This is a genomic window from Sphingomonas sp. GW821-FHT10F11 (genome assembly GCF_058809095.1).
The window spans coordinates 1-57,671 of record NZ_JBXASH010000004.1 but is presented as its reverse complement, the minus strand read 5'-3'; the positions used below and the strand labels follow the sequence as shown (position 1 = coordinate 57,671).

Annotated in this window: 48 protein-coding genes (1 of these 48 running past the window's edge); 32 read left to right on the top strand and 16 right to left on the bottom strand. The window is 67.6% G+C overall.

Annotated features, from left to right (window positions below; translation table 11 throughout):
• The 14 genes from AC1RT8_RS13530 to guaD form a co-directional block, all read left to right on the top strand.
• Positions 1–1,261, top strand: partial view of an AtzE family amidohydrolase gene (locus AC1RT8_RS13530; RefSeq protein WP_493076181.1) — the 3' portion only. The gene continues 59 nt to the left of window position 1, outside the view; 1,261 of the gene's 1,320 nt are visible here — the last part of the coding sequence; the start codon falls outside the window, past its left edge; the stop codon is at positions 1,259–1,261.
• Positions 1,262–1,357: 96 nt separating this feature from the next.
• Positions 1,358–2,707, top strand: coding sequence for an NCS2 family permease (locus AC1RT8_RS13525; protein ID WP_493076180.1), 1,350 nt, complete (start codon positions 1,358–1,360; stop codon positions 2,705–2,707).
• 24 nt (positions 2,708–2,731) lie between these two features.
• A complete protein-coding gene (locus AC1RT8_RS13520; protein WP_493076179.1) occupies positions 2,732–4,312 on the top strand; it encodes a gamma-glutamyltransferase family protein in 1,581 nt (526 codons plus the stop codon).
• A complete protein-coding gene (locus AC1RT8_RS13515) occupies positions 4,306–5,592 on the top strand; it encodes an allantoate amidohydrolase (RefSeq protein WP_493076178.1) in 1,287 nt (428 codons plus the stop codon). The genes AC1RT8_RS13520 and AC1RT8_RS13515 overlap by 7 nt, the downstream gene beginning before the upstream one ends.
• 44 nt (positions 5,593–5,636) lie before the next feature.
• Positions 5,637–6,815 (top strand): pyridoxal-phosphate-dependent aminotransferase family protein, encoded by a 1,179-nt coding sequence (locus tag AC1RT8_RS13510; protein WP_493076522.1) that lies wholly within the window; start codon positions 5,637–5,639, stop codon positions 6,813–6,815.
• A 127-nt stretch (positions 6,816–6,942) separates the two neighbouring features.
• Complete coding sequence (puuE, locus tag AC1RT8_RS13505; protein WP_493076177.1) at positions 6,943–7,827, top strand: allantoinase PuuE; 885 nt, start codon at positions 6,943–6,945, stop codon at positions 7,825–7,827.
• Positions 7,824–8,204 carry an oxalurate catabolism protein HpxZ gene (hpxZ, locus tag AC1RT8_RS13500; protein ID WP_493076176.1) on the top strand — a complete coding sequence of 127 codons (381 nt, stop codon included), beginning with the start codon at positions 7,824–7,826 and terminating at the stop codon, positions 8,202–8,204. Before puuE ends, hpxZ begins: the two co-directional genes overlap by 4 nt.
• The gene (gene uraD, locus AC1RT8_RS13495; protein WP_493076175.1) at positions 8,201–8,680 is read left to right on the top strand and encodes a 2-oxo-4-hydroxy-4-carboxy-5-ureidoimidazoline decarboxylase; all 480 of its coding nucleotides are present in this window, start codon (positions 8,201–8,203) and stop codon (positions 8,678–8,680) included. Before hpxZ ends, uraD begins: the two co-directional genes overlap by 4 nt.
• Positions 8,677–9,012, top strand: a complete 336-nt coding sequence (uraH, locus tag AC1RT8_RS13490; protein WP_493076173.1) for a hydroxyisourate hydrolase — start codon at positions 8,677–8,679, stop codon at positions 9,010–9,012. The genes uraD and uraH overlap by 4 nt, the downstream gene beginning before the upstream one ends.
• A 4-nt stretch (positions 9,013–9,016) precedes the next feature.
• Positions 9,017–10,228: a urate hydroxylase PuuD gene (locus tag AC1RT8_RS13485; RefSeq protein ID WP_493076172.1), complete on the top strand. Its 1,212-nt coding sequence runs from the start codon at positions 9,017–9,019 to the stop codon at positions 10,226–10,228.
• Positions 10,225–11,619, top strand: coding sequence for a xanthine dehydrogenase small subunit (xdhA, locus tag AC1RT8_RS13480; RefSeq protein WP_493076171.1), 1,395 nt, complete (start codon positions 10,225–10,227; stop codon positions 11,617–11,619). Before AC1RT8_RS13485 ends, xdhA begins: the two co-directional genes overlap by 4 nt.
• Positions 11,612–13,924 (top strand): xanthine dehydrogenase molybdopterin binding subunit, encoded by a 2,313-nt coding sequence (gene xdhB / locus AC1RT8_RS13475; protein WP_493076170.1) that lies wholly within the window; start codon positions 11,612–11,614, stop codon positions 13,922–13,924. The genes xdhA and xdhB overlap by 8 nt, the downstream gene beginning before the upstream one ends.
• The gene (xdhC, locus tag AC1RT8_RS13470; RefSeq protein ID WP_493076169.1) at positions 13,917–14,870 is read left to right on the top strand and encodes a xanthine dehydrogenase accessory protein XdhC; all 954 of its coding nucleotides are present in this window, start codon (positions 13,917–13,919) and stop codon (positions 14,868–14,870) included. The genes xdhB and xdhC overlap by 8 nt, the downstream gene beginning before the upstream one ends.
• Positions 14,867–16,147, top strand: coding sequence for a guanine deaminase (guaD, locus tag AC1RT8_RS13465; protein ID WP_493076168.1), 1,281 nt, complete (start codon positions 14,867–14,869; stop codon positions 16,145–16,147). Before xdhC ends, guaD begins: the two co-directional genes overlap by 4 nt.
• Positions 16,148–16,161: 14 nt before the next feature.
• Here the strand turns inward: guaD and AC1RT8_RS13460 are convergent, their stop codons facing one another.
• Positions 16,162–17,232 (bottom strand): LysR family transcriptional regulator, encoded by a 1,071-nt coding sequence (locus tag AC1RT8_RS13460; protein WP_493076167.1) that lies wholly within the window; start codon positions 17,230–17,232, stop codon positions 16,162–16,164.
• 235 nt (positions 17,233–17,467) lie between these two features.
• Here AC1RT8_RS13460 and AC1RT8_RS13455 point away from each other — a divergent pair, with 235 nt between their 5' ends.
• Positions 17,468–18,508 carry a GNAT family N-acetyltransferase gene (locus AC1RT8_RS13455; RefSeq protein ID WP_493076166.1) on the top strand — a complete coding sequence of 347 codons (1,041 nt, stop codon included), beginning with the start codon at positions 17,468–17,470 and terminating at the stop codon, positions 18,506–18,508.
• Positions 18,509–18,540: 32 nt separating this feature from the next.
• On the opposite strand, the gene AC1RT8_RS13450 is transcribed toward AC1RT8_RS13455, so the two are convergent.
• The 5 genes from AC1RT8_RS13450 to AC1RT8_RS13430 form a co-directional block, all read right to left on the bottom strand.
• Entirely contained in the window at positions 18,541–20,472 is a 1,932-nt protein-coding gene (locus tag AC1RT8_RS13450; protein ID WP_493076165.1) for a S9 family peptidase, read from the bottom strand.
• A 253-nt stretch (positions 20,473–20,725) separates the two neighbouring features.
• Positions 20,726–22,504, bottom strand: a complete 1,779-nt coding sequence (locus AC1RT8_RS13445; protein ID WP_493076164.1) for a hypothetical protein — start codon at positions 22,502–22,504, stop codon at positions 20,726–20,728.
• 10 nt (positions 22,505–22,514) lie between these two features.
• Positions 22,515–23,432: an ABC transporter ATP-binding protein gene (locus AC1RT8_RS13440; RefSeq protein ID WP_493076163.1), complete on the bottom strand. Its 918-nt coding sequence runs from the start codon at positions 23,430–23,432 to the stop codon at positions 22,515–22,517.
• Complete coding sequence (locus tag AC1RT8_RS13435) at positions 23,429–23,839, bottom strand: GntR family transcriptional regulator (RefSeq protein ID WP_493076162.1); 411 nt, start codon at positions 23,837–23,839, stop codon at positions 23,429–23,431. Before AC1RT8_RS13435 ends, AC1RT8_RS13440 begins: the two co-directional genes overlap by 4 nt.
• Positions 23,840–23,897: 58 nt before the next feature.
• A complete protein-coding gene (locus AC1RT8_RS13430; RefSeq protein ID WP_493076161.1) occupies positions 23,898–24,602 on the bottom strand; it encodes a Crp/Fnr family transcriptional regulator in 705 nt (234 codons plus the stop codon).
• A 154-nt stretch (positions 24,603–24,756) separates the two neighbouring features.
• Here AC1RT8_RS13430 and AC1RT8_RS13425 point away from each other — a divergent pair, with 154 nt between their 5' ends.
• From AC1RT8_RS13425 to AC1RT8_RS13410, 4 genes are read left to right on the top strand one after another with little or no spacing between them, the layout of a single operon-like run.
• Entirely contained in the window at positions 24,757–27,003 is a 2,247-nt protein-coding gene (locus AC1RT8_RS13425) for a TonB-dependent receptor (RefSeq protein ID WP_493076160.1), read from the top strand.
• Positions 27,004–27,046: 43 nt separating this feature from the next.
• On the top strand, positions 27,047–28,360 hold the full coding sequence (locus AC1RT8_RS13420; protein ID WP_493076521.1) for a CitMHS family transporter: 1,314 nt from the start codon (positions 27,047–27,049) through the stop codon (positions 28,358–28,360).
• A 7-nt stretch (positions 28,361–28,367) separates the two neighbouring features.
• Positions 28,368–29,759 carry an acyclic terpene utilization AtuA family protein gene (locus tag AC1RT8_RS13415; RefSeq protein WP_493076159.1) on the top strand — a complete coding sequence of 464 codons (1,392 nt, stop codon included), beginning with the start codon at positions 28,368–28,370 and terminating at the stop codon, positions 29,757–29,759.
• The gene (locus tag AC1RT8_RS13410; protein ID WP_493076158.1) at positions 29,752–30,054 is read left to right on the top strand and encodes a DUF4387 domain-containing protein; all 303 of its coding nucleotides are present in this window, start codon (positions 29,752–29,754) and stop codon (positions 30,052–30,054) included. Before AC1RT8_RS13415 ends, AC1RT8_RS13410 begins: the two co-directional genes overlap by 8 nt.
• Positions 30,055–30,095: 41 nt before the next feature.
• On the opposite strand, the gene AC1RT8_RS13405 is transcribed toward AC1RT8_RS13410, so the two are convergent.
• Positions 30,096–31,037 (bottom strand): ornithine cyclodeaminase family protein, encoded by a 942-nt coding sequence (locus tag AC1RT8_RS13405; RefSeq protein ID WP_493076157.1) that lies wholly within the window; start codon positions 31,035–31,037, stop codon positions 30,096–30,098.
• A gap of 295 nt (positions 31,038–31,332) precedes the next feature.
• Between AC1RT8_RS13405 and AC1RT8_RS13400 the strand changes: the two genes are divergently transcribed.
• Positions 31,333–31,650, top strand: a complete 318-nt coding sequence (locus AC1RT8_RS13400; RefSeq protein WP_493076156.1) for a hypothetical protein — start codon at positions 31,333–31,335, stop codon at positions 31,648–31,650.
• On the opposite strand, the gene AC1RT8_RS13395 is transcribed toward AC1RT8_RS13400, so the two are convergent.
• From AC1RT8_RS13395 to pdxH, 3 genes are read right to left on the bottom strand one after another with little or no spacing between them, the layout of a single operon-like run.
• Positions 31,647–32,441 carry a PhzF family phenazine biosynthesis protein gene (locus AC1RT8_RS13395; RefSeq protein ID WP_493076155.1) on the bottom strand — a complete coding sequence of 265 codons (795 nt, stop codon included), beginning with the start codon at positions 32,439–32,441 and terminating at the stop codon, positions 31,647–31,649. The two genes, AC1RT8_RS13400 and AC1RT8_RS13395, sit on opposite strands and share 4 nt — an antisense overlap.
• Positions 32,438–33,382 (bottom strand): cation diffusion facilitator family transporter, encoded by a 945-nt coding sequence (locus AC1RT8_RS13390; protein WP_493076154.1) that lies wholly within the window; start codon positions 33,380–33,382, stop codon positions 32,438–32,440. Before AC1RT8_RS13390 ends, AC1RT8_RS13395 begins: the two co-directional genes overlap by 4 nt.
• Entirely contained in the window at positions 33,379–33,960 is a 582-nt protein-coding gene (pdxH, locus tag AC1RT8_RS13385; protein WP_493076153.1) for a pyridoxamine 5'-phosphate oxidase, read from the bottom strand. Before pdxH ends, AC1RT8_RS13390 begins: the two co-directional genes overlap by 4 nt.
• 111 nt (positions 33,961–34,071) lie before the next feature.
• Between pdxH and AC1RT8_RS13380 the strand changes: the two genes are divergently transcribed.
• The 9 genes from AC1RT8_RS13380 to aroC all read left to right on the top strand — a co-directional run bounded on the left by AC1RT8_RS13380 (position 34,072) and on the right by aroC (position 47,495).
• Positions 34,072–36,219, top strand: coding sequence for a DUF3857 domain-containing protein (locus AC1RT8_RS13380; protein ID WP_493076152.1), 2,148 nt, complete (start codon positions 34,072–34,074; stop codon positions 36,217–36,219).
• A gap of 73 nt (positions 36,220–36,292) precedes the next feature.
• Positions 36,293–37,183 carry a non-homologous end joining protein Ku gene (gene ku, locus AC1RT8_RS13375; protein ID WP_493076151.1) on the top strand — a complete coding sequence of 297 codons (891 nt, stop codon included), beginning with the start codon at positions 36,293–36,295 and terminating at the stop codon, positions 37,181–37,183.
• A gap of 69 nt (positions 37,184–37,252) precedes the next feature.
• Positions 37,253–39,775: a DNA ligase D gene (gene ligD / locus AC1RT8_RS13370; RefSeq protein WP_493076150.1), complete on the top strand. Its 2,523-nt coding sequence runs from the start codon at positions 37,253–37,255 to the stop codon at positions 39,773–39,775.
• A 68-nt stretch (positions 39,776–39,843) separates the two neighbouring features.
• Positions 39,844–42,330, top strand: coding sequence for a circularly permuted type 2 ATP-grasp protein (locus AC1RT8_RS13365; protein ID WP_493076148.1), 2,487 nt, complete (start codon positions 39,844–39,846; stop codon positions 42,328–42,330).
• Entirely contained in the window at positions 42,327–43,217 is an 891-nt protein-coding gene (locus AC1RT8_RS13360; protein WP_493076147.1) for a transglutaminase family protein, read from the top strand. Before AC1RT8_RS13365 ends, AC1RT8_RS13360 begins: the two co-directional genes overlap by 4 nt.
• Positions 43,218–43,284: 67 nt before the next feature.
• Complete coding sequence (locus tag AC1RT8_RS13355) at positions 43,285–44,217, top strand: DnaJ C-terminal domain-containing protein (RefSeq protein ID WP_493076146.1); 933 nt, start codon at positions 43,285–43,287, stop codon at positions 44,215–44,217.
• A gap of 276 nt (positions 44,218–44,493) precedes the next feature.
• Positions 44,494–45,462 carry a YihY/virulence factor BrkB family protein gene (locus AC1RT8_RS13350; RefSeq protein WP_493076145.1) on the top strand — a complete coding sequence of 323 codons (969 nt, stop codon included), beginning with the start codon at positions 44,494–44,496 and terminating at the stop codon, positions 45,460–45,462.
• Positions 45,459–46,262, top strand: coding sequence for an enoyl-ACP reductase FabI (gene fabI / locus AC1RT8_RS13345; protein ID WP_493076144.1), 804 nt, complete (start codon positions 45,459–45,461; stop codon positions 46,260–46,262). The genes AC1RT8_RS13350 and fabI overlap by 4 nt, the downstream gene beginning before the upstream one ends.
• A 162-nt stretch (positions 46,263–46,424) precedes the next feature.
• Positions 46,425–47,495, top strand: coding sequence for a chorismate synthase (gene aroC / locus AC1RT8_RS13340; protein WP_493076143.1), 1,071 nt, complete (start codon positions 46,425–46,427; stop codon positions 47,493–47,495).
• An 18-nt stretch (positions 47,496–47,513) separates the two neighbouring features.
• Here aroC and AC1RT8_RS13335 read toward each other — a convergent pair whose 3' ends face one another.
• The 5 genes from AC1RT8_RS13335 to AC1RT8_RS13315 all read right to left on the bottom strand — a co-directional run bounded on the left by AC1RT8_RS13335 (position 47,514) and on the right by AC1RT8_RS13315 (position 53,185).
• Positions 47,514–48,803, bottom strand: coding sequence for an adenylosuccinate synthase (locus AC1RT8_RS13335; RefSeq protein ID WP_493076142.1), 1,290 nt, complete (start codon positions 48,801–48,803; stop codon positions 47,514–47,516).
• A 33-nt stretch (positions 48,804–48,836) separates the two neighbouring features.
• Positions 48,837–49,943, bottom strand: a complete 1,107-nt coding sequence (locus AC1RT8_RS13330; protein WP_493076141.1) for an ATP phosphoribosyltransferase regulatory subunit — start codon at positions 49,941–49,943, stop codon at positions 48,837–48,839.
• Position 49,944: 1 nt separating this feature from the next.
• Positions 49,945–50,331: an endonuclease domain-containing protein gene (locus AC1RT8_RS13325; protein ID WP_493076140.1), complete on the bottom strand. Its 387-nt coding sequence runs from the start codon at positions 50,329–50,331 to the stop codon at positions 49,945–49,947.
• A gap of 49 nt (positions 50,332–50,380) precedes the next feature.
• The gene (serA, locus tag AC1RT8_RS13320) at positions 50,381–51,958 is read right to left on the bottom strand and encodes a phosphoglycerate dehydrogenase (RefSeq protein WP_493076139.1); all 1,578 of its coding nucleotides are present in this window, start codon (positions 51,956–51,958) and stop codon (positions 50,381–50,383) included.
• Between the two features lie 90 nt (positions 51,959–52,048).
• Entirely contained in the window at positions 52,049–53,185 is a 1,137-nt protein-coding gene (locus tag AC1RT8_RS13315; RefSeq protein ID WP_493076138.1) for a phosphoserine transaminase, read from the bottom strand.
• Between the two features lie 338 nt (positions 53,186–53,523).
• Between AC1RT8_RS13315 and AC1RT8_RS13310 the strand changes: the two genes are divergently transcribed.
• Both AC1RT8_RS13310 and AC1RT8_RS13305 read left to right on the top strand, forming a co-directional pair.
• Positions 53,524–54,156 carry an extensin family protein gene (locus AC1RT8_RS13310; protein WP_493076520.1) on the top strand — a complete coding sequence of 211 codons (633 nt, stop codon included), beginning with the start codon at positions 53,524–53,526 and terminating at the stop codon, positions 54,154–54,156.
• Positions 54,157–54,209: 53 nt separating this feature from the next.
• Complete coding sequence (locus AC1RT8_RS13305; protein WP_493076137.1) at positions 54,210–55,085, top strand: LOG family protein; 876 nt, start codon at positions 54,210–54,212, stop codon at positions 55,083–55,085.
• A 368-nt stretch (positions 55,086–55,453) separates the two neighbouring features.
• Here the strand turns inward: AC1RT8_RS13305 and AC1RT8_RS13300 are convergent, their stop codons facing one another.
• Entirely contained in the window at positions 55,454–56,131 is a 678-nt protein-coding gene (locus AC1RT8_RS13300; RefSeq protein ID WP_493076136.1) for a c-type cytochrome, read from the bottom strand.
• A gap of 105 nt (positions 56,132–56,236) precedes the next feature.
• Between AC1RT8_RS13300 and AC1RT8_RS13295 the strand changes: the two genes are divergently transcribed.
• The gene (locus tag AC1RT8_RS13295) at positions 56,237–57,127 is read left to right on the top strand and encodes a prephenate dehydratase (RefSeq protein WP_493076135.1); all 891 of its coding nucleotides are present in this window, start codon (positions 56,237–56,239) and stop codon (positions 57,125–57,127) included.
• Positions 57,128–57,671 lie beyond the last annotated feature (544 nt).

Genomic DNA, 57,671 nt, shown 5'->3' with positions numbered 1-57,671 from the left:
GTCGGTCGCGGAAGAGGCGGTTGCGCGCATCCGCGAACGCGACGGGGCGATTGGTGCGGTAACGAGGCTGCTCGACGAGCAGGCGCTGGCCGAGGCGCGGGTGGTCGATGCGATCGTCGCGGGTGGTGGAGATCCCGGGCCGCTCGCTGGCGTACCTTACGGTGTGAAGGACCTGTTCGACGTGGCCGGCCTGCCAACCACCGCCGGCGCGGCGATGCTGCACGATGCGCCGCCTGCGACGGTCGATGCCGAGGCGATCGTGCGGCTTCGGGCGGCGGGCGCGGTGCTGGTCGCGACGCTCAACATGGACGAGTTCGCTTATGGCTTCGCGACCGTCAACGCTGCCTTCGGCACCACCCGCAACCCGCACGACCCCGATCGCCTCGCAGGCGGATCGTCCGGCGGATCGGCTGCGGCGGTGGCGAGCGGGATGCTGCCGCTGACGCTCGGGTCCGACACCAACGGATCGATCCGCGTGCCGGCCGCGCTCTGCGGGCTGTATGGGCTGAAGCCCGCGCATGGCAGCCTGCCGATGCAGGGCGTCTATCCCTTTGTCGACAGCTTCGACGATATCGGCCCTTTCGCCACTTCGATCGCCGACCTGAAGCTGGCCTGGCAGGTGCTCGGCGGCACCGATGCCGCGGCCGGAACCCGTATCGGCCGGCTGGGAGGCTGGTTCGAGCGTAACATGGCGCCCGAACTGGTCACAGCGATCGACGCGGTGGACGCGCATCTCGGCGGGCTGGAACGCGTCGAATTCCCCGAGGTCGACCGTGCCCGTTCCGCCGCCTTCCTGATGACCGCGGCCGAGGGCGGCGCGCGGCATTTGCCCGAGTTGCGCCGCCGTCCGCTCGACTTCGATCCCGCAACCCGCGACCGGCTGATCGCCGGGGCGATGCTGCCTGCGCCGCACTATCTGGCGGCACAGACCTTCCGCGAGACCTTCCGCGCCGCCGTGTTTGCCCTGTTCGAGCGCCACGACGTGCTGATCGCTCCGTGCGTCGGGGAGGTTGCGCCGCGCATCGACGATCCCTTCATCACCGTCGATGGCGCGCGCGTGCCCGCCCGCGCGCATCTCGGCCGGCTGACCCAGCCGCTCAGCTTCATCGGCCTGCCGGTGATCGCCGTGCCGCTGCTCCGGCCGGGTCGATTGCCGCTCGGCCTCCAGCTCGTCGGCGTGCCCGGCCGCGAAGGCGCTTTGTTCGCGCTGGCGGAGCGGCTCGAGGCGGACGGCCTGACCGGGTTCAGCGCGCCCGTCTGAACCCTCTTCCGCTCGCGTAAAGTCGCGCTATGCTCGTGTCCGATCCGGCGCCGACCGGAAGGACGGGAGCGGATCTGGGCAGCCGGGGGACCGCCAATGTCGACGACCGAGGAAAAGCAGACGCCTGGCCGATTGGCCACCTGGTTCGAACTCGCCGAACGCGGCACGACCGTGCGCACCGAAGTGCTGGCCGGTGCCACCACCTTCCTGACCATGGCCTATATCATCGTCGTCAACCCGACGATCCTCGGCGCGGCGGGCATGCCGATCGCCGCGGTGGCGGCGGCGACCTGCTTCGCGGCGGGCGTGGCCAGCATCCTGATGGGCTGTTTCGCCAATGTGCCGCTCGCGCTCGCGCCGGGCATGGGGCTCAACGCCTATTTCAGCTTCACCGTGGTGCAGGGCATGGGTGTGCCCTGGCCGGTCGCGCTTGGCTGCGTGCTGATCTCGGGCGTGGTCTTCCTGCTGCTCACCGCGGCGGGCATCCGCCAGATGATCCTCGCCGCGATCCCGCCGCACTTGCTCGCCGCCGTCGCGGGCGGCATCGGCCTGTTCATCGGGTTCATCGGGCTGAAGAATGCCGGCATCGTGGTCAACAATCCGGCGACCAGCGTCGCGCTCGGCGATCTCCACGCCCCCAGCGCGGCGCTCGCCCTGATCGGGCTGGTGGCGATCGCCGTGCTCAGCGTCTGGCGGGTGCGCGGCGCGGTGCTGATCGGCATCGTCGCGACCACGCTGATCGGCTGGGCGATGGGCCTCGTCACCTTCACGCCCCAGCCCTATTCGTTCGAGGCATTGACCGAAACCGCGTTCAAGCTCGATCTCGGCGGCGTGTTCGGCGCCGACGGCAGGCACGGGCTTGGTGTGATCGAGATATTGTTCGTGTTCCTGTTCGTCGATCTGTTCGACAATATCGGCACCTTGGTCGCGGTGACCAAGCGCGCCGGGCTGGTCGCCCCCGACGGGAGCATCCCCCGCCTCAACCGCATGCTGTTCACCGATGCGATCGCGACGATGATCGGCGCACTGGCCGGCACCAGCACCGTCACCTCCTATGTCGAGAGCGCGGCGGGCGTCGAGGCGGGCGGCCGCACCGGGCTGACGGCGGTGGTCACCGGCCTGTTGTTCCTCGCCGCGATGTTCGTCGCGCCCTATGCGCAGCTCGTGCCGGCGGCCGCCACTGCGCCGGCGCTGATCCTGGTCGGCGCGCTGATGATGATGCCGCTGGCCGAGGTGGCATGGGACGATCCCGAAGTGGCGATCCCCGCCTTCCTGACCGTCGCGCTGATCCCGCTGACCTTCTCGATCGCCAACGGCCTCGCCTTCGGCATCACCGCCCATGCCGTGCTGAAGCTGCTGCGCGGCAAGATCACCAAAACCGACTGGCTGTTGCTGGTGCTGGCCCTGCTGTTCGTGGTGCGCTTCGCATGGCTGGCGGCGGGATGATTAGAGGTTCATGTTCTTATTGTGATGCGTAACGAAGTGCGAAGCCTGCGCGGCATGGTGACCGCGCCCCATCATCTGGCGGCACAGGCCGGGCTCGGGGTGCTGCAGGATGGCGGCAATGCGGTCGAGGCGGCGGTCGCGGTCGCGGCGTGCCTTGCGGTGGTCTATCCGCACATGACCGGCATCGGGGGCGACGGCTTCTGGCTGATCGCCGAGCCCGATGGCCGGACTCATGCGATCGATGCATGCGGCGGGGCGGCGACGACCGCCAATCTCGGCCTCTATGAAGAGCATGAGACGATCCCCTGGCGCGGACCGCTCGCCGCCAACACCGTGGCGGGCACGATCTCCGGCTGGGCGGCCGCGCTTGAATCGAGCGGCGGCACCCTGCCGCTCGAGCGCCTGCTGCGTGATGCGATCCATCATGCGGAATCCGGCGTCGCGGTGACGCGCGGCGGGGCGGAGATCGCCGCGGCCAAGGGCGCCGAGCTGCGCGGCCAGCCCGGCGCCTGGGCAACCACCTTCGAGTCCGAGGGCCGGCCGCTGGTCGAGGGCGAGATACTGCGCCAGCCCCAGCTTGCCGGGACCCTGACGGTGCTGGCGCGCGACGGGCTGCGCAGCTTCTACGAAGGCGCCCTCGCGCGATCGATCGCCGTTGATCTCGCCCGGCTCGGCAGCCCTGTTTCCGCGGCCGATCTCGCCGCCCACAATGCCACCCGGCCAGCGCCGCTCAGCGTGCCGATTGAAGGCGCGCGGCTATTCAACACCGCGCCGCCGACTCAAGGCGCTGCGTCGCTGCTGATCCTCGCTCTCTTCGACCGGGTCCATGCCGCCGAGGCCGAGGGGTTCGATTTTGTCCACGGCCTGGTCGAGGCGACCAAACAGGCGTTCCTGTTCCGCGACCGGCATCTCGGCGATCCCGCCTATATGACCTTCGACCCGCAGATGCTGCTCGACGACCCGCGCGAGCTCGACGAGATGGCGATGCGCATCGACCTCAACCGCGCTCTGCCCTGGCCGCAGCCGCCCTCGGCGGGCGACACGTGCTGGTTCGGCGCAGCGGATGCCGAGGGGCGCGTCGTCAGTGCTATCCAGAGCACCTATTTCGAGTTCGGATCGGGTCTGGTCCTGCCCCAGACCGGCATCACCTGGCAGAATCGCGGCAGCAGCTTCCGCCTTGCCGAGCATGGCTGGAACGCGCTGCGGCCGGGCCGGAAACCTTTCCACACGCTCAACCCTGCACTGGCCCGCTTCGATGACGGGCGGGTGATGGCGTACGGCACGATGGGCGGGGAGGGGCAGCCCCAGACCCAGGCGGCGATCTTCACGCGCTATGCCCGCTACGGCATCGGCCTGCAGGAGGCGATCAGCCGCCCGCGCTGGCTGCTCGGACGGACCTGGGGCGATAACAGCACCACGCTCAAGATCGAGGACCGCTTCGCGCTCGACCTGTACGAGGATCTCGACGCGGCGGGGCATCAGATCGAGCTGATGCCCGCCTTCACCGCGACCATGGGCCATGCCGGCGCAATCGTGCGCCATGCCGACGGCGTGCTGGAGGGCGCAACCGATCCGCGCAGCGACGGCCAGGTGGCGGCGTGGTGAGCAGCGGCCTTCGCGCAGTGCAACGCTGCGATACGCTGGGCGTCGCGCCGTACAGCGATATGGAGAACGGCCTGTTCCGCGCGTGGCTGACGCCAGCCTTCGCGGCTGCGCAGGAGGCGGTCGCCGGATGGATGGTCGAGGCGGGCATGGCGGTCCGCATCGATGCCGCGACCAATGTCATCGGTCGCTATGAGGGCGCGACACCTGACGCCCCGTCGCTGCTGATCGGCAGCCATCTCGACAGCGTCCGCGATGCCGGCCGCTATGACGGGCCGCTCGGCGTGATGCTCGGAATCGAATGCGTCGCGACGCTCCACGCGGCGGGCAAACGCCTGCCTTTCGCGATCGAAGTGATCGCGTTCGGAGACGAGGAAGGCTCGCGCTTCCCGTCGCCGATGCTGACCAGCCGGGCGGTGGCCGGCAGCTTCGATCCGCAGGCGCTCATCGTACCGGACAACGATGGCGTATCGATTTTGGAGGCGCTGACTGCCTACACCTCACCCGTTCGTTTCGAGCGAAGTCGAGAAACCTGTGTCTCGACTTCGCTCGACACGAACGGAATGGGTAGGGCCGCTCGCTCGCCCGGCTCCGTCATCGCCTATCTCGAGGCGCATATCGAACAGGGCCCGACGCTCGAGGCGGACGGCCTCGCGGTGGGTGTGGTTACCGGCATCGCATCACAACTGCGCTACAACGTCATGGTCGAAGGCATGGCGGGCCACGCTGGTACCACCTCCATGACCCTGCGCCGCGACGCGCTGACGGCGGCAGCGGAAATGGTGCTGGCGGTCGAGCGGCTCGCCGGCGGCGGAACCTCGGATCTGGTCGCGACAGTCGGCCGGCTCGAGGTCAGGCCCGGGGCGGTCAATGTCATCCCCGGCCATGTCGCCTTCTCGATCGACATCCGCGCGCTCGATCCGGCGGCACGCGATGCCGTCGCGGAATCGATCCTCGCCGAGATCAGGGCGATCGGCGCCTGGCGCAAAGTGACCGTCTCGGCCGAGCGAGTCCATGATCTGCCTCCCAGCCCCTGCGACTCGAAACTGATGGACCTGCTGTCCGACGCCATGACGGCAGAGGGCCAGCCCGAACGCCGCCTCGCCAGCGGCGCGGGGCATGATGCGATGGTGATGGCGTCGCTCTGCCCGACCGCTATGCTGTTCGTCCGGTGCGCGGGCGGCATCAGCCACAACCCCGCCGAGAAGGTGGACCCGGCTGACGCGGAGATCGCGCGGCGGGTGATGCTCGGCTTCATCGAACGGCTCGGAGACAGTTTTTGACGCCAGATTATTTCGGAGAGATCGATCCGCCGCAGCGGCTGCTGATGGGGCCGGGCCCGGTCAATGCCCATCCCCGAGTGCTGCGCGCGATGTCGGCCGATCTGCTTGGCCAGTTCGACCCCGAGATGACGGCCTATATGAACCAGGTCATGGCGCTCTACCGCCCGATCTTCGGGACGGAGAACCACTGGACCTTCCTGGTCGACGGCACCGCGCGCGCCGCGATCGAGGCGGCGCTGGTCAGCCTGATCGCCCCGGGCGACATTGTGCTGATCGTCAATTTCGGGCGCTTCGGGCTGCTGCTGCGCGAGATCGTCGAACGGATCGGCGGCACGATCGAGACGGTCGACGCGCCCTGGGGCGAGGTGGTGCCGATGGAGGCGATCGCCGCCGCGATCGAACGGACCGGGCCGAAGGTCGTCGCAGCCGTGCACGGCGATACCTCCACGACGATGGCGCAGCCGCTGGCGGGCCTCGGCGCCTTGTGCCGTGCGGCGGGTGCGCTGTCCTATGTCGATGCGACCGCGACGATCGGCGGCATGCCGATCGAGGCGGACGCCTGGGGCGTCGATGTCGTCACCGGCGGCCTGCAGAAATGCCTGGGCGGGCCTTCGGGGTCGGCCCCGATCACCATCTCGGACCGCGCCGCCGAGCACATCGCGTCGCGCCGCCATGTCGAAAAGGGCATCGTCCGCGACGATATCGCCAATGGCTCGGGCGCGCGGATCGGCTCCAATTATTTCGATCTCGCCATGGTCATGGATTATTGGAGCGAGAAGCGCCTCAACCATCATACCGAGGCGACCACGATGCTCTACGGCGCCCGCGAATGCGCGCGGGTGGCGCTGGGCGAGGGGCTCGAGGCGCGGTTCGAGAGGCACCGCCTGGCCGGCGCCTCGGTGGTGGCGGGCGCTCGGGCGATGGGCCTGACGGTGTTCGGCGACGACGCCCATCGTATGGCCAACGTCACCGGCATTGTCGTGCCGGAGGGCGTGGATGGCGAAGCGGTGCGCCGCCGTATGCGCGAGGATTTCGAGATAGAGATCGGTGCGGCCTTCGGGCCGCTCCAGGGGAAGATCTGGCGCATCGGGGCGATGGGCTACAACGCCATGAAGCATAAGGTGGCGCTCACGCTCGGGGCGCTGGAGGCGGTGTTGCGCGCCGAGGGGTTTGCGACGCCGCCGGGTGCTGGGGTCGATGCGGCGCTGGAGGTTTGGCGGTGAGGGCGACACTTTTCTTAAGCCCCTCCCCTTCAGGGGAGGGGTTGGGGGTGGGGCAGTCCGACCAATACAATCGTGATGCTTGGGGAGAGTCCCCCACCCCAACCCCTCCCCTGAAGGGGAGGGGCTTTTGAGCGCGCGCGACCTCATCGGCTACGGCCCCACGCCCCCCAACCCGCGCTGGCCCAACAACGCCCGCGTCGCCGTCCAGATCGTGCTCAATTACGAGGAAGGCGGCGAGAACAGCGTCCTCAACGGCGACAAGGGCTCCGAAGCCTTCCTCTCCGACATGGTCGGCGCGCAGAGCCATCCGGCGCGCGCCATGGCGATGGAAAGCCTCTACGAATATGGTTCGAGAGCCGGCTTCTGGCGGCTCCACCGCCTCTTCACCGAACGCCGGATCCCGATCACCGTGTTCGGCGTCGCATCGGCGTTGGAGATGAACCCCGCGGCGGTCGACGCAATGCTCGAAGCTGATTGGGAAGTCGCAAGCCATGGGCTCAGATGGATCGACTATCAATCCGTCCCCGAAGAGATCGAGCGCGACCACATCGCCAAGGCGATCGACCTCCACGCCCGCCTTACCGGGGTGCGTCCGCTCGGCTGGTACCAGGGCCGCACGTCGCCCAACACCGCCCGGCTGGTCGCCGAGGAGGGCGGCTTCCTCTACGATGCCGACAGCTATGCCGACGACCTGCCCTATTACGACCGCAGGCACGGCAAGGCGCAGCTGATCGTCCCCTATTCGCTCGACGCCAACGACATGAAGATGGTTGCGCTCAACGGCTTCACGGAAGGGGTGCAGTTCTTCCGCTACCTCGTCGACACATATGAGCAGCTACGGGCCGAAGGCGGGCGGATGATGTCGGTCGGCCTGCACGGGCGCATCGCCGGCCGGCCCGGCCGCGCCATCGCGGTGGCGCAGTTCCTCGATCATGTGCTGGAGAGCGGCGATGCCTGGGTCGCGCGCCGCATCGACATCGCGCGCCACTGGCTCGAGCTGCACCCGGCATGATCGTCGACGATCCCCAGGTCCTGGCCGAGGTGGCCGCCGCGTTCCACGATTATGAGCGCGCGCTGATGGCTGACGACATCTCGGCGATGGACCGGCTGTTCGCCGATGCCCCCACCACCATCCGCTACGGCGTCGGCGAAGTGCTGTACGGCGCGGACGAAATCCGGGCATTCCGCAAGGGCCGGGGCGGTTCGCCGCAGCGCCTGCTCGGCCGCGTTGCGATCACCAGCTATGGCGACAGCTTCGCCACCGCCAATGCCGAATTCTTCCGCGAGGGCAGCGAGAGGCGCGGCCGGCAGAGCCAGGCCTGGGTGAAGTTCGCCGATGGCTGGAAGATCGTCTCCGCGCATGTCTCGATCGAGGGGACGACGTCATGATCGACGAGACCGATCCCGACGCGTTCATCCGCCGCTATGGCGGGCTGTTCGAGCACAGCCCCTGGGTGGTGATGCGCGCCGCGGCGCGCCTGCCGCTCGGCGACGTCCATGCCGGGCTGATGGCGGTGGTCCATGAGGCGACTCCCGAGGAGCAGCTCAAGCTGATCCGGGCGCATCCCGAACTGGCCGGCAAGGCGGCGATCGACCGGACGCTCACCGCCGAATCCGCCGCCGAACAGGCCTCGGCCGGGCTCGACCGGCTGACCCCCGAGGAATATGATCGCTTCCACGCCCTCAATACGGCCTATGGCGCGCGCTTCGGCTTCCCCTTCATCATCTGCGTGCGGCTGACCGACAAGGCCGGTATCCTCGCGGCGATGGGGGAACGGCTGGGCAACGACCGCGACACCGAGATCGCGACCGCCATCGCCGAGATCGGCAAGATCGTGCGGCTCCGGCTGAAGGACATGGCATGAACAGTCTTTCCACCCATGTGCTCGACACCATGCATGGCCGGCCCGCCGCCGGCCTGGCCGTGGCGCTGACCGGCCCGCATGGCGAGATTGCGCGGGGTACGACCAATGCCGATGGCCGGTGCCCGGATTTGATGCGCGACGACCTCAAGGCCGGGCGCTACGCGATCCGCTTTTCGGTGGCGGCGTATTTCCGCGGCCTTGGCGTCGCGCTGCCCGACCCGCCCTTCCTCGATGAGGTGGTGGTCGATTTCGGCATCGCGGCTGACGGCGGGCATTATCATGTGCCGCTGCTCGTCTCGCCCTATGGCTATTCCACCTACCGGGGCAGTTGAGACAATGACGATCGATTTCGCCGAATGGCTCAACCTGGCGATCAGATGGCTGCATCTGACGGCGGGCATCGCCTGGATCGGTTCGTCCTTCTACTTCGTGTGGCTCGACAATCATTTGACGCCTCCCGCCAGCGGCGATGCCTCGGGCGAGCTCTGGTCGGTCCATGGCGGCGGCTTCTATCACAACCAGAAATATCAGGTCGCGCCGAGCCAGATGCCCGATCGCCTGCACTGGTTCAAATGGGAGGCCTATTTCACCTGGATCAGCGGCTTCTCGCTGCTGGTGCTGGTCTATTATGTCGGCGCCGGGAGCTATCTGATCGATCCGGCCAAGGCGGCGCTCAGCCCCGCCGAAGCGATCGCCATCGGCCTCGCGGCGCTGGCGGTCGGCTGGCTGTTCTACGACCTGCTGTGCCGCTCGGCGCTGGGCGCGAACAACCGGCTGCTCGGCATCGTCTGGTTCGCCTTTCTGCTGGTCGCGGCCATATTGCTCGACCGGGTGTTCAACGCGCGGGCGGCGTACATGCATATCGGGGCGATGATCGGCACCGCGATGGTGGGCAATGTGTTCTTCGTCATCATCCCCAACCAGCGCAAGGTGGTCGCCGACCTGATCGCCGGGCGCACGCCCGATCCGGCGCTGGGCAAGGCGGCCAAGCAGCGGTCGCTGCACAACAACTACATGACCCTGCCCGTGCTGTTCATCATGATGAGCCATCATTATCCGATGACTTATGGCGCCGAGCGGCCCTGGCTGGTGCTTGCGTTGCTGGGGTTGACCGGCGTGGCTGTCCGTCATGTGTTCAACCTGCGGCATCGCGGACAGGCGACGGGCCCGACCATGGTCCTGGCGGCGTTCCTCGCGCTCGCCAGCGTGACCTATGTCTCGCTGGAGAAGAGCGTGGCGGTGTCGGCGACGACATCCGTTGCGGGCGCTCAGCCGGCGCCGGTCCGAAACCCCGTTTTTGCCGATATCGAGCCGATCCTGGCGAAGCATTGCGTGGCCTGCCACAGCCAGCACCCGACCAATCCGGCCTTCACCGTGCCGCCGCTCGGCGTGGTGATGGATAGCTATGGCCATGTCCGCGCCCTGTCGGCGCGGATCCAGAAGGTCGCGGTCGATGCCGAGGTCATGCCGCTCGGCAATGCCTCCGGCATGACCAAGGCCGAGCGCCAGAAGCTCGGCACCTGGATCGCGGCGGGCGCGCCGCGATGATTCGCTTCGTCCTCGACGGCGCGGTCATGGAAGTCGAAGCCGCAGCCACCGCCAGCGTGCTGGACCTGCTACGCTACACGCTACGCCGCACCGGCACCAAGGAGGGCTGCGCCGAGGGGGATTGCGGCGCGTGCACCGTGCTGCTCGGCGAGCTGAATGGAGATGCCGTGGCGTGGCGCGCGGTCAATGCGTGTATCCTGTTCGTGCCGATGCTCGACGGCAAGGCGCTGCGCACGGTCGAGAGCCTGTCGGCTGACGGCGCGCTTCATCCGGTGCAGCGCGAGATGGTCGACCGGCATGGCTCGCAATGCGGCTTCTGCACGCCGGGCTTCGTCATGTCGCTCTATGGCCGCAGCATCGGCGCGGCCGGAACGTTGGACGAGCCGGTCGCGGACGTCATCGCGGGCAATCTCTGCCGCTGCACCGGCTATGGCCCGATCCTCGATGCGGGCGAAGCGGTGCCACCAGGCGAGGCCGACGATGAAGATGTCGCGGCACTGCTGCGCGCAATCGCGCGCCAGGGTTCGGGCATCGACTGGTTCGCGCCGCGCACCGCCGATGAACTGGCCGCGCTGTTGGTCGCCCATCCCGGCGCGCGGATCGTCGCCGGGGCGACCGATGTCGGGCTATGGGTGACCAAGCAATATCGCGATCTCGGCACGGTGATCTTCATTGGCGACATCGCCGATCTGCGCACGATCGCCGAGGACGGAGACGGCCTGACCCTCGGCGCAGGCGTTCGCTATACCGAAGCGAGGGCGGCGCTGGCCCGGCTTCACCCCGATCTGGGCGAGCTGGTGCGGCGGATCGGCGGGCTGCAGGTGCGCAATTCGGGCACGATCGGCGGCAATATCGCCAACGGTTCTCCGATCGGCGATATGCCGCCGGCGCTGATCGCCCTCGGCGCGACCCTGACTCTCCGCCGCGGCGATATACGGCGGACGATCCCGCTGGAAAGCTTCTTCCTCCGCTACGGCGTGCAGGATCGTGCACCCGACGAGTTCGTCGACAGCGTGCAGATCCCGCATCCCTCGGCCGATACGATCATCCGCATCGCCAAGCTGTCGAAACGCTTCGACAGCGACATCTCGGCGGTGTGCGGCGCCTTCGCCATCACGGTCGAGCAGGGTCGGGTGACCGCCGCCCGCATCGCCTTTGGCGGCATGGCCGGCACCCCCGCGCGCGCCGCCGCCTGCGAGGCTGCCCTGATCGGCCAGCCCTGGTCCGAAACGACGATCGAAGCCGCAGCACAGGCGCTCGCCCGCGACTATATCCCGCTCACCGATGCGCGGGGCTCAAGTGCCTATCGCCTCATCGTCGCGGCCAATCTGCTGCGCCGCCTCTGGGCCGAGCAGTCGGGCGAGATCACCAGCGTGCTGGCCGATGGCTGACGCGGAACGCCTTCCCGGCGCGGTCAACCAGCCGCTGCATCACGACAGCGCCGAGGCGCATGTCGCCGGTCGCGCGCTCTATGTCGACGACATGCCCGAGGCTCCCGGCACCCTGCACCTCGCCTTCGGGCTGGCCGTCGAGGGGCATGGTCGGCTCGTCTCGCTCGATCTCGATGCGGTTCGCGCCGCACCCGGCGTGGTCGCGGTGCTCACCGCCGCCGACATCCCCGGGAAGAACGATGTCAGTCCGGTCGCGGGCGACGACAAGCTCTTCGCCGAGGAGGAGATCCTCTATCCCGGTCAGCCCCTGTTCGTCGTCGCGGCGACCGGCACGGGCGCCGCCCGTCGCGCCGCGCGCCTCGGCAAGGCCGTCATCGAACCGCTTCCTGCCCTCGTCGCCATCGGTCAGGCCCATGCCGCCGGATCGGTGATCGAACCCAGCCAGCGCATGGCGCGCGGCGATGCCGACACCGCGCTCGCCGCCGCGCCGCACCGCCTGTCGGGGCGGCTGGAGATGGGCGGGCAGGAGCATTTCTATCTCGAGGGCCAGGCGGCGCTCGCCACGCCGGGTGAGGGCGGGCAGGTCCATGTCCTCTCCTCCACCCAGCATCCGAGCGAGGTGCAGCACCTGATCGCCAAGGTGCTGGCGCGCAGCCATGCCGATGTCACCGTCGAGGTCCGCCGCATGGGCGGCGCGTTCGGCGGCAAGGAGACCCAGGCCGCCGCCTATGCCGTCGCCTGCGCGCTGGTCGCCGCGACGACCGGCCGCCCGGCGAAGATCCGTGCCGACCGCGACGACGACATGGTCATGACCGGCAAGCGCCATGAGTTCGAGGTCGGCTATGATGTCGGCTTCGACGATGAGGGGCGGATCGAGGGCATTCGCCTGGAACTCGCCTCGCGCTGCGGCGCTACCGCCGATCTGTCGCCGGCGATCAACGACCGGGCGATGTTCCATGCCGATAATTGCTACTGGCTGCCGGCGGTCGAGATCGTCAGCCACCGCTTGAAGACCCACACGGTCTCCAACACCGCCTTTCGCGGGTTCGGCGGGCCGCAGGGCATGATGGCGATCGAGCGGGTGATGGACGCGATCGCCGCCGCGCGCGGGCTCGACCCGCTTGGCGTTCGCCGGATCAACCTCTACGCGCCCGGCCGCGACATCACGCCCTACCACATGAGGGTCGAGGACAATGTCGCACCCGAGCTGATCGCCGAACTGGCGACAGGGACCGACTACCTTGCTCGCCGCGCCGCGGTCGAGGCGTTCAACGCCAGCCACAAGGTGTTGAAGAAAGGCCTTGCCCTTACGCCGGTGAAGTTCGGCATCAGCTTCACCACCACCCATCTCAACCAGGCCGGCGCGCTGGTGCATGTCTATGCCGACGGCTCGATCCATCTGAACCATGGCGGCACCGAGATGGGGCAGGGCCTGATGGTCAAGGTGGCCCAGGTCGTCGCCGATGTCTTCGCGGTACCGGTCGGCCGCGTGCGCATCTCCGCGACCCGCACCGACAAGGTGCCCAACACTTCCGCCACCGCGGCGTCGTCGGGCGCCGACCTCAACGGCATGGCGGCGTTTAACGCGGCGGAGACGATCCGCGCCCGGCTCGCCGGGTTCGCGGCGGGTAAGTTCGGCGGATCGGCGGAGGATGTGCGCTTCACCCGCGACGGCGTCGTCGCGGGTGGCGAGATCGTGCCGTTCGACACGCTTTGCCGGCTGGCGCATCTCGGCCGCATCTCGCTGTCCTCGACCGGCTTCTACGCCACGCCCAACATCGCGTACGACCGGACCGCGCATCGCGGCCGGCCTTTCCTTTATTTCGCCTATGGCGCCGCCCTGTCCGAGGTGGTGATCGATACCCTCACCGGCGAGCACAAGGTGCTGGCGGTCGATATCCTCCACGATGTCGGGCACTCGCTCAATCCGGCGATCGATCTCGGTCAGGTCGAGGGCGGCTTCGTCCAGGGCATGGGGTGGCTGACCACCGAGGAGCTGGTGTACGATGATCGCGGCCGCCTGCTGACTCATGCCCCGTCGACCTACAAGATCCCGACCGCCAGCGACCGGCCCCGCCGCATGGACATCCGGCTATGGGAGCGCGGGCGCAATGCCGAGCCGACCATCCACCGCTCCAAGGCGGTCGGCGAGCCGCCTTTCATGCTGGCGATTTCGGTCTTTTCCGCATTGACCCAGGCGGTCGCGGCGGTCGTTCCCGGCAAGGGCCTGCCCGATCTCGATGCGCCGGCGACGCCCGAACGCATCCTCGCCGCGATCGATCGCCTGCGGGGCCGCGATGGCTGAGTGGGTCGATGCGGCGCGCGCGGCGCTGGCGCAGGGCCCGGTGGCGCTGGTGACGATCCTCGCGACCGAAGGCTCCGCCCCGCGCGGCCCTGGCGCCCGCATGGTGGTGACGGCGGACGGGCTCCACGGCACGATCGGCGGCGGCGCGCTCGAATGGCGCGTGACGGAACAGGCGCGGGCGATCCTGGCGCTGCCGCCGGGAAGCTGGCGGGTGCAGGATTATCCGCTGGGGCCGCTGCTCGGCCAATGTTGTGGCGGGCGGGTCAGGCTGCTGATCGAGCGGCTCGGCCCGGATTGCGGGTGGATGGAGGCCCTCGAAGAAGGAGAGATCGTCACGAGGCTCGAAACCGACGCCATCACCCGTACCCCCTTCCCCGGCGAAGGCCGGGGCCCGGTTACGACCGGCCCGATACTGGGCCCCGGCCTTCGCCGGGGAAGCATTGTGGCTAGAGGTGTGCTTCCCGAAGCCGGAACCGAACTAATCGAACCTATCGAGAATACCGGCTCCCCCCTGATCCTCCTCGGCGCAGGTCATGTCGGCCGTGCCATCGCCGATCGCACGCCGGGCCTCCCGCTCCACCTCGCCTGGTTCGACAGCCGCGAGGAAGCCGCCGACTATCCCGGCGTGATGCAGGCCGAGGAAGCTGCAATGGTCGACTGCGCCCGCACCGCCCCAGCCGATGCGGCGATCCTGATCGTCACCCATGACCACGGCCTCGACTATCGCCTCACCGCGGCCGCGCTTGCAGGCGAAGCGGGTTATGTCGGCCTGATCGGCTCAGCCACCAAGCGCGCCCGTTTCCTTTCGCGCCTCGCCGCGGACGGGGTGGACCCGGCGCGTCTCACCTGCCCGATCGGCCTGCCCGGCGTGACCGGCAAGGAGCCCGCGGTGATCGCCATCGCCGCGCTTGCCCAGATCCTCTCGCTCACCAGGCACGCCGCATGACTGCCCAAGCTTACCGCGCCGAGCTGCTGAGCGTCCCCGAGGACCCGGCGCAAGGTGGCACCATTCGCCACCACGTCGATGGGCTGATAGTGGTGGAGGACGGCATCGTCGTCGCATTCGGCACTCACGCCGATCTCGCGCCGCGTTTCCCTGGCGTGCCGGTCGAACGCCTGTCCGGGCTGGTCGTCCCAGGCTTTGTCGATACGCATATCCATTATCCGCAGACCGACAGCATCGCCGCCTATGGCGGGCAGCTGCTCGAATGGCTCGACCGCCATATATTCCCGGCCGAGGCCGCGTTCGCCGATCGCGGCCATGCCGATGCGGTCGCCGGTTTCTTCCTCGACGAGCTGTTGAGGAACGGCACCACCAGCGCGCTGGTCTTCGCCACCGTCCATGCCCAGTCGGTCGATGCGCTGTTCGAGGCGGCGCTCGGGCGGAACATGCGGATCGTGTCGGGCAAGGTGCTGATGGATCTTGGGCCGCAGACCCTGCGCGACTCGGTCGAGACCGGCCGCGCGGACAGCGAGGCGCTGATCGCGCGGTGGCGCGGGCGCGGGCGGCTCGGTTATGCGGTGACGCCGCGTTTCGCGCTCACCTCCTCGGACGCGCAGCTTGCCGGCGCTGGCGATCTTGTCGCGGCGCATCCCGATGTGCTGATGCACACCCATCTCGCCGAGAATCCGGGCGAGATCGCCGCCGTCGCCGGTCGCTTCCCGACCGCGCAGGACTATCTCCATGTCTATGATCGCTTCGGCCTGGTCGGCCCGCGGTCGGTGTTCGCGCACTGCGTCCATCTGGAGGACCGCGCCCTCGCCCGGATGGGCGCGGCGGGATCGAGCATCGCCTTCTGCCCGACCAGCAATCTGTTCCTCGGCTCGGGCCTGTTCGATCTGGCCGGCGCTGATCGCCACGGCGTGACGGTCGGGGTCGGCACCGATGTCGGCGCGGGAACCAGCTTCTCGCTGCTCGCGACCCTTGGCGAGGCGTACAAGGTGGGGCAGATGCGCGGGGCCGCCCTCGATCCGTTCCGCGCGCTCCATCTCGCCACGGCAGGCGGTGCCCGGGCGCTTGGCCTGGCTGACCGGATCGGCGGGTTGCAGCCCGGCCAGGAGGCCGATTTCGTCCTGCTCGATCCCGCCGCCACCCCCCTGCTCGCGCGGCGCACCGCCGGGGCTAGCCTGGCGGAGAAGCTGTTCGCGCTGCAGATATTGGGCGACGACCGGGCGATCGCCCGTACCTATCTCGCCGGCCGCTGCGCCTGGACGCGGCCCTGATTGCTTGCGCCTGATTATTTCCTTGGGTCGAGCAGTCCCTCGAACAGCCGCACCACCTTGCCGGTGCGGTTCTTCTCGAAATCGCGCGGATGGACGAACTGGTCGGCGAACCAGGGATAGAGGTCCGGATCGAACGCCGTCTTCAGCCAGTCGATCGTCGCCCGCACCGCGGGCGAATGCCGCGCCTCGGCATGGAAATAATACCAGAGGTCGAACCTGAGCGGCAGCGGCACGTCAAGCGGGATCAGATGTTTCGACACCGCCCGGGCATAGGTCGGCAGCGCGGCGATGCCCGCGCCGTTGACCACCGCCCAATAGACCGACAGCGCCGAGTTCGACCGGATCGGCATGAACCCGTCCGGCCAGTCCGACCCGACCAGATATTTGATCAGCCCGGGGTTGAGACCCGGTCCGCTCTGCTCGACGAACTGATGCTCGCGGAACTGGTCGAGCGAGGTCATCGCGCCGTTGCGGCGGATATAGGCCTCGGACGCGAACAGCATGTAATGGATCGTCGCGAGCTTGGCGCGGACGAGGTCGCGCCGGTGCGGCTCGCTGAAGGCGACGCCGACATCGACCACGTCGCTGCGATCGCGCGCGACGTCGTAGTCGAGCTGAAGCGACACGGTGAGATTCGACAGCGCGGGCGACAGTTCGTTGAGGCGCGGCGTCAGCCACAGGCTGCCCAGCCCCTCGGTGCAGCCGATCGTCAGCTCGCCCGGATTGATCAGGACATTGGCCTCGCCCTCGCCCTCGCTCTCTGCGGACAGGGCGGCACCGGCCATCTCGCGCGCGGCGCGGGCAAGCATCAGTCCGATATCGGTGGGCACGACCCCGCTTCTCGACCTACCAAGCAGCTTGGTGCCGATCCGGTCCTCGAGCCGCTCGATTCGGCGGCGCAGAGTATTGAGGGACAGGCGGGAACTGTCTGCCGCAGCGCGAAAACTATGATGTTCGGTGACAAGCAGGAGCGCGCGAAGATCGTCCCAGTCCAGATCCCGGACGAGCGTGCGGACATGCGTGGCGTTCCACCGGGGAACACCATGGTCTGGATTTTGGATCGCGGCCGGTTGCTTGCTCGCCATTACACTCCTGTCCGGGCTTAACCTTAACAGTGGGAGCAGGAAAATGCGAGCAGAGCCGCACAAACGAGATTCCAACAGCTTCGGTAGGCTTCGTTTCTCAGAAAAGGTTGAACGTACTCTTGCGCGGACCGAATCACCGCCCGTTTCGCGGCCCGCCACGGATGCGGAAATCGAGGCCGTTCTCGAAAAGGCGGGACGCCTTTTTCCCATCGCGCCGTTCAGCGCGATCGACCGCATGCGCAAGCGCAATCCTGCCATCGTCCGCGTCATCGAGGGGCTGAGCGACGCCGACGATCCCACCATGATCGCCTATCTGCCCTTGTCCGCCGAGGGCGCGGCACATCTGCTCGCCGGCACCTTGAACGGTCGCGAGCCGAAGCCGGAATGGATCGTCGCCGAGCAGGAGATTCCGACCGCGGTCTATATCTGGATGACCTGGACGCCCGGACGCCTGGCCCGCGCCCTTCCCGGAATGGCACGGATCTTTTCGGAACTGGTGCCGGACGGCTGCCCGCTCTTCTCCCGCGCGGTGACCGATCACGCGGCGCGACTCAACGCCGCGATGGGCTTCGAACCGGCGAATCGGGTCTATCCCGGCGCGCCCGACTGGCTGCTGGTGGTCCTGCCCCAGGCCGAGATGACGCCGGTTCACAAGCAGATGGCAGCGCCGGCGCCTCAGGCGCCGAAGATCGAGGTGCGCCCGGTCCGCTCGTTCGAGGATATGGCGATGATCTTCGCCGTGCGCTCATCGACCTATATCAGCGAACAATTCTGCCTCTATTCCGAAGAGTTCGATGGAAACGATTTCTGCGCGACTCACCTGATCGGCTTCATCGACGGCGATCCGGCCGGCTGCATCCGGATGCGGTATTTCGGCGATTTCGTGAAGGTCGAACGGCTGGCCGTGCGCCGCGAATATCGCCGCAGCCGGCTTGCGTTCAAGCTGGTGCGCGAGGCGCTGGCACTGGCGCGGCACAAGGGCTTCCACCGCTTCTACGGCCATGCCCGGCTCGATCTGGTGCCCTTCTGGGGAATGTTCGGCTTCCGCGAGCTGGCTGACCGCGATCCGTTCAAGTTCGCCGATGTCGAATATCGCGAGATGGAACTTGATGGCGAGGCCGACGAGCACCCGATCGGCATCGGCGACGATCCGATGGTGACGATCCGCCCCGAGGGCGCCTGGGGCGTGCCCGGCCCGCTCGAACTCTCCAACCTGCGGCCGAGCCGCGCGGCCTTTTTCAGCGACATGAAGACGGTCGGCCGGGCGGCCCACTAGCCGGACGGCGAAAAGGGAAGGATTCGGCCGCCTCACCCGATCGGGCGCCGCCGCCGTTCGGGTGCCGGATGCTCGTCGAGGCTGGTGCCGATCCATTGGCGCAGATCCTCGGCGGGCGCTGCCGCGGCGGGGCCGCCCAGGTGCCGCGCCAGCATCGCCTCCATGAAATAGAGATAGGCGCGCCGGGCCATCGGATCGTCGGGCGCATGCGGCTGCTTGCGCGCTACGATGACATCAGCGTCGCGGCCGAGCTGCCTGAGGCGCGCGGCATAGTCGATCACGCTGCGGATCGGCACGCGCTCGTCGCGGCCGGCCGCGATGATCAGCAGCGGTGTGCGCATCGCCGCCACGCGCGCGAAGGGCGATTGCGCGGTCAGCCGCCGGGCGACGGATGGATCGCGCGTGTCGAGATCGAGCAGGCGCAAGGTCGTCCCAAAAGGGATGCCGCCGCTGCTGGCGATGGATCCCCGATCGACCACCTGGCGCGACACCCAGCCGAAATCGGTCGGCGGCACGATCGCGACGCCGACACGGAACAGGTCCGATCCGTTCGACAGCGCCTGGAGGGTCGAATAGCCGCCGAACGAGGCACCCGAGATGCCGACCCGCATCGGATCGCCGATCCCGCGCGCGAGCAGCCAGCGCACGCCTTGCTCGATATCGCGCTGGACCCGGCCGTCACCGAAATCGCCGCTCGGGCTGAGCATATAAGTCCGCCCATAGCCGGTCGATCCGCGGAATTGCGGGCGGAACACCGCATAGCCGCGATTGGCGAGCAACTGGGTCGTGGTGCTGTAATCGGGCTCGTCGTGCGACCATGGCCCGCCATGCACCGCGGCGATCAGCGGCACCTGCGCCAGGTCGCGGCCGGCGGGCACGGTGAGCAGGCCGTGGAGTATCATGCCGTCCGACGCGGGGAAGCTGACCGGAAACGTCGCGGCGAGCGCCGCTTCCGGCACTCGCGGACGCTTGCCCTGATCGTCCAGGACCAGCGTCAGCCGGCCAGTGCGCGGATCGAACAGGTACCAGCGGAAACCCTGCAACCGCGACCCGCGCTCCCGCACCAGCCATTGCCCGGAGGTAGGGGAGATCGTGACGTCGCCGGGCAGGCGCTGCGCCAGCAGCGCCATCGCGCGCCGCATGTCGCCGGTCAGGCCGTAGCTCTCCGGCGCGCCGCCGCGATAGCCGGCGATGACGGGCACGCCCGATCGCGGGTCGATCGCAAGCGAGTCGAGATCGCGCTCGCCCGCCGGATCGCGGTGGAGCACGGTGTGGCGTCCATCCATGTCGATCCGCATCACCGCGCGCAGATCCCCACCCAGGTCGCTGGCGAGATACAGGCCGCGTCCATCGGTCGTGGTGCCGGCCAGGTCGCAGCGTTCGAGCCGGACGCAGCGAGTGAGGACGTGATAGCGGCCGTCGGCGCGGCGGGCCTGGATGACGTGATGATCGCCCTCGACCAGTTTGACGAAGGCGACATGGCCGTCGGGGGCGATCGCAAAATCGACCGGGTCGCGGCGTCCAAAGGCGATCAGGGTGCGTTTGCCGCCCCGCCCGACCCGCCATAGCCGGTAGCCGATCGGATCGCGGCGTCCGTCGATGCGCAGCTCTTCCTTCAGGATCGCGGCGGCGGGCCGCCAGGGGTCGATCCCCGCGAAGCTCAGCCCGGTCGATCCGCCAAGCTGCGCCACCAGTCCCGATCCGAGATCGCCCGATACCGCGATCATCCGCAGCGTGCGGTTCGACACGAGGAACAGCCAGCGCCCGTCATGCGACCAGAAGATGTCGTCCGCATCCGCGCGGCGCAGCAGCGTGCGCGCCGGGCCGCCCGCCGGCTTCAGCCACAGGCTCGTCTCCTCGCCGACCTTGCGCAGCCACGCGACATGGCCGCCATCGGGCGCGATCACCGTCGCGCTGATCACCGGCTCGACCAGAAACGCGTCGCGCGGGATTTGCGCGGGCACCGGCCGCGCGCGTTCGGCGGCGAGCTGAGCCTTGAGATTCCCCGCATTTTCCCTTCCCCGGCGGAGGCCGGGGCCCAGTTGGGGGACAGCTGGGAACTGGCGAGACGCGCCTTCGTCAGCGTTTCCCAACTGGGCCCCGGCCTCCGCCGGGGAAGGAAGAAGAACGCTTCCCGCCCCACCCCAAACAAGCGCCATCATCCCGGCCGCGACGAGGCGCAGCCGCCGATCATCAGTCATCGTCCGTCTCCAGAATTCAGCGTTGTGGCCTGGGCCGGATCAGCGCGAAGGCGACCAGCATCGGTACCCCCAGGATCAAGGTCGCGGCGCTCCACACCGCCTGCGCCCGCGCGCCCAACTCTCGCCGCCGCGCCAGCAGCCAGGCGATCGCGCCCGAAAGCAAATGCAGCAGCGTCATCCCGACGATCACCCCGACGGGCAGCGCCACCGGCACGCGCACCTCGAGCGGCTCATGCTGGCCGAACAGCCCTTCGGCTTTGTCGCGCGCGATCTTCAGCGGCAGCGACAGCCAGTAAGGGGCGTAGCGCGACACTGCCGGGAAATCGGGGTTGAGCGTCCGCTCGGCAACCGCTTTCGGACACCCCGCTCCGTCGACCTTCACGATCTGTTGCCACGCCCGGCCCGGCCCGTCGATCGCGCCATGCCCATAAGTGAAGGAGATCAGATAGCCGTCGAGCAGCTCGATCGCGTCGATCCGCGACATGCCGCCGATCGGCGCGGGCAGGGGGATCGTCGCCAGCGCCGGATGAAGCCGGTCGCCTTCGTCCAGCACCCGCGCGTCATAGATGCGCAGCGCCTTGTCGCTCACCAGCCCGATCGCGTCGCCCATCTTGGTCGGCCCGTTCGCAATCGTCTCGGCCGCGGGCAGGGTGATGCGAGTATGGAGGCGCCCGTCATCCTCGTTGAACGCGGCGATCTGCGATGCCGCCATCAATTGCCCGCCGGCGACCGGCAAAGGAGGCGTCCGGAATGGCGCACCGCTATCGAGGCCGAGCACCCCGGCCCGCGCAAGCGTCGCCAGCCGCACGCCGTGGAAGCGCATATCGTCATGGCTGAAGGTCCAGCGCACACCCGCCCGCGCGTCGTCGAATTCGATCGGCACGACATTGGTCAGCCCGCCCCGTGCCGGCAGCCGCGCGGCCTGAGGCGGCAGGGTGAAGACTTCGGACAGCTTCACCTGCTCGCGCCACAGACCGGCCTCCCGGTCGCGCCGCCCGGCCAGCCCCGCCTCGATCAACGGCCCGCCCTCGGCACGCACCGCCTCGACCACGCCGCCCTTGGGCGGCACGCTGTTGAGCGGATGGGTGCCCGTCGCGATCCACACGATCTGGAAGACGATATCGCCCGCCACGACCGCCACGATATAGGCGCCCATCGCCACGCTCAGCGCCGTCCCGGTCAGGGCGCCCCCACGCGGCGTCTCCTCGAGATCGGGCTTGAACACGCTCGCGACCAGGGCCGCCAGCAACAGCGCCACCATCGCCTGCACCGCGACCGCGCCCCAGCCCGAGGCGGCGCTCATCGTCGGCAGCAGCGCCGGCACCAGCGCCAGCCAGGCGTAGCGCCGCGGGCCGAGCATCGCATAGATTCCGGCAAGATAACCGATCAGCGCAATCAGCAACGCCGCGACCGGCAACAGCCAGTGCCGCGCATCGACGAAGCGGGCGCCGATCGCGCCATGGCTGGCCAGCAGCATCAGCACCGGCAGCGCCGCGGCCACCGCCAGCATCGCCGCCCCGGCGCCGGCCACCGCCAGCAGGATCCGCCCCGGGGCGAGCGGCCGGTGCAGCAGCATGATCCACTGGTTGGTCCGCCGATAGGTGCCCGCCTGGTAGAGGCCGAACAATATGCCGGCGACGGCGTAGATGCCGGCGACCAGCTGATAGACCATCAGCGGCTGCTGGATCGCGTCGACCACCCGGTCGAAGAACAGCAGCACCCCGGCATGCAGCGCGGCGGCGCCAAGCGCCAGCCAGCGGAAGCGGCGGCACTCGGCCTTGAACAGTTCGAACATGAAAGGCTCCTCAGCCCTGCGGGCCGGCGTGATGGCGGGTCAGGAAGGCGTCGACCGCGCGGTCGAGCGGCACGGCCTGGCTCTGAATGGTCTTGGCGCCGTGGCCGCGCAGGAAGTCGGCGAACCCGTCCCCCTGGTCGATCACGGTATAATGATGCACCCCGTCGATCCGGCGATGCTGGAGCAGCCCCGGCACGCCCTCAGGCTCGGGCCCCTTGAACGGGATGTCGGTCACCCACAGCCGGATGCGCTCGCAGAAATCGTCGGGCGCCGAGAAATTCCGCAGCCGCCCGCGTTCCAGCACGACGAGATTGTCGGCCAGCCGCTCGACTTCCTCGATCTGGTGCGAGCAATAGAGGATGGTCCGCCCCTCCGCCGCGACCCCGTCGATCAGCGCGTCGAGCACGCGGCGCTTGGCGACCACGTCGAGCCCGAGCGTCGGCTCGTCGAGGATCAGCAGCTCGGGATTCTGCCCCAGCGCCATGGCGAGGTTGAGCCCCGCCCGCTCGCCACGCGACAGCTGCGACACGCGCTGCTGCGCCAACAGGTCGAAGCTGCCGATGACGTTATGAAAGGCGCGCTCGTCCCAGCGCGTGCCGTGGTGGCGCCGCTGCATGTCGGCGATCGCGGCGACCGTCATCCAGCCGGGCAGCGTGTGCTCCTCGTTGACGAAGCCGATCCGCCCGCGATCCTCCGGCGTCAGCGCGCGGCTGTCGCGCCCGAGGATGAAGGCGTCGCCCGAATCCGCGGTGATGAAGCCGAGCAGCAGCCGGAACAGGGTCGACTTGCCTGCGCCATTGGCGCCGACCACGGCATGGATGCCCCCGCGCGGCAAAGCGAGGTCGAGCTTGTCGATCGCGACCTTCCTGCCATGCCGCCGGGTCAGCGCCCGCGTCTCGATCGCGAACTCGGTCCGCGCCGCGGTCACGCGATCCTCCGCGGCGCCAGCAGGTCGAGCGCATCCTCGACCCGGGCGATCGCCACATCATGCGGATACTGGATCGCCACCACCTCGTTGACGAAGCGCCCGAGCGCATCGTCGAACCGCCGCTCGCGCTCCTCGGCGCTGAACTGCTGCCGCCGCACCGCGACGAACAGTCCCAGCCCCTGGCGCGATTCGAGCCAACGCTCGGACGTCAGGGCGGTATAGGCCTTGGCCACGGTATTGGGGTTGATGCCGAGCTGCTGCGCCAGTCCGCGCACGCTCGGCACCTGAGCGCCCTGCGCCAGGTCGCCGGTGGTGATCTGCATGCGGATCGCATCGACGATCTGGCGGCTGATCGACCGGCTGTCGCCGGTGACGATCGCGATGGCGATGGGTGTGGTTCGGGCCAAGGGGCGACTCGCTGTCTGTGTGTACTAGGTGACGTAGTACAGATAGCGCCCTGCCTGGTCAATAGGTACAAATCTGCCGCAACCGGTCGCGATCGAGCACCACCCATGCGCCATGCCGCTTGTCGACGATCTGAAGCTGCTTCAGATGGCTCACTTCGCGGTGGACGCTCTGCCGCGTCACGTCGAAGATATCGGCGATGTTGGAATGCGTGATCGGCAGCGTGATCCGCGTGCCGCCGTCGCCATCCTCCTCGCCGGCATGCTCGGCCAGATTGGCGAACATCGTCGCGATGCGCTGCCCCAGCCGCTGAGTCGCGCGCTGCTCCCGGCTCGCCATCTGCCGCGAGATCGCCTGGGCGAACTTGCGGCACAGCGCCTCGGGGATTTCGGGAAAGCGATGATACAGCTCCCAGAAATCGTCACGCTCGATTTGGCGCAGCACCGCGTGCGTCAGCGCGATGGTGGTGTGGTTGTGGTTGCGCCGGGCGATCACCGCCGTCTCGCTGAAGCAATTGCCGGCGGCATAGATGGTGATCAGCGCCTCGCGCCCGTCGACATGCAGGCCGATCAGGCTCAGGAACCCGCTCTCCACCTGGAAGATGCGCGTTGCCGCTTCGCCGGCGCGCTTGACCGGCAGGCCCGGCGCCACGCTGATCCGCGTCATGCGCGCCTCGATCGCCTCGCGCACATGCGGCGGCAGCTCGCCGATCCAGTTCTCGCGGTTGATGATGCCCGCTCGGGGCGCGCTCGGCGGCTCGTCCATATCCGCATCCTAACGCAATTAATTCCCGGCCGGTGTAACATTGGTGACACGCATGGCGGCTCGCGCCGGTGCAGATGCCCCTGATCGCGGATGGCGAAGACGCCGCCGCGCCAACAACCCGGGCACGCGAATGCCGGGGTAAGGGGAGAAGGACATGATCGATCGTCGCGCGCTCTGGCGCACCGCAACAGCCCTGGGCGCCCTCACTGCCGCGCCGGCCTATGCCCAAACCAATGCCGATCCGGCCCAGACGGCGGAGCAGGCCGCGGACGCCGAGTCGCTCTCGATTATCAAGGATATCATCGTCACCGCGCGCCGCCGCGAGGAATCGCTGCAGAGCGCGCCGGTCACCGTCACCGCCTTTTCCGGCGCGCAGCTTCAGGAAAAGGGCATCACCACTATCGACAGGCTGATCCAGGCGACCCCCGGCGTAAATTTCGACGCCAATCCGCGCGCCGCGCCGCGCCCCTTTTTCCGCGGCATCGGCAGCAGCAACCAGGGCGCGGGCGGCGATCCCTCCTCGGTCGCCTTTCTCGACGGCGTCTATCTCGCGCGCGGCGCGATGCTCGGCATCGATTTCTACGACATGGAACGCGTCGAGGTGCTGAAGGGGCCGCAGGGCACGCTCTGGGGCAAGAACGTCGTCGGCGGCGCGATCAACTTCATCACCGCGAAACCGTCGCGCGAGGCCGAGGCGAGCGCTCAGATCACCATCGCCGAATATGGCCAGCTCAACGGCCATGTCATGCTCAACCTGCCGGTGACCGACGGCATCTCGACCCGGCTGGTGCTTGGGGCGGTGACCAACAACGGCTATCGCCACACACCGGACGGCCGCCCGCTCGACGACGAGAACATGGTGAGCGCCCGCTTCCAGACCAGGATCGATATCGGCGCCGACACGTCGCTGCTGCTGTCCGCGGACATCGCCAACCAGGATCTCTCGGACAATTCGCGCTTCAACGTCATCGTCCTGCCGTTCCGTACCACGCCGCCTTATGGCTATGACGATTACGACAAGCCGCGCATCGCCAATCCGGATCGCCTCGGCTTCATCCGCTCCCAGACCGGTGGCCTGCGCGCCGAACTGAACAGCGATGCGCTCGGCTTCGCCAACTGGACCACCACGGTCGCGTGGCGCACGCTCGATTACAGCTTCTCCAACGATCTCGACGGCACCAACGCCGCGACCAATCTCGCCAATCATCTCGGCACGGACGGCCTCCAGATCATCGGCCTCGAAAAGGCGGATTCCTATTCGGCCGAATCGCGCCTGTCGTCGCTCGGCACCGGCCCGCTAAGCTGGGTCGCCGGCCTCTATTACAATCACGATACCATCTACCGCGAGCGCGAGACTCAGCAGCAGGTCGTGGCGACCAGCGTCAACCGCTTCAACGGCGAATCGCGCAACGACAGCTATGCCGTGTTCGGCGAGGCGCAGTACAAGTTCGGCTTCGGCCTGCGCGTCTTCGCCGGCGGCCGCTTCACCCAGGAAAAGAAGGTCTACCGCGCCTCGCGCATCCGCGGCACGCCGGCCGCGCCCGTGGTCAGCTACGATATCTCGGCGACGCCCGGCGTGTTCGAGAAAGGCGTGTTCACCTACCGCGCCGGCGTCGACTTCCGCGCCAACGACAACATCTTCGCCTTCGCGACCATCTCGACCGGCTTCAAATCGGGCGCCTTCCAGGAACAGCCCGGCACCGCGGCGCTGGCAATGGTGCCGACCGCGCCGGAAAAGGTCACCAATTACGAGATCGGGCTGAAGACCGACTGGTTCGATCGCCGCCTGCGCGCCAACATCTCGGCCTTCAAAATGGATTATCAGGATTTCCAGACGATCAAGGTCGTGCCCGACGCCAGCGGCGGCCCGCTCGCCACGCGGCTGACGGTCGATACCGCCGACGCCGTGATCAAGGGCATCGAGACCGAAGTCATCGCGCAGCCGGTCGAATGGTTCGATGCGACGCTGCGTTACACCTATCTCCACCCCTATTTCACCCGCTTCATCCAGACCGCGGCGTTCGACGCCTCGGGCAATCCGGTGTTCGTCGACGCGGCGGGCAACCGGCTGAGCCGAACGCCCAAACATGCCGTGGTCGCCGATGTCGGGGTGCAGACGCCAAAGGCCGATTGGGGCTGGCTCCGCGCCGGCGTGGTGATGGATTATCAGAGCGATATCTTCGACAACAACGTCAACGATTATAAGGAATATCGCCGCGCCCGGACTCTGTGGGACGCGAGCATCACCTGGCATCCGAACGATCGCTGGTCGGCCCAGCTCTGGGTCAAGAACCTGACCGACAAGGAATATCGCATCTGGCAGACCAATGGCGGCAGCTATCAGTTCGTCCAGTACGGCCCCCCGCGCCAGATCGGCGTGACGCTGAATGCCGCCTTCTGATGCCGTATCCTTCCTCCGCCATGGGAGCTGACCCGACGTGCTGATGCTGCTCGGCTATCTGATGATCGCGACCTTCATGGTCCTGATCATGACCCGGCGCCTGTCGGCGCTGGTCGCGCTGATCCTCGTGCCCCTGGTGTTCGGGGTCATTGCGGGGCACGGTGCCGATCTCGGGCCGATGGCGGTGGACGGTCTCGCCAAGCTCGCGCCGACCGCGGCGCTGCTGCTGTTCGCCGTGCTGTTCTTCGCGATCATGATCGATGCCGGCCTGTTCGAGCCGCTGGTGACGCGCATCCTGCGCTTTGCCGGCAACGATCCGATGCGCGTCGCGATCGGCACGGCGATGATGGCGTGCGTCGTCTCGCTCGACGGCGACGGCGCGACCACCGCGCTCATCACCATCACCGCGTTCCTGCCGGTCTATCGCCGGCTCGGCATGAATCCCCTGGTCCTCGGCGTCATCCTTGCGTCCGCAAACACCGTCATCAACCTCGCCCCCTGGGGCGGGCCGACCGGCCGGGTCGCGGCAGCACTTCGCGTCGATGTGGCCGATCTGTTCGTGCCGCTGCTCCCGGCCATGGTCGCCGGTATCCTCGCGACCTTCGGCATCGCCTGGTATCTCGGCAGGGGCGAGCGCAACCGGCTCGCATCGACAGCCGCCGGAACCGAGGTGCCCGCTGGCGACCTTTCCGCGACTATCGCCACTGGCCTGACCGACATCGACGAAGCGCGGGAGGCACTGCGCCGCCCCCGTCTCTTCCCGGTCAACCTCGCCCTGACCATTGCCGTCATCGGCCTCGCCGTCTCGCATGTCGTGCCGCTGGCTTTGGTGTTCATGGTCGGCCTGTCGGTCGCATTGATGCTCAACTATCCGCGCATCGAGGCGCAGCGCGACCGGCTCGCCGCCCACGCCGCGACGGCGTTGCCGATCCTGATCCTGATCCTCGCGGCCGGCGTCTTCACCGGCGTGCTCGCCGGCACGGGCATGGTGGATGCCATGGCCAAGGGCGCGATGACGGCGATCCCGCCCGCGCTCGGTCCCTGGCTCGGCCCGGTCACGGCGTTCATGGCCGCGCCGCTCACCTTCGCGCTCTCCAACGATGCCTATTATTTCGGGGTCGTGCCGGTGATCGCCCAGACGGCCTCGCATTACGGCATCCCCGCGGTCGAGATCGGCCGCGCCTCGCTGCTCGCCCAGCCGATCCACGCGCTCAGCCCGCTGCTCGCCGCGCTCTATTTCTCCTCGGGCCTGCTCGGCGTGGATGTCGGCGCGCTCCAGCGCTTTTCGCTCAAATGGGCCTGCCTGCTCACCCTTGTCCTGATCGCCACTGCCTGCGCGACCGGCGCCATCCTCTGAGGTATCGATGACCGAACGACTGACTGGAACGATCAACGTCATCGTGCCGACCGGGGCGGTCGGCGCCGGGGTGCGCGACAGCGACGTGCAGCACGGCCTCGCCGCCGGCGCTCACGCCATTGCCTGCGATGCGGGATCGACCGACAGCGGCCCGGCCTATCTCGCGACCGGCCGCTCCAAATATGCGCGCGATTCGGTCAAGACCGATCTCGCCATCCTGATGCGCGCCCAGGCGTCGGCAGGCATCCCGCTGCTGATCGGATCGTGCGGCACCTCGGGATGCGACATGGCGGTCGACTGGATGCGCGACATCGCGCTCGAGATCGCGCGGGAGGAAGGCCTGAGTCCCCGCATCGCCACGCTCTATTCCGAACAACAGCCCGCCGATCTGGTCCGTGCCGCTGCGGAGGGCAGGGTGACGCCGCTCCCGCCGATGGAAGACACTGACGCAATGCTCTTCGCCGAATGCGACCATATCGTCGCGCTGATGGGGCCCGAGCCCTATATCGAGGCGCTGCGGCAGGGCGCCGATATCGTGCTCGGCGGCCGCACGACCGACACCGCGGTGATCGCCGCCGTGCCGATCATGCTCGGCGCCGGCGTCGGCCCGGCCTGGCATGCCGGCAAGACGGCTGAGTGCGGCGGGCAATGCACGGTCACCTCGCGCGACGGCGGCGTGCTGATCCGCGTCGGCCGCGACGCGTTCGAGGTCGAGCCGCTCAGCCCGACCAATGCCTGCACGCCGGCCACGGTCTCGGCGCATATGCTGTACGAAAACAGCGATCCGTTCGAGCTGCTCGAACCCGGCGGCGTGCTCGACGTGCGCGAATCCTCCTATGCCGCGGTCGATGGCCGGGTGGTGTGCGTCTCCGGATCGCGCTTCCTGCCCAGGCCCTATACGATGAAGCTCGAAGGCGCCGCCGGTGGGCCGTTCCAGACGATCATGCTGGTCGGCATCCAGGATCGCGGCGTGCTTGCCGAAATCGACCGGTTCGTCGCGCAGATGCATGCCTTCCTCACGGCGCGGGTCGAGGCGACGATGGGTCCCCATGCCGGCGCCTTCGACATCTCGCTGCGGCCCTATGGCTGGAACGCCGTCTCGGGCACCGTCATCGGCGCGCCGGAGCCGCCCCCGCGCGAGATCGGCCTGTTGTTCGTCGCGACCGCGGAGACTCAGGAGATCGCGACCCAGATCGCCAAGACCTGCAACCCGGGCTTCTTCCATATGCCGCTCGACGCCGATCTGGAGCTGCCCAGCTACGCCTTCCCCTTCTCGCCGGCCGAGACGGAGCGCGGGCAGGTCTATGATTTCAAGCTCAACCATGTGATCGCCGTCGACGACCCGCTTCAGCTCGCCCGGATCGTCTTCAGCGAAAAGGACGCCCTGCTCGATGCCTAAACTCAGCCAGGTCTGCCATGTCCGGTCGAAAAATGCCGGCCCCTTCTGGATCACGCTCGACCTGTTCTTCGCTGACCGCGCGGCGTTCGATCTGTATGCGGACGCCCCCCAGCTCGGCACGCAGGCGATCGGCCAGGCCTTCCAGGTGGACGCCGCCCTGATCAAGCGCTTCACCGTGCCCGATCTCTGCGTGGTCAAACTCTCCTACCCCCGCCCGGCCCCCCAGGGCGGACGGCTGGAGCGCGACATGCACGGCGGCCAGCAATATGTCCGGCTGCTCGATGTGGAGCTGTGAAAAAGGGGTCAGAGTCGTTTTTCGAGCGAGGCTAGCTGCGGTTATCCCGCCCCAAAAAGCGCCCAGACGCTCGCCAGATCCTGCACCACATGCCCCAGCGACTTGTACACCGTCACCTCCTCCGCCGACCGCCGTCCCGCGACCCGCCCCGCCAGCACCTCGCCGATCTCCCCGGCGATATGATCGTCGTTGATCAGCCCCGCCGCCTTCGCGTTCAGGAACTCGGCGCCCTGGGCCAGCACGCCCTCGCGGCTGTCGGCGATGAAGCGGGATCGCACGACCAGATCATGGTCGACCTCGACCGGCCCCGCATAGCCTGATCCGATCAGGTTGAGGTGAGTCCCCGGCCGCACCCAGGCGCCCAGCAGGATCGGCTCGGCCGCGCCGGAGACGGTGCAGACGATATCGGCCTCCGTCACCGCCTCGCGCGCGTCGCCCACTGCCACAATGTCGATCCCCGTCTCGACGCCCATCGCCCGCGCCAGTTCCGCCGCGCGATAGGGCGAGCGGCCCCAGACCAGCACCCGCTCCAGCGGGCGCACCGTGGCGATCGCCCGGATATGAGTCGCCGCCTGCTCGCCGGTGCCGAGAATGGCGAGCACGCGGGCATCGGCCCGGGCCAGCGCATCGGTCGCCACTGCGCTCGCCGCGGCGGTGCGGATCGCGGTGACTTCGCCGGCATGCGCGATGCACACCGGCTCGCCCGTCTCGGGATCGAAGATCGCCACCACGCCCTGATGCGATTGGCGCCCCTTCGCCGCATTGCCCGCGAATACGCTGATCAGCTTGGCGCCGAACGGCCCGTCCGCGGCCAGCGCGCCCGGCATGATCCCGAACAGCCGCCCCTCGCTCAGCGGGATGATCGATCGCAGCAATTGCCGCGTCTCGCCGGTCGAAAGCGCGATCATCGCCTCGCGCACGATCGGGATGCAGAGGTCGTAGGTCAGGCGCTCGCGCACCTCCTCGCGGTCGATCAGGCGCATGGAAACTCCGCAAGAAGCCAAGGGCAGGGGATCCCGTCCGCCCCATCCTGTCCGCCAACGCCGCCGCACGCAACCGCAGCTCGATTCAAGTCAGCGCCGCCCGGGCCTAGGGTCGAGCGCCGTCATTCCCGGCTGCGGCGAGGAGAAAGCGCGATGGTGCAGCGATTTTTCGAACGCGCAAGTAAAGCTCAGGCTATATCCGATAGGGGTCGCATAATTCGCCGAATAAAGGCTCAGTCATGGCGCACTATCGATTCAGGCGCGGCAGGCTCGCGCCGTTGGATATCTCCAACACATGAAATCGAATTTTCCAACAGGCTGCGCAACCGGCAAGAAGCAGGCGAAAATTTCGGGGGGTACGTTGGGTCGCGTAAATCCGCGAATATTTGCCCATCGCTCGGGAAAACGACCAGACTATACTGTACAGGCGCAGCCGGTGGCGTACCGATACGGCGCCGTGGCAGCACTATTCTCGCGCTTTACTGTGCACCCCGAACCGGGCGAGGCAACGCCGTTTCGCGAAATCAAGACGTTGAAAACAAAGAAAAATCACGCAAACCGGTGCCAAATGCCGCTCGAACCGCCGCTAAAACCGCCTCAAGAGTCGCATTAGTGGAAGAACGTGCCTTCGATCACCGTCACGCAGGTCCCCCCCAGCACCACCCGGTCCCCATCGAGCCGGCAGGCCAGCCGCCCGCCGCGCGCGCTCGCCTGGAAGGCGGTGAAACTGTCGCGGCCCAGCCGCTTCGCCCAATAGGGCACGGACACGGCATGCGCGGAGCCCGTCACCGGATCCTCGTCGATTCCGGCGCCGGGCGCGAACACGCGGCTCACAATATCGGTGTCGCCGCCGGGCGCGGTGACGATGGTGAGCACATCGCCCTCGGCCGCAAGCTTGCGGAAATCGGGTTTCAGCGCGCGCACCTGCGCCTCGTTCTCCAGCACGATCAGCCCGTAGCGCCCGGTCTGCCACAGGGTCTCGACCGCGCTCTCCAGGCCCAAAGCCGCGACGATCTCGGGCAAGGGCTTGGGGTCGGGCGCCCAGGCCGGCAGCGCCAGCTCATAGCCGTCGCCGGCCCGCGCCACCTCGAGCACCCCGGCCTTGCGCGTGCGGAAACGGACCTTGTCCAGCGACGGATCGCTCGACAACACGAAATGCCCGCTCGCGAGCGTCGCATGGCCGCACAAGGCGACCTCGACCGCCGGGGTGAACCAGCGCAGCTCGAAATCCGCCGCTCCGCTGTCGTCGGGCAGGATGAAGGCAGTCTCGGCCAGGTTGTTCTCCGCCGCGATCGCCTGGAGCGTCGCATCGTCAAGCCACGCGGCGAGCGGCATCACCGCCGCGGGATTGCCCTCGAACGGCTTGGCGGCGAACGCATCGATCTGGACGAGCGGAATCCTCATAGGCGCTTCCCGAACCAATGGGGGGTGACATCCGCCTCGATCAGCGGATTGTCGGTGTCGACATGCCCTTCGGGGTCGAGATGGATCAGCACCTCGACCTTGGGGAATTGCTTGCGGATCTTCGCCTCGACCGCGTCCATCACGACATGCGCGTCGGCCACCGTCATCTCCGGCGCGACATACATGTGGAACTGCGCGAAATCATGGCTGCCGGATCGGCGCGTGCGGAAGTCGTGGATGCCGCGCAGCTCGGGGTGCTGCGCCGCAGCCTCGATGAAGCGCTTGCGCTCCTCCTCGGGCCATTCCTTGTCCATCAGCTGGTCGATCGCGTTGCTCGACGCGCGAAACGCGCCGAACGCGAGCCAGGCGGCGATGACGATGCCGAACAGCGGGTCGGCACCGCTCCAGCCGAAATACTGGTCGAGCACCAGGGCGACGATCACCGATCCGTTGAGCAGGACGTCGGACTGATAATGCATATTGTCCGCCATGATCGCGACCGATCCGGTGCGCCGGATGATGCTGCGCTGATAGACCAGCAGCACCAGCGTCGACAGGATCGCGATGACCGACACGCCGATGCCGAATTCGGCGTCATGGGTCGGATCGGTCTCGCCGAACGCCATGATCGCACGCCAGGCGATGCCTGCGGCGGACGCGGTGATCAGCATGACCTGGAACAGCGCCGCCAGCGCCTCCGCCTTGCCGTGCCCGAACCGGTGATCGTGATCCGCCGGCGTCGCGGCGAGGCGCACGCCGTAGAGCGTGACGAGCGACGCAAGCAGGTCGAGGCCCGTATCGGCGAGCGACCCGAGCATCGCGACCGACCCGGTATGCCAGGCGGCAAACCCCTTCAGCCCGAGCAGGAACAGCGCCATCGCCACGCTGGCGATGGCGGCCCGCACGACATAGGGAATGGCGCGGCGCTGGTCCTCGGTCATGGGAAGAGCAACCCTTCGTTCCAGCTATCTCCGGCACGCACGAACAGGCGGCGCTCGTGAAGCCGGTGCTCGCGATCCTGCCAGAATTCGATCCGCTCCGGGGTCAGGCGATACCCGCCCCAATGCGGCGGCCGCGGTACCGGTCCGCCCTCGAAGCGCGCCTGCACCTCCGCGAAGCGTGCCTCGAACGTGGCACGCGAGTCGAGCGGCCGCGACTGGTCGGACGCCCAGGCGCCAAGCTGCGAATCGCGGCCGCGGCTGGCGAAATAGGCGTCCGATTCGGCATCGCTCGCCAGGCTCAGCGCGCCCTCGATGCGGATCTGCCGGCGCAGCGACTTCCAGTGGAACAGCAGGGCGGCATGCGGGTTGGCCGCCATCTCGCCCGCCTTGCGGCTCTCGCGGTTGGTGTAGAAGACGAAGCCGCCCGGCCCATGCCCCTTGAGCAGCACCATCCGCACCGAGGGGCGGCCCTCCGCATCCGCGGTGGCCAGCGCCATCGCGTTCGAATCGTTCGGCTCGGTCTCGCGAGCCTCGGCGTACCAGGCGTCGAACAGCGTGAAGGGGTCGGTCTTGGTCACGGTTGCGATCTAGGCCGAGGCTTTCCGCGTGTCGATGCTTCCCGCGAATCCACTGGCAAGCTATCCCGCAGTGCGGCATGTTCCCCTTCGGGGCCCAGGGGGAGATTCCGGTTGTTCGTCATTGATTTGCGTCGCGCGTTGCGACGCATCGCCTGGATCGTGTCGCTAATGCCGCTGGCATGGATGGCGCCGGCCGCGGCGGCCGACCCGCGCGTGGAACGATCGCCGGCCCCCGGCTGGGTCGAGTGGCTGGCCCAGCCCGCGGTCAATCCCGATCGTATCCGTGCCGCCCAGGGCGGCGTCTATGATCTGCTGTACGACAGCCAGGTCCGCACCGGCAGCGGGCCGGAGCAAAGCTTCCTCCGTCGTATGATCAAGGTGATCGACCGTGCCGGCCTCGAGGACGCGGCGCAGACCAAGATCGATTTCGATCCCGCGTTCGAAAGACTGCTGCTTCACCGCGCCGCGATCTGGCGCGACGGGCGGATGATCGATCTGACCGCGACTGCTGATATCGACATCCTGCGGCGCGAGGGCGAGCTCGACAACGGCATCATCACCGGCCGGCGCACCGCGCTGGTGCGACTCGACGACGTCCAGGTCGGCGATGTGATCGACATCGCCTGGACCTGGCAGGCCGTGTCGAGCCCCTGGCCCGGCGACTATTTCGCGCAGCCCGATTTGGGCTGGGCAGTGCCGGTGGGGCTGACCCGCTTCCGGCTGATCACGCCTGTCGGCAAGCCTCTCGCGATCCGTCAGTCGGTAGGATTGCCCGGGCCGGTGGTGCACTCGGCCGGCGGCATGGTCGAACGCGACTGGCGGGTGGCCGATGCTGCTCCCATCCCGGAGATCGGCCGTACGCCCGCCTGGTGGCATGGCTGGCCCTGGCTCGACATCTCCACCATGCCGAGCTGGGCCGCCGTCGCCGATGCGGGCAGGCGGCAGTTCCAGGTCGATCGGACCTTGCCTGCCCCCTATGCCGCGAAGGTCGACGCGATTGCCGCGGCCAGCGCCGATCCGGCCCGGCGCGCGATCGCCGCGCTACGGCTGGTGCAGGATTCGATCCGCTATACCAGCCTGTCGATCGGTCTCGGCGGCTTCGTGCCGCGCAGCCCGGCCGAGGTGATCCGCAGCGGCTTCGGCGACTGCAAGGACAAGAGCGAGCTGCTCGCGACGACGCTGAACCGGCTCGGCATCCCCGCCTGGCCGGCGTTGACGGACAGTGACGAGGGGCCCGGGCTCGCCAGCCGCCTGCCCAGCGCGGCGGCGTTCGACCATGTCATCGTGCTGGCTCGGGTCAATGGCCGCGACCATTGGCTCGACGCGACCATGTCGCATCAGGGTGGCACCCTCGCGACCCTGGCGGCGCTGCCCTATGGCTATGCCCTGCCGCTGCGCCCCGGTCAGCGCGCGCTGGCCGGCATCCCGAATCCGGTGCCCTCCGCCCATACGATGACGGTGGTCGAGACCTATCGCTATGCCGGCGGCGGGCTGACGCTCGACGTGGAGACGGTGTTCAGCGGCGACGAGGCCGACATCAAGCGCTCGGAACTGGCCAGCTCGGGTGTCGCCAAGGTCGAGCGCGGCTATCTCGATTATTATCGCGGCGCCTATCCAGGCATCGCCCGTGCGGGGAATCTGCGCATCGCCGACGATCGCGATGCCAACCGCCTCGTCATCAGCGAGCGCTACAGCCTGCCGGGGACAGCGAAGGACTATGCGAAGACGATCGCCAACCTCCAGGTCACCGCCGAAAGCGTCCGCAGCCTCTACAAGGAGATCGACAACGCGGAGGATCGGACCGCGCCGATCGTGCTGCCCTGGCCGATCAAGCGCGTGCACCGCATCGTGCTCGACATGCCGGGTTACGGCATCGAGCTTCCCCACCTTGAGGGCAGCAGCGGCCCGGCCTTCGATCTGACCGGCAAGAGCTGGCATGACGGCGGCCAGGCGATCATGGAGTTCACGCTGACGGGCAAGGCACGAGTGCTGACGGCCAGCGAGGCGAAGGACTATGCGAAGCAGGTCGCCGCGTTGAACGACTCGACCAACTGGACGCTCGATGCCTCGACTCCGGGGCTGGCCCCGCTTGGGGCAAGCTGGATCGCCCTCGCCCTCGCCGTCCTGCTGATCCTCGGCTTCGCGGTGCTGGCTGGGTTGCGCCGGCGGAGCAGGCGGATGGCGCTGGTCGTGCGTAACGACACCAATTCCCAGCTCGTGATCCGCCACGTACCCATCACCCGGCGCAACGCGGCCTGAATTCAAGGAACGGAACCGCCGCTCATCGATTGAATCGCCCCCAAGGCAATCGGGGCAACGAAGGAACCGGCACATGGCCGCACGCGCCTATTGGCAGGGACAGATCAGGCTCGCGCTCGTCTCGATCCCGGTCGAGATATACACCGCGACGAAATCGGGCGCGCAGGTCAGCTTCAAGCAGATCCACGAACCGACCGGCAAGCCGATCCATTACGAGAAGGTCGTGACCGGCGTCGGTCCGGTCGACACCGACGAGATCATGAAGGGCTTCGAGTACGAGAAGGGCGAGTTCGTCCTTCTGGAGCAGGACGAGATCGACGCTGTGAAGCTCGAATCGAAGAAGACGCTCGAACTCACCCAGTTCGTCGACGCGAGCGAGATCGACGTGCTTTATTACGAAAAGCCCTATTTCGTGGTGCCCGCCGACGACCTCGCCGAGGAAGCATTCATTGTCCTGCGCGAGGCGCTCCGCCGCACGAAGAAGGTCGGGCTCGGCCAGCTCGCGATGCGCGGCCGCGAATATGTCGTGAGCCTGAAGCCGTGCGGGCGCGGCATGGTGCTCGAGACGCTGCGCTATGCCGATGAGGTCAACAAGGCGCAGGGCTATTTCCGCGACATTCCGGATTCGAAACCCGATGAGGATCTGCTCGAACTGGCCGAGGCGCTGATCGAGAAGAAGACCGGGGCCTTCGACCCGAAGGACTTCCACGACCACTATGTCGAGGCACTGAAGGGCCTGATCGAACGCAAGCGCAAGGCGAAGGGCCGCAAGATCCTCGAAGACACCAGCGACGAGCCGACCGGCCGCTCGGGATCGAACGTCGTCGACCTGATGGCTGCGCTGAAGAAGTCGATGGAGCGGCCCGGTGCCAGGCCCGCCAAAGAGCCTGCTGCGAAGAAGCCAGCGGCCAAAAAAGTCGCCGCGGCCCCCGCCAGGAAGCCGGCGGCGAAAAAGCGTGCATAGGCCGCCCTCCTGTACCCCCGCGAAGGCGGGGGTCCAGACTGGGCTCCCGCCTTCGCGGGAGCATAATTGATGGCGCGCGCGACTGACCCGTTGGCGGTGTACAACGCCAAACGCGATTTCGCCCTGACGGCGGAACCGTCTGGCACCCTCGCGCCTGGCCATGGCAACAGCTTCATGGTGCAGAAGCACGATGCATCGCGCCTCCACTGGGATTTCCGGCTCGAAATCGACGGCGTGCTGAAGAGCTGGGCGGTCACGCGCGGCCCAAGCCTCGATCCGAACGAGAAGCGCCTCGCAGTTCGTACCGAGGATCATCCGCTCTCCTACGCCACCTTCGAGGGCACGATCCCCAAGGGCCAATATGGCGGCGGCACGGTGATGCTGTGGGATCGCGGCACCTGGTCCCCGATCAAGGGCAAGAGCGCCAAGGACCTGGACAAGGGCCATCTCCATTTCGTGCTCGATGGCGAACGCATGAAGGGCGAATGGCTGCTGATCCGCCTGAAACCGCGCGGCAAGGAAAAGAGTGAGAACTGGCTGCTGCGCAAGATCGACGATGCCGAAGCCGGCGGCACCGACACGCTGGTGGAAGCCGCTCTCACCAGCGTCGCGACAGGCCGAACCATGATCGAGATAGCCGAGGGGAAGAAGGCCAAAAAGCTCCTCCCCGGAACGGGGAGGGGGACCGCCGGCCGCAGGCCGGTGGTGGAGGGGCTTGGAGCGCGGCGACGTGGCCTCGCTCCAAGCCCCTCCACCGCTTCGCGGTCCCCCTCCCCGTTCCGGGGAGGATTGCCGGCCTTCCGCGACTTCCAGCTCGCCACCCTGGTCGACAGCGTCCCCACCGGCAGCCGCTGGCTGCACGAAGTGAAATATGACGGTTACCGTGTGCTGATCGCGATCGGGGGCGCCAAGGTGAAAATCTACAGCCGCTCCGGCCTCGACTGGACCGAGAAATTCCCCGGCATCGCCGAGGCCGCGGCGACCCTGAACCTCGGCAACGCCCTGATCGACGGGGAAGTGGTCGCCTTCAAGGACGGCAAGCCCAGTTTTGCCGCCCTGCAGGACGCGATCGCCGAGGGCGGCGACATGACCCTGTTCGCCTTCGACCTGCTCGAACTCGACGGCGAGGACATCGCCGCTCTGCCCAACATCCAGCGCAAGGAGCGCTTGCGCCCCCTGATCGAAGGCGCCGATGCCCGCCTGCAATTCGCCGAGCATATCCTCGGCTCGGGCGAGCAATTGTTCGAGGCGATGTGCCGCGAAGGCTATGAGGGCATCGTCTCGAAGCTCGCCGATGCGCCCTATCGCGGCCAGCGCAGCAAGGGCTGGCTCAAGGTCAAATGCATCCGGCGCCAGGAATTCGTCATCGTCGGCTGGACGCCGTCCGACAAGTCGCGCGGCTTCCGCGCGCTGCTGCTTGGCCTGAACGGTCCGGACGGCTTCACCTATGCCGGCAAGGTCGGCACCGGCTTCGATACCGACACGATGCTCGATCTGAGCGCGAAGCTCGCTAAGCTCGAACGCAAGGAGCCGACGGTAAAGGCACCGCGCGCGGCGGTCCGCGGCGCGCATTGGGTCGAGCCGAAGCTGGTCGCCGAAATCGCCTTTGCCGAGACCACCCCCGACGGCGTACTGCGCCACTCGAGCTTTCTCGGCCTGCGCGAAGACAAGAAGGCGGCCGACGTCGTCGCCGAGAAGCCTGTCCCGGTTGAGACTACCCCGGTTCCGGAGGTGCATGTGAAAGTCAGCAGCCGCGATCGCCTGATCTTCCCCGATTCGGACGTCACCAAGGGCGATCTGGCCGATTATTATGCGCAGGTTGCGCCCGCCATGCTGCCCTGGGCGGCCAATCGGCCGATCAGCCTGGTCCGCTGCCCCCAGGGCCGCGCCAAGCGCTGCTTCTTCCAGAAGCACGATGCGGGCACCTTTGGCGACTATGTCCATCAGGTGCCGATCCGCGAGAAGGACGGATCGACCGAGAATTATATCTATATCGACGATGTCGACGGCCTGGTGACCTGCGTCCAGATGGGCACGATCGAATTCCATGGCTGGGGATCGTCGGTCGCGACGCTGGAACAGCCCGACCGCATGGTGTTCGATCTCGATCCCGACGAGGGTCTCGGCTTCGATGTGGTCAAGAAGGCCGCCGAGGATATCAAGAACCAGCTCGCCGAAATCGGCCTGGTCAGCTTCGCGATGCTCTCGGGCGGCAAGGGCGTGCACGCCGTGGTGCCGCTGAAGCCCCAGGCCGAGTGGCCGGCGGTGAAGGACTTCGCCGACCGTTTCTCCCGTGCGCTCGCCGAGGCGGAGCCGGAACGCTATGTCGCCAATATGGCCAAGGCCAAGCGCAAGGGCCGCATCTTCATCGATTATCTGCGCAACCAGCGCGGCTCGACCGCGGTCCTGCCCTATGTCGCCCGCGCTCGTTCGGGCGCGCCGGTCGCCGCGCCGGTGACCTGGGCCGAGCTGCGCGACATCGAGAATGCGCATCGCTGGGGCGTCCGCGACGGCGCCGAACTGCTCGAACGCGCCAATTCCCGTGCGCTTGCGGGATGGGGATTCGCCGATCAGCTACTGCCCGACCTCTGATCCTTGTTGCACGCGCGAAGGGATTGTGGTCGAGTCGCCATGTTCGTAGGGGAACGCCTTCAATCACCATGGCCACGCTCGCAGCGCCCTCTCTGCTCGATCCATCGATCCACGCCGCGCGCTGGATTGCGGACTATTGCGCGCGGGAGAAGAAGGGCGACGTGCTCTGCGCGGGTCGCGACGATCCCGCCTGGACCGCGATGTTCGAGGAACTGGCCGCGATCGCCGGCGACGATCTCGGCCATGCGCGCGACCGGGTGCAGCGCCACGCCGCCGATATCGGCACCGGCTTTCGCATCATCGGCGAGAGCGAGGAGCGCGCCTGGCCGCTCTCTCCCGTCCCGCTGCTGATCGAGGCCGACGAATGGGCCGGGATCGAGGCCGGCGTCGCCCAGCGCGCCGAACTGCTCGAAACGGTCCTGGCCGATCTCTATGGCGATGCGAAGCTGGTCGAGCGCGGGCTGATCCCCGCTGCGCTGGTCGCGGGCAGTCCCTTCTTCCTCCGGCCGATGGCGGGGCTGGTGCCGCCCGGCGGACATCACCTTCACTTCATCGCGATCGATCTCGGCCGCGGGCCGACCGGCGAATGGCGCGTACTGACCGATCATCTGCGCGCGCCCGCCGGCGCCGGCTATGCGCTGGAAAACCGGCTGGCGATCTCGCGCACGCTCGGCGGGCTGCAGGGCCGGCTCAACGTCAAGCGCCACGCGCCCTTCTTCGCGGCGTATCGCGACGGCCTCGCCGCTGCCTGCCGCCGCGCCGAGCCGCGCATCGGGCTGCTCACGCCGGGCCGCTACAATCCCAGCTATGCCGAACAGGCGCATCTCGCGCGCTATCTCGGTCTGCTGCTGGTCGAGGGCGCCGATCTCGCCGCGCTCGAAGACAAGCTCTATGTCCGCACCATCGGCGGGCTCAAGCGGGTCGATGCGATCTGGAACCGGCTCGATCCGCGCCTGCTCGATCCGCTCGCCTTCGATTCGCATTCGAGCATCGGCGTGCCCGGGCTGATCGACACGATGGCGGCGGGCAATGTCGTCATCTCCAACGTGCCGGGCGCCGGTGTGCTCGAATCGCCTGCCTTTGCCGCCTTCCTGCCGATGCTCGCGACCCGGCTGACCGGCAAGGACCTGCTCCTCCCCAATATCGCCACCTGGTGGTGCGGGCAGGACAAGGAGCGCGCCCGCGTGATCGAGGATCTCGATCAGCTGCTGATCGGCCCAGCCTTCGGCGTCCAGCCGCTCGGCCTCGAGGGGCTCATGCCCCGGCCGGGCGCGGAGATCACCGGCACGGCGCGTGCGGCCCTGCTCGACGACATGGCGCGACGGCCCCAGGATTATGTCGGGCAGGAGATCATCCGGCTGTCGACCATGCCGGTCGTCACCGACACGGGTCTGGCTGCGCGGCCCTTCACGCTCCGCGTCTTCGCCGCGCGCGGTGCCGATGGCAGCTGGGCGATCATGCCGGGCGGCTTTGCGCGGATCGGCGAACATAGCGATCCCCGCGCCTCGGTAATGGGCGAGGGCAACTGGTCGGCCGATGTCGCGGTGCACGGGCCGGAGCCGGTCGCCCCGGTCTCGCTGCTGCCGCCGAGCGATTCGATCCATGTCCGCCGCAACCCCGGCACCCTGCCGAGCCGGGTCGCCGACAATTTCTTCTGGCTCGGCCGCTATCTCGAACGCGGCGAGGCGCTGCTGAGCATCATCCGCGTGATGCTGGGCAATTCGATCGATGCCGATGCCGGTGCCGCGCTCGGCCCGGACACGGTCGGGCGGCTGGTCGGCATGGCGGTCAATATCGGGGCCGCGCCGCACCCGGCGAGCCTGCGGCGCGCTGACCTGACCCAGTTCACGCGCATAGCGATGGAATCGGGCGAGGGCGGCTGGCACAGCGTCCGCGCGATCAACCGGCTCGCCCGCGGCATCGGGCGCGGTTCGCGCGACCGGCTGGCGGCCGACATGGTCAAGCTGCTCGACGCGCCTTTCCCGACCAAGGGGGGCATGCTCGACAAGGCGGGCTCGCTCCAGCGCCGCTACGCCGCGCTCTCCGGCCTGTCGGTCGAGCATATGGGGCGCACCGCCGCGTGGCGGTTCCACGATCTCGGCCGCCGGCTCGAACGTGCGCTGACCGTGACGCGCGCGGTGCGGGTGTTCGGCATGCCCAATGGGACGATCGACGACCTGTCGACCCTGCTCGACCTGGCCGACAGCCAGATCAGCTATCGCCAGCGCTATCTGACCGGCATCGCCCGGGTGCCGGTGGTCGATCTGGTCGCGCTCGACCCGGGCAATCCGCGCTCGCTCGCTTTCCAGGTCGATCGCATCTGTGAGCATATGCGCGCCCTGCCGGTGCTCGGCGACGACGGCATGGACGAGCCGCAACAGGCCGTGGCGACCTTGCTGGTGTCGATCGTCTCGACCGCGACCGCGGCGACCCTCGACGAGAGCATATTGGGCGATCTGGAACGGCGGCTGTTCGCTTTGTCGGACGCGGTCGCGCGGCGCTACTTCCTGCAGGGTGCGGAACCGCTTCGCGCGGGCGGGCTGACGCTGGCGTGATCTACGATATCCGTCACGTGACGCGCTTCGACTACGGCGCTTCGGTCAAGTTCGCGCGCTGCAACCTGCGCCTGAAGCCGATCCACTGGTCCGGCCAGGAACTGCGCGATTATCGCCTGACGATCAGCCCCTCGGGCCGTACCGCGCCGGCGCGCGCCGAGGCCGGTCTCGCCAATGTCATGCGGCTGGTGGTCGAGGAGCCGGTGCGCCATCTCGTCATCGAAAGCGTGTCGCGCATCATGGTCGACCGGCCGGTGCCGATGCCGTCGGACAGCGACCCGACCCTGGCCGAGGTCGCGATCGCCGCGCGCGCCAGCCGCGACGCCTCGCCGGCGGGTCCGGCCAATTACCTCTTCCCCTCGCCGCTGATCCCGCTCGACCGCGACATCGCCGATTGGTGCGCGCAGGATCTCGATCCCGACCGTCCGTCGCTCGACGCGGCGATCGCGCTCGCCCGGCGCATCCAGGACGAGTTCGATTTCGATCCCGAAGCGACCCTGGTCGATACCGTCCCGCACGAGGCCTTCGCGAAACGCGGCGGCGTCTGCCAGGATTTCGCGCAGATCATGATCACCGGCCTGCGCGCCGCGGGCCTGCCCGCTGCCTATGCCTCGGGTTATATCCGCACCATCCCGCCGCCCGGCCAGCCCCGCCTGGTCGGCGCCGATGCGACTCATGCCTGGGTGTTGCTGTGGTGCGGCCCTGATCTCGGCTGGGTCGGCGTCGATCCGACCAACGGCATCTGGATGGCGGGCGACCATATCATCATGGCGATCGGCCGCGATTACGGCGAGATCGCGCCGATCGACGGCGTGGTGCTTGGCTCGGGCGCGCAGAAGATGAACGTCTCGGTCGATGTCGCGCCCGTGCTGGAAGCAGTCGCCTGACGCTCGGGGTTTGCGCTTCCGGCGTCGATCCCCCAAATAGGCGCCAGAATAGAAACAGAGGGCAAAAGTGGCCGATCCATATGCAACGCTAGGCGTGCCGCGCACCGCCAGCGAGGCCGATATCAAGAAGGCGTATCGGAAGCTCGCGAAAGAGCTGCATCCCGATCGCAACAAGGACAACAAGAAGGCGACCGAGCGGTTCAGCCAGGTCACCAACGCCTATGATCTGCTGACCGACAAGGACAAGCGCGCCCGGTTCGATCGCGGCGAGATCGATGGCGACGGCAACCCGGCGTCGCCGTTCGGCTTTGGCGGCGGCCAGGGCGGGTTCCGCCCGGGGCCGGGCGGCGGCGGGTCCCCGTTCGAGGCGGACGGCCCGGATATCAGCGACATCTTCGAGGGCATGTTCGGTGGCCGTAGTGGCGGCGGCGGTTTCTCCAGCGGGTTCGGCGGTTTCGGGCGCAAGCCCCAGCCAAAGGGCGCGAACGTCGCCTACAAGCTCAACGTCTCCTTCACCGATGCGGCGACGCTCAGCCCGCAGCGCATCACGCTCGCTGACGGCAAGACGATCGACCTCAAGCTGCCCGCCGGCCTCGAAAGCGGCTTCCAGATGCGCCTGGCCGGCAAGGGCCAGCCGGGGCCGGGCGGCAATGGCGACGGCATGGTGACGATCAGCGTCCAGCCGCACCGCTTCTTCACCCGGGATGGCGACGATGTGCGGCTCGATCTGCCGATCACTTTGTCCGAAGCGGTGCTCGGCGCCTCGGTGCGCGTGCCGACGGTCGAGGGCGCGGTGATGCTGACGGTTCCGCCCGGCTCGACCTCGGGCAAGGTGCTCCGCCTGCGCGGGCGTGGTTTCCACAAGAAGGGCGGCACGCGCGGCGACCAGCTCGTGACCTTGATGGTCGACCTGCCTGCGGGCGACGAGGCGCTGACCGAGTTCGTCCAGGGATGGAAGGATCGCGACAAGAGCAACCCACGCGCGGCCATGGGCGTTTAACCGCTGGGACCTGCACTCACAGCCGGAGATCGCCGTGACGGAGCGAATTTTGCCCTCTGGGAAGGAGAGAGGAGGGAGCGATGTGGATAACATCGTGACCGACGATCGACGCCCCCAGAGGGCAAAATTCGCCCGCCGCGAAGCGGTCGCTCGGAGAGGGCCTCCGGTCTGCGTCGCGTGGCTGGGACGGACTACCGGTCCGCCCTGCGCCGCGCTCCTTGCCGGCGGCCCTCTCCGGGCGATCACGGCGATCTCCGGCTGTGAGTGCAGGTCCTAATGCAGGAAGTTTCGCCCCAATCGCCCGAAGAACGCAGCAAAAGGCCGGGCGAGGGGCAGACCAAGCTCAGCCGGCGCATGGCCTTCATGCAGCCGGGCAGCTACGCCCGCGAGGTGCTCAAGCGCGTCTTCGTAGGCGTGTATAGCGACGGGTTCGTCCATGCCGGCAACCTCGCCTATCTGTCGCTGCTGACGCTCTTCCCCTTCTTCATCGTCGCGGCGGCGGTCGCGCGGCTGTTCGGGCAGACGGGGGAGGGCCTTCACGCGGTCGAGGCGTTCCTGCGCACCGTGCCGCCCAGCGTCGCGCAGGTGCTGCAGACGCCGATCACCGACGTGCTCACCGCACGCTCCGGCTCGCTGCTCTGGTTCGGCGCGATCGTCGGGCTATGGACCACGGCGAGCTTCATCGAGACGATCCGCGACATCCTCCGTCGCGCCTATGGCGTGAAATCGGTCCGGCCGTTCTGGCAATACCGGCTCTGGTCGATCGGACTGATCCTGACCGCGATGATCCTGATCCTGATCGCCTTCGCCTTTCAGATCATGCTGCTCGCGGTCGAACAGTTCATCCTGCGCGTGCTGCCCTTCGCGGCGGACGCGGCGACGATCGTGTCGGTCAGCCGGCTCGCGCCGGGCCTTGCGTTGTTCGCGGCGCTCTACATGGTGTTCTACGCGCTCACTCCGCGCAAATATCGCGACAGCAAATGCCCCAAATGGCCGGGCGCGCTGTTCACCGCGGGCTGGTGGCTGCTGGTCACCGCACTTCTGCCGGTCATCCTCGGTCTGCTCGGCAGTTACGATCTTACCTATGGCAGCCTGGCAGGCGTGATGATCGCGCTTATCTTCTTCTTCTTCGTCGGGCTCGGCCTGGTCGTTGGCGCCGAATTGAACGCGGCACTGGCGGAATCCGATGATGTGGGAGTAGAGGACCTCGGCGGCAGCAACAAACAGGAGGCGGCAGCAGCGTGACGGGATTGATGCAGGGCAAGCGCGGATTGATCATGGGCCTGGCCAATGATCGGTCGCTCGCCTGGGGAATCGCCAAGAAGCTCAGCGAAGCAGGCGCTGAGCTCGCCTTCTCATACCAGGGCGAAGCGCTCGAGAAGCGCGTAAGGCCGCTCGCCGAGCAGCTCGGCTCGACCTTGCTGATCGATTGCGACGTCTCCGACATGACAGCGCTCGACAAGGCGTTCGAGGACCTGGCGAAGGAATGGCCGACGATCGATTTCGTCGTCCACGCGATCGGCTTTTCCGACAAGAACGAGCTGCGTGGCCGTTTCATGGACACGACACTCGACAATTTTCTGCTGACCATGAACATCTCGGTCTACAGCTTCGTCGCGGTGGCGCAGCGTGCGGCGGCGATGATGCCCGATGGCGGCTCGCTGCTGACGCTCAGCTATTACGGCGCGGAAAAGGTCATCCCGCACTATAACGTCATGGGCGTGGCCAAGGCGGCACTTGAGACGAGCGTGCAATATCTCGCGGTCGATCTCGGCCGCGACAATATCCGCGTCAACGCGATCTCGGCCGGCCCGATCAAGACGCTCGCTGCTTCGGGCATCGGCGATTTCCGCCTGATCCTGAAATGGAACGAGCTGAACTCGCCGCTCAAGCGCAACGTGACGATCGAGGATGTCGGCGGCGCCGGCCTGTACCTGCTCAGCGATCTCGCCAGCGGCGTGACCGGTGAGGTGCATCATGTCGATGCCGGCTATCACGCGATCGGCATGAAGGCGGAAGACGCGCCGGATATCGCTTTGGTGTGATTTTTTTCTCCCTCTCCCAACGGGAGAGGGAAGGGGCCCGCCGCGCAGCGGTGGGAAGGGTGAGGGCGACAAAGCCATGATCGAACACGCCGGGTCGAGTGGTTCACCCTCACCCTCCCATCTTTCATATGGGTCCCTCTCTCTTCCGACGGGAGAAGGGTTTTGAGCCTCAACAGCTTCGGTCATGTCTTCCGGTTCACCACCTGGGGTGAGTCCCACGGCCCGGCGATCGGCGCGGTGGTCGATGGCTGTCCACCGGGGCTGATCATCTCCGAGGCGGACATCCAGCCTTTCCTCGACAAGCGCCGCCCGGGTACGTCACGCTTCACCACGCAGCGGCAGGAGCCGGACCAGGTCCGCATCCTCTCCGGTGTGTTCGAGGGCAGGACGACCGGCACACCGATCAGCCTGATGATCGAGAATGTCGACCAGCGCTCGAAGGATTATTCGGAGGTCGCCCAGGCCTATCGCCCGGGCCATGCCGACTATGCCTATGATGCCAAATACGGTTTTCGCGATTATCGCGGCGGCGGGCGCTCGTCGGCGCGCGAGACGGCGTCGCGGGTCGCTGCGGGGGCGGTCGCGCGGCTGGTGATCCCGGAGGTACGCATTCGCGCCTGGGTCGAGGCGATCGGCGGCGACCGGATCGATCCGGCCAATTTCGATCCCGACCAGATCGATGCGAACCCTTTCTTCTGTCCCGATGCCGAAGCCGCTGCGCGCTGGGAGGCGCTGGTCGATGGCGCACGCAAGGCGGGCTCCTCGCTCGGCGCGGTCATCGCGTGCGAGGCGACGGGCGTGCCCGCCGGCTGGGGCGCGCCGCTCTACGCCAAGCTTGACGCGGAACTCGCCTCGGCCTGCATGAGCATCAATGCGGTAAAGGGCGTCGAGATCGGCGACGGCTTCGACGCGGCGGTGCTACGCGGCGAAGAGAATGCCGATGCGATGCGTCCAGGCGCTGACAGGCCGGAATTCCTCGCCAACCATGCGGGCGGCATCGCGGGCGGGATCGCGACAGGTCAGCCGATCCGCGTCCGCGTCGCGTTCAAGCCGACCAGCTCGATCCTGACGCCGGTCGAGACGATCACGCGCAGCGGCGAGGCAACCGAGATCATGACCAAGGGCCGCCACGATCCCTGCGTCGGAATCCGCGGCGCGCCGGTGGTCGAGGCGATGGTCGCTTTGGTCCTGGCCGACCAGAGGCTGCTGCACCGGGCGCAGACCGGGCGCTGAGCGCCCGGCTCTGGCCGATCAATCCGCGAAGGGATCCCGCACGAGGATCGTGTCCTCGCGCTCGGGGCTGGTCGAGACCAGTGCCACCGGGCAATGGATCAGCTCTTCGATGCGGCGGATATATTTGATCGCCTGAGCAGGCAGATCAGCCCAGCTCCGCGCGCCGGCGGTCGATTCCTGCCAGCCCGGCATCGTCTCGTAGATCGGCTCGACCGCTGCCTGATCGGCGGCGTGCGAGGGGAAATAGTCGAGCGTCTCGCCGCGGAGTGTGTAGCCGACGCAGATCTTCACTTCGTCGAAGCCGTCGAGCACGTCGATCTTGGTGAGCGCGATGCCGGTGATGCCGCCGACCGCCGCCGATTGCCGCACCAGCACGGAATCGAACCAACCGCAGCGGCGCTTACGCCCGGTGACGGTGCCGAACTCATGCCCACGCTCGCCCAGCCGCTCGCCGGTGGCGTCTTCCAGCTCGGTCGGGAAGGGGCCGGAGCCGACGCGCGTCGTATAGGCCTTGGCGATGCCCAGCACGAAGCCGACTGCGCTCGGCCCGAGGCCAGACCCGCCCGCCGCCGTGCCCGAAATGGTGTTGGACGAGGTGACGAAGGGATAGGTGCCGTGGTCGACGTCGAGCAGCACGCCCTGCGCGCCCTCGAACAAGATGCGGCGCCCGCGGGCCCGCGCCTGGTTGAGGTTGCGCCAGGCGGGGCGGGCAAAGGACAGCACGAAATCGGCGATCGCGCGCAGTTCCTCGACCAGCGCCGCACGGTCGATCGGCGGCTCGCCGAAGCCGGCGCGGAGCGCGTCGTGATGCGCGGTCAGCCGGTCGAGCTGCGAATCGAGCGCGTCGAGATGGGCCAGGTCGCACACGCGGATCGCGCGGCGACCGACCTTGTCCTCATAGGCCGGGCCGATGCCGCGCCGCGTGGTGCCGATCTTGCCGGCGCCGCTGGCATCCTCGCGCAGCGAATCGAGGTCGCGGTGGAACGGCAGGATGAGCGCGCAATTGTCGGCGATCATCAGCGTCTCGGGCGTGATCGTCACGCCCTGACCGGCCAGCTTCTCGACCTCTGCCTTGAGCGCCCAGGGGTCGAGCACCACGCCATTGCCGATCACCGAGGGCGTGCCGCGCACGATGCCCGATGGCAGCAGCGACAGCTTGTAGACCTTCTCGCCCACGACCAGCGTGTGGCCGGCATTGTGGCCGCCCTGGAAGCGCACGACCATGTCGGCGCGCTCGGCGAGCCAGTCGACGATCTTGCCCTTGCCCTCATCGCCCCATTGGGCGCCGATTACTGCGACATTTGCCAAAACTGCGTTCCTTCGAATGAGGCGGTGCGGCGCTTAAAGAGCGCGCGCCGCGCCCTCTACCAAAATATGCGTGCAGAGCTGCGCCTCGGGCGTATCGCCCGCTTCGAGCGCAGCAACGGTGACCCAGCCTTGCGCCCGCATCGCGGCCGGGATGGCGGGGTCGGTATCCAGCGGCACGAACAGGCGCCGGCGGTCGACATCGGCGAGGCCCGCCGCGACGATCGCGTCGGCATAGAGCGAGAAGCCGGTCGCGGCTTCCTCGCTGCCGTCCTCATGGACGATGGTGTAGCTGCCGCCGCGCCCGATTTCGCCGCGCACGCCATCAGCGAAGATCGAGAAGCCGAGCCAGGTCTGATATTCGAACCCATGCCGCTCGGTCGGGTCGAGCGTCAGCGCGGTACGGCCCTTCAGCCCCGAAGCGATCTGCCAGAGCCCGTCGAGCCGCGAGCGCAGCGCGCCGCCGACATCGAAGGCGCAGAGCCGGTCATGCGCCGTTTCGAACGGGCCCGCCGCCTCGATCAGCGGGAGATAGGCCGGCGCGATCTCGGCAACGCCGCCGGCGTCCTTGGCGTCGAGCCGGTCGCGGAGCTGCTCGATCAGCCACGGCTCGACCGGGAGCGGGCCGTCCGCCAGGATCGTCACGAGGTCGGGCAAAGTGAAGTCGATCGAGATGCCACGCACGCCGGCCGCTTCGAGCGCCTCCACCGCGACGCCCACGATTTCCTTCGCGGCGGCGACGGTGTCGAGGCCGATCAGCTCGCAGCCGATCTGGCGCAGCTCGCGCTCCGGGCTGAGCTGCGAGGCGCGGAGCTTGAGCACCGGACCGGCATAGGACAGGCGGACCGGGCGCGGGTGATGCCCCATGCGCGTCGCGGCGATCCGGCCGATCTGCGCGGTCATGTCGGGCCGGATGGCGAGCGTCGCCTGCGACACCGGATCGACGAAGCGCACTGCGTCCTGCGCGCGCGCCGCCTTCAGCCGGCCGGCGAGACCTGCTTCGAACTCGGCCAGCGCAGGATCGGCACGCTCATAGCCATGCGCATAGGCCGCCCCGAGCACTGCCGCCTCGAGGCGTGCTGCGGCATCGCCGAACGGCGGCAACCGGTCGCGGAAACCTTCGGGGAGCAGAGCATGAGTCATCTTAAGCCCTCTCCCCTCCGGGGAGAGGGTTTGGGAGAGGGGCAGTCCCAAGCGCATCGCTGATCGCCCGAAGCACCCCTTCCACATTCGACATGACGTCGCCGTTGTTGAACCTGATCACCCGATAGCCTTGCTGTTCAAGCCACGCCGTTCGGCGTGCGTCATTTTTCTCGTTGCCCGCATGGGTGTCCCCGTCAAGCTCGATGACCAGCTTGCGCAGGCGCGCGGCGAAATCGACGATGTATGGGCCGATCACAACCTGACGCGAAAACTTGACATTTCCGAAGCGCTTGGCCCGAAGGGCGGTCCATAATTCGCGTTCAGGCTGTGTGAGCTCGCTTCGCATAGCCTTTGCGCGCTTGAGCAATTTCTCGTCCGTTGCCGGCACAGCCCCTCTCCCAAACCCTCTCCCCGGAGGGGAGAGGGTTTTAGATAGCCTAGAAGCTGAGCCCCATCACGGTCTTCACGCCGGCCAGCGCGCGGACCTTGGCGATCAACTCTTGCGTCACCGGCTCATCGACCGAGAGCAGCAGCACCGCTTCGCCGCCGGCCGAACGGCGGCCGAGATGGAAGGTGCCGATGTTCACGCCCTCCTCGCCGAGCAGCGAACCGAGCCGGCCGATAAAGCCGGGCGCGTCCTCGTTGACGACATAGAGCATGTGCCCGACCAGATCGGCCTCGACCTTGATGCCGAACAGTTCGACCAGGCGCGGGGCCGCGTCGCCGAACAGCGTACCCGCGACCGAACGGTCCCCGGCATCGGTCTTCACCGTCACGCGCAGCAGCGTGTGGTAATCGCCCTCGCGGTCATGGCGGACCTCCCGCACGTCGATACCGCGCTCCTTGGCGAGGAACGGCGCATTGACCATGTTCACCGTGTCCGAATGCACGCGCATCAAGCCGGCGAGCACCGCGGAGGTGATCGGCTTCTGGTTGAGCGCCGCCGCCGCACCCTCGACCTCGATGTTGATGCCCGACAACGCGCCGTGGGCGAGCTGGCCGATCAGCGAACCGAGCTTCTCCGCCAGCGCCATATACGGCTTGAGTTTCGGCGCTTCCTCGGCCGACAGGCTCGGCACGTTGAGCGCGTTGGTGACGCCGCCCGAGACGAGATAATCGGCCATCTGCTCGGCGACCTGGATCGCGACATTGACCTGGGCTTCCGAGGTGGAGGCGCCGAGATGCGGTGTCGATACGAAGTTGGGCGTGCCGAACAAGGGCGAATCCTTGGCAGGCTCCTCGACGAACACGTCGAGCGCGGCACCAGCAATATGGCCCGAATCGAGCCCGGCCTTCAGCGCCGCCTCGTCGATCAGTCCGCCGCGGGCGCAGTTGATGATGCGCACGCCCTTCTTGGTCTTGGCGAGGTTCTCGGCCGACAGGATATTGCGGGTCTGGTCGGTGAGCGGGGTGTGCAGCGTGATGAAGTCGGCGCGGGCGAGCAGATCCTCGAGCGTGACCTTCTCGACACCCGTTTCGATCGCGCGTTCGGGGGTGAGGAAAGGATCATAGGCAATCACCTTCATCTTCAGGCCGCGGGCGCGGTCGGCGACGATCGAACCGATATTGCCGGCGCCGATCAGGCCGAGCGTCTTCGAGGTCAGCTCGACGCCCATGAAGCGGTTCTTTTCCCACTTGCCGGCCTGGGTCGAGGCATCGGCCTCGGGCAGCTGGCGGGCCAGCGCGAACATCAGTGCGATCGCATGCTCGGCGGTGGTGATCGAATTGCCGAACGGGGTGTTCATGACGACCACGCCCTGTGCCGAGGCCGCGGGGATATCGACATTGTCGACCCCGATGCCGGCGCGGCCGACGACTTTCAGGTTGGTGGCGTGCGCCAGGATGTCCTTGGTCACCTTGGTCGAGCTGCGGATGGCGAGACCGTCATACTGGCCAATGATCGCCTTCAGCTCGTCGGGCGTCTTGCCGGTGATCTCGTCGACCTCGACCCCGCGTTCGCGGAAGATCTGGGCGGCCTTGGGATCCATTTTGTCGGAAATGAGGACTTTGGGCATGGTGGTGCCTTTCATGATCGTGGGGAATTGTGCTCCCGTGAAAGCGGGAGCCCAGACTGGGTCCCCGCCTTCGCGGGGACACAAATGAAGTCAGGCCGCGACGGTGACCGAGGCGTAGGCCCAGTCGAGCCAGGGGCCGAGCGCCTCGATATCGGCGGCGTCGACGGTCGCGCCGCACCAGATCCGGAGGCCCGCCGGGGCATCGCGGTAACCCGCAATGTCATAGGCGGCATCCTCGGCTTCGAGCAGACTGGCGAGCTTCTTGATCAGCGCCTCGTCGGCGCCCTCGACCGTCAGGCATACGCTGGTCTTCGATCGCGAAGCCTGGTCCAGCGCGAGATGGCCGAGCCACGGGCGATCCGCGACGATCCTGTCGAGCGCGGCGGCATTGGCATCGCTGCGCGCGATCAGACCCTGCAGCCCGCCCAGGCCCCTGGCCCATTCGAGCGCGAAGATCGCGTCCTCGACGGCGAGCATCGACGGGGTGTTGATCGTCTCGCCCTTGAACACGCCCTCGGTCAGCTTGCCCTTGGAGACGAGGCGGAACACCTTCGGCAGCGGCCATGTCGGCGTGAAGCTTTCCAGCCGCTCGACCGCGCGCGGGCCGAGGATCAGCACGCCGTGGCCGCCTTCGCCGCCCAGCACCTTCTGCCAGGAGAAGGTGGCGACATCGATCTTGTCCCAGGGCAGGTCGTAGGCGAACACTGCACTGGTCGAATCGGCGAAGCTCAGGCCCTCGCGGTCGCCCGGGATCCAGTCGCCGTTGGGCACGCGCACGCCCGAGGTCGTGCCGTTCCAGGTGAACAGCACGTCGTTCGACCAGTCGACCTGAGCCAGGTCGGGGAGTTGGCCGTAGTCGGCGCGGAGGACGGTCGGGTCGAGGCCAAGCTGCTTGACCGCATCGGTTACCCAGCCCTCGCCGAAGCTCTCCCAGGCGAGCGCCGTCACCGGCTTCGCGCCCAGCATCGTCCACATCGCCATCTCGAACGCGCCGGTGTCGGAGCCGGGGACGATGCCGATGCGGTGGGTATCGGGGAGCTGCAGCATCTCGCGCATCAGGTCGATCGCATATTGCAGGCGCGTCTTGCCGAGCTTCGAGCGGTGTGACCGGCCGAGCACTTGAGTCTGGAGCTTTTCGGGGGACCAGCCCGGCGGCTTCGCGCAGGGACCGGAGGAGAAATAAGGACGCGCCGGCTTCGTCGCCGGAGGCGCAGGTAGTTCAGTCATGTCAGTCTCTCCTTGCAGAGAGCACGCGCGGCGTTGGGACCGCGTGGCCCGTCGACGGCCCTAGCGATCTGCGGCGCCACGTCAATGCGATTTCTGCTGCGATGCGGCGAACGCTGTGTATTTCAGCCATTGTCCGGGTGCATATCGGCGCCGGCTCGCCACGACCGAACATGCGCCGCATTGCCTTCGCCAGTGAGCGCGATATTCCTCGCCGCGGCAATGCGGGGTCAGTCGATATGACGCGTCCGATATTCTGCCGGGCCTCTTGCGGGCGCGGCACGGCTGGAGGAGCCGGTCGCGTCGTCTGGCCGGGGTGGACGGCTGCGGCAATGGCGATGATGTTGCTGCTCGCCGGGTGCGGGCGCGGGGACGAACGCCCGCGGCCCCGGCCGGTCGGGGCGCGGCCGGTGACGCTCAACCTGCCGACCTCGCGCGAGACCCAGGCGTGCTTTGCCGACCTGTCGCGCGAGCAGGTGCGCTTCAGCCCGTTGCCGGACAGGGATTATGGCGGCGGGTGCTCGGTGATCGGATCGGTGCAGCTGATCGACATCGGGGTGCCGGTGACCAATTTGAAGGGCATGCGCTGCGGCCTTGCGCGGTCGTTCATCGCCTGGACGCGCCACGCGGTCGCCCCCGCGGCACGGCAGATCCTGGGCAGCGACCTGGTGCGCGTCGAAAGCTTCGGATCCTATTCGTGCCGCAACGTGGTGGGATCGGCGACGGCGGGGAACAGGCTGTCGGGGCACGCCATCGCCAATGCGGTCGACATCTCGGCGTTCGTGCTGGCCGACGGGCGGCGGGTGACGGTGCTGAACGGCTGGCGATCGAACGACCCGGACGAGCGGGAATTCCTGCAGGTGATCCACAGCTCCGCCTGCAAGCGCTTCGGCACGGTGCTGAGCCCGGATTACAACGCGGCGCACGCCAACCATCTGCACCTGGAAGACGACCGCGCGCGTTTCTGCCGCTGAGCTTCATCGGCTAAGCTTCATCTCGCGGCGTTTTTCGGCTAGGGCCTGATCAAATGACAGAGACACATGTACCGTCGCGGGTCTTTCCGCGCGCTCGCCAGGATGCCGAAACCGCCAATGCCGGGATCAGCACCCCCCAGACCGAAAACCCGGCCTATCGCCTCGCCTTCCAGGACATGGATTTCCTGCTGCGCGAGGATCTCCGCCCGGTCCGCTTCCAGCTCGAACTGCTCAAGCCCGAGCTGATCCTGGCCGAGGCGAACATCGCCTCCACTTTCGTGATGTACGGATCGGCGCGCATCCCCGAGCCGGCCAAGGCCAAGGCATTGCTCGAGCTGGCCGAAGGCGAGGAAGCGATCCGCATCGCCAAGAGCCTGGTCGCCAAGTCGAAATATTACGACGTCGCCTATGAACTGGCGCAGCTCGCCAGCGCCTGCCCGCGCGACGAGGAAGGCAAGCGCCACTTCGTGGTCTGCTCGGGCGGCGGCCCCTCGATCATGGAAGCGGCGAATCGCGGCGCGGCGGAGGCCGGGCACGAATCGATCGGGCTCAACATCGTGCTGCCGCACGAGCAGGCGCCGAACCCCTATGTGACGCCGTCGCTGAGCATGCAGTTCCACTATTTCGCGCTCAGGAAGATGCACTTCCTGCTCCACGCACGGGCGCTCGCGGCCTTCCCGGGCGGCTTCGGCACGTTCGACGAGCTGTTCGAGCTGCTGACGCTGATCCAGACCGGCAAGATCAAGCCGATCCCCGTGCTGCTGTTCGGCCGCGAGTTCTGGAACCGCGTGGTCAATTTCGAGGCGCTGGTCGAGGAAGGCGTGATTTCCGCGCGCGACCTCAACATCTTTACGTTCGTCGAGACGGCGGAAGAGGCGTGGAAGGTGGTGCAGGAGTTTTATCAGGAGCCCGCGGGCGAGGCGGAGTGAGGCGGGACTGATGCACCAAGCCTGAAATCGGGGCCACCCCGAACCGTTCGTGGCGAGTCGAGATCGAGGTGGCGCAGCCGTAGCGACACTGACACAGACGATGCTCCTCTCCAGTGGGAGAGGATAGTGAAGCTTGGCAACTTGTTGCCTAGCGAAACTTGGTGAGGGGCTCCGGGAGCCCTCGATAGCTCCCGGAGCCCCTCACCAACTCCGACTAGTTCGCTGCGCTCTCAAGTCTTCGTATCCTCTCCCACTGGAGAGGAACAAGGTCCGGCTGAAACAGGCCTCCAGCAAAAACAAGAAAGGCCGCGCCCCCCCCGGCGCGGCCTTTTTCGCAACCGATCTCCCGGCGTTTGCCGGGGAAGCGATTACTTCTTCTTTTCAGCCTGAACCGCAGCGTTCGGATCGACCGACGGTGCGCCCGGTGCCGGGGCTGCGCCCTCCGAGAGATTCGCGGCGGCCGGCGCCGACGCATTGGCGTCCGCACCCTCGGCCGGCGCCGCTGCGGCGCCTGCGGCAGGCGCCGCCGGGAGCGGCAGGTTCGAGCCCTGCTGGTTGAGATAGGCGATCGCATTGGCGCGATCCTGCGGGTTGCCGAGGCCGGCAAAGGTCATCTTCGTGCCCGAGGCGAAGGCGCGCGGGCTGGTCAGCCAGGCGTTCATCGCCTCGAAGTCCCATTTGCCGCCCTTGGCCTTGAGCGCATCGGAGAAGGCGAAGCCACCCTTGCCCTCGGCGATGCCCTCGCCGAGCGTCGCATAGAGATTCGGGCCAATGCCGTTCGGCCCGCCCTGGTTGATCGTGTGGCAGGCAGCGCACTTCTTGAACACCTCGGCGCCCTTCGCCGGATCGGCGGTCGCCATCAGGGTCGCGATCGGCACAGCCGCCGCGCCGCCCTCGGCGCCCTCTTCTGCGACACCCTCGATCGGGTAGCCCATCTTCTCGAGATGATGCGGCTGGAACACCATTCCGCCCACGATCGAAAGCCCCAGCGCCACGCCGCATGCGCCGAGCACCCAGCCCGCGATCGTGTTCGTCCGATTGTCCATTGCCAAGTTGCCCCTGTCGGAAAGTCGGCTCCCTTTAGATTCGGTGGAGCGTCACCGCAAGCCGCGCTTGTGCAAGAACAAAGGCACCGGTAAGCGCGCCGCTCCATGGACAATTTCGCAGCCCCCGCGCGGCCCATCGTTGCGCGCATGATCGAGGAAGCCGCGGCGCACCCGGAGCGCGCCGTCGCCTTCCAGGGCGCCCCCGGCGCCAATTCCCATATCGCGGCCCTGCAGGCCTTTCCCGACGGGTTGCCATTGCCCTGTTTCGACTTCGCCGATGCGATCGACGCGGTGCGCGACGGCCGCGCCGATTGCGCGATCATCCCCATCGAGAATTCGCTGCACGGCCGCGTCGCCGACATGCATTTCCTGCTGCCCGAATCGGGCCTGGTCATCACCGGCGAGCATTTCTTGCCGATTCACTATGCGCTGATGGGATCGGGCAGGCTGGAGGATGTGCGCGAGGCGACGAGCCATCCCCAGGCGCTCGGCCAGTGCCGCCACTGGCTCCGCGAGCGAGGCATCGTGCCGATCGCCTATCCCGATACCGCGGGCGCCGCCGCGCTGGTGGCGGAGAAGGGCGACCCGGCGCTCGCCGCGCTCGCCCCGCCGATGGCCGCGCCGATCTATGGCCTGGACGTGCTGTGCGACGGCATTGCCGATGCCGATCACAATACGACGCGCTTCCTGGTGCTGGCGCGCGCCGGCCATGCGCCGATCGGCGACGGGCCGTTCATGACGACCTTGATCTTCGAAGTGAAGAACGTGCCCGCCGCGCTCTACAAGGCGATGGGCGGCTTCGCGACCAACGGCGTCAACATGACCAAGCTGGAAAGCTATCAGCGCGGCGGCACTTTCGCGGCGACCGAATTCTATGCCGATGTCGAGGGCAAGCCGGGCGACCCGCGCCTGGACAATGCGATCGCGGAGCTTGGCTTCCACTCGAAATGGGTGCGGGTGCTGGGGACGTACCGGCAGGCGCGGGCGCGGGGGTAGGATTCTGCCGTCGTGTTGTGATCAGGTGGCGATGTGTCGGAGGTGACAGCGGGACGTCGCTATCTGGTGGTTCTTGGGCCTTGTTATGCCTTCGGAATAGCGGCCGGCGGCAAAAAACCGCTGGGTCGTCGCCCAGCGGTCTTTCAGTTGTTGCGCTTCTGAATCTCAGCACCACCGCCCAGCGCTGAGTAATTACCGGGGAAAATGATAAGTCAGGCCTCGCGTCTGTATTCAGCCCCAATAATCCCTATATAGCGTTTATGGCTGCTGCTGATTACTCGACGACGGATGTTGAAGCGCTGAGGAATCTCGCCGGAGCAGCTGATTCCCGCGTTCAAGCCCAACTCGCTGCTGCCCTGGCCGCAGACCAACGCGCGCTCGTCTTAGCAGGGCTCCTTGCCGCTGGCGCTGCAGCATTCGGGAGCGCTGCGGCCGCGGTGTTGACCGGCTCAAACGTAGACCACTATCTAGGCCGTAGACTCATAAACGCGGAGCCACAGGCGCATTGATGCGATCTGGACCATGGCGAGGAAGTTCTCCGCCA

Bases quoted from the DNA above. Each gene is read 5' to 3' on its own strand.
- AC1RT8_RS13525 (WP_493076180.1), top strand. From the start codon at position 1,358: ATGTCGACGACCGAGGAAAAGCAGACGCCTGGCCGATTGGCCACCTGG.
- AC1RT8_RS13520 (WP_493076179.1), top strand. From the start codon at position 2,732: ATGCGTAACGAAGTGCGAAGCCTGCGCGGCATGGTGACCGCGCCCCAT.
- AC1RT8_RS13510 (WP_493076522.1), top strand. From the start codon at position 5,637: ATGGGGCCGGGCCCGGTCAATGCCCATCCCCGAGTGCTGCGCGCGATG.
- hpxZ (WP_493076176.1), top strand. From the start codon at position 7,824: ATGATCGTCGACGATCCCCAGGTCCTGGCCGAGGTGGCCGCCGCGTTC.
- uraD (WP_493076175.1), top strand. From the start codon at position 8,201: ATGATCGACGAGACCGATCCCGACGCGTTCATCCGCCGCTATGGCGGG.
- uraH (WP_493076173.1), top strand. From the start codon at position 8,677: ATGAACAGTCTTTCCACCCATGTGCTCGACACCATGCATGGCCGGCCC.
- AC1RT8_RS13485 (WP_493076172.1), top strand. From the start codon at position 9,017: ATGACGATCGATTTCGCCGAATGGCTCAACCTGGCGATCAGATGGCTG.
- xdhA (WP_493076171.1), top strand. From the start codon at position 10,225: ATGATTCGCTTCGTCCTCGACGGCGCGGTCATGGAAGTCGAAGCCGCA.
- xdhB (WP_493076170.1), top strand. From the start codon at position 11,612: ATGGCTGACGCGGAACGCCTTCCCGGCGCGGTCAACCAGCCGCTGCAT.
- xdhC (WP_493076169.1), top strand. From the start codon at position 13,917: ATGGCTGAGTGGGTCGATGCGGCGCGCGCGGCGCTGGCGCAGGGCCCG.
- guaD (WP_493076168.1), top strand. From the start codon at position 14,867: ATGACTGCCCAAGCTTACCGCGCCGAGCTGCTGAGCGTCCCCGAGGAC.
- AC1RT8_RS13460 (WP_493076167.1), bottom strand. From the start codon at position 17,232: ATGGCGAGCAAGCAACCGGCCGCGATCCAAAATCCAGACCATGGTGTT.
- AC1RT8_RS13455 (WP_493076166.1), top strand. From the start codon at position 17,468: ATGCGCAAGCGCAATCCTGCCATCGTCCGCGTCATCGAGGGGCTGAGC.
- AC1RT8_RS13445 (WP_493076164.1), bottom strand. From the start codon at position 22,504: ATGTTCGAACTGTTCAAGGCCGAGTGCCGCCGCTTCCGCTGGCTGGCG.
- AC1RT8_RS13430 (WP_493076161.1), bottom strand. From the start codon at position 24,602: ATGGACGAGCCGCCGAGCGCGCCCCGAGCGGGCATCATCAACCGCGAG.
- AC1RT8_RS13425 (WP_493076160.1), top strand. From the start codon at position 24,757: ATGATCGATCGTCGCGCGCTCTGGCGCACCGCAACAGCCCTGGGCGCC.
- AC1RT8_RS13420 (WP_493076521.1), top strand. From the start codon at position 27,047: ATGCTGCTCGGCTATCTGATGATCGCGACCTTCATGGTCCTGATCATG.
- AC1RT8_RS13415 (WP_493076159.1), top strand. From the start codon at position 28,368: ATGACCGAACGACTGACTGGAACGATCAACGTCATCGTGCCGACCGGG.
- AC1RT8_RS13410 (WP_493076158.1), top strand. From the start codon at position 29,752: ATGCCTAAACTCAGCCAGGTCTGCCATGTCCGGTCGAAAAATGCCGGC.
- AC1RT8_RS13405 (WP_493076157.1), bottom strand. From the start codon at position 31,037: ATGCGCCTGATCGACCGCGAGGAGGTGCGCGAGCGCCTGACCTACGAC.
- AC1RT8_RS13400 (WP_493076156.1), top strand. From the start codon at position 31,333: ATGAAATCGAATTTTCCAACAGGCTGCGCAACCGGCAAGAAGCAGGCG.
- AC1RT8_RS13395 (WP_493076155.1), bottom strand. From the start codon at position 32,441: ATGAGGATTCCGCTCGTCCAGATCGATGCGTTCGCCGCCAAGCCGTTC.
- AC1RT8_RS13390 (WP_493076154.1), bottom strand. From the start codon at position 33,382: ATGACCGAGGACCAGCGCCGCGCCATTCCCTATGTCGTGCGGGCCGCC.
- ku (WP_493076151.1), top strand. From the start codon at position 36,293: ATGGCCGCACGCGCCTATTGGCAGGGACAGATCAGGCTCGCGCTCGTC.
- ligD (WP_493076150.1), top strand. From the start codon at position 37,253: ATGGCGCGCGCGACTGACCCGTTGGCGGTGTACAACGCCAAACGCGAT.
- AC1RT8_RS13365 (WP_493076148.1), top strand. From the start codon at position 39,844: ATGGCCACGCTCGCAGCGCCCTCTCTGCTCGATCCATCGATCCACGCC.
- AC1RT8_RS13350 (WP_493076145.1), top strand. From the start codon at position 44,494: ATGCAGGAAGTTTCGCCCCAATCGCCCGAAGAACGCAGCAAAAGGCCG.
- AC1RT8_RS13330 (WP_493076141.1), bottom strand. From the start codon at position 49,943: ATGACTCATGCTCTGCTCCCCGAAGGTTTCCGCGACCGGTTGCCGCCG.
- serA (WP_493076139.1), bottom strand. From the start codon at position 51,958: ATGCCCAAAGTCCTCATTTCCGACAAAATGGATCCCAAGGCCGCCCAG.
- AC1RT8_RS13315 (WP_493076138.1), bottom strand. From the start codon at position 53,185: ATGACTGAACTACCTGCGCCTCCGGCGACGAAGCCGGCGCGTCCTTAT.
- AC1RT8_RS13310 (WP_493076520.1), top strand. From the start codon at position 53,524: ATGTTGCTGCTCGCCGGGTGCGGGCGCGGGGACGAACGCCCGCGGCCC.
- AC1RT8_RS13305 (WP_493076137.1), top strand. From the start codon at position 54,210: ATGACAGAGACACATGTACCGTCGCGGGTCTTTCCGCGCGCTCGCCAG.
- AC1RT8_RS13300 (WP_493076136.1), bottom strand. From the start codon at position 56,131: ATGGACAATCGGACGAACACGATCGCGGGCTGGGTGCTCGGCGCATGC.
- AC1RT8_RS13295 (WP_493076135.1), top strand. From the start codon at position 56,237: ATGGACAATTTCGCAGCCCCCGCGCGGCCCATCGTTGCGCGCATGATC.